This window comes from Paenibacillus intestini (assembly GCF_030803945.1).
Classification (GTDB): Bacteria; Bacillota; Bacilli; order Paenibacillales; family Paenibacillaceae; genus Paenibacillus; species Paenibacillus polysaccharolyticus.
Map to the genome: position 1 here is coordinate 56,501 of NZ_JAURUN010000008.1, position 57,671 is coordinate 114,171.

The 57,671-nt window shown below is 46.0% G+C and carries 55 protein-coding genes and 1 riboswitch (2 of these 56 running past the window's edge); of the genes, 39 read left to right on the plus strand and 16 right to left on the minus strand.

All coding sequences use genetic code 11. The features are described 5' to 3' along the window. The 5 genes from J2T16_RS19915 to J2T16_RS19935 form a co-directional block, all read left to right on the plus strand. Positions 1-731, plus strand: partial view of a metal ABC transporter permease gene (locus tag J2T16_RS19915; RefSeq protein WP_154891077.1) — the 3' portion only. Its footprint begins 229 nt before the window's first position; the window shows 731 of its 960 coding nt (coding positions 230-960); its start codon lies off the left edge, out of view; the stop codon is at positions 729-731. Beyond that, positions 732-1,604: a metal ABC transporter permease gene (locus J2T16_RS19920; RefSeq protein WP_090919579.1), complete on the plus strand. Its 873-nt coding sequence runs from the start codon at positions 732-734 to the stop codon at positions 1,602-1,604. Positions 1,605-1,803: 199 nt separating this feature from the next. Further along, positions 1,804-2,553 carry a Cof-type HAD-IIB family hydrolase gene (locus tag J2T16_RS19925; RefSeq protein WP_499019105.1) on the plus strand — a complete coding sequence of 250 codons (750 nt, stop codon included), beginning with the start codon at positions 1,804-1,806 and terminating at the stop codon, positions 2,551-2,553. A gap of 3 nt (positions 2,554-2,556) precedes the next feature. Beyond that, positions 2,557-3,048, plus strand: a complete 492-nt coding sequence (locus tag J2T16_RS19930; RefSeq protein ID WP_487344847.1) for a DUF456 domain-containing protein — start codon at positions 2,557-2,559, stop codon at positions 3,046-3,048. A gap of 64 nt (positions 3,049-3,112) precedes the next feature. Then, positions 3,113-4,741, plus strand: coding sequence for a putative polysaccharide biosynthesis protein (locus J2T16_RS19935; RefSeq protein WP_221789970.1), 1,629 nt, complete (start codon positions 3,113-3,115; stop codon positions 4,739-4,741). Positions 4,742-4,934: 193 nt separating this feature from the next. Here J2T16_RS19935 and J2T16_RS19940 read toward each other — a convergent pair whose 3' ends face one another. Continuing rightward, positions 4,935-6,224 (minus strand): DUF2515 family protein, encoded by a 1,290-nt coding sequence (locus tag J2T16_RS19940; protein ID WP_499019106.1) that lies wholly within the window; start codon positions 6,222-6,224, stop codon positions 4,935-4,937. A gap of 141 nt (positions 6,225-6,365) precedes the next feature. Between J2T16_RS19940 and J2T16_RS19945 the strand changes: the two genes are divergently transcribed. From J2T16_RS19945 to J2T16_RS19970, 6 genes are all read left to right on the plus strand, one after another. Further along, positions 6,366-6,710: a thioredoxin family protein gene (locus tag J2T16_RS19945; RefSeq protein ID WP_090919572.1), complete on the plus strand. Its 345-nt coding sequence runs from the start codon at positions 6,366-6,368 to the stop codon at positions 6,708-6,710. A gap of 472 nt (positions 6,711-7,182) precedes the next feature. After that, the gene (locus J2T16_RS19950) at positions 7,183-8,070 is read left to right on the plus strand and encodes a COX15/CtaA family protein (RefSeq protein ID WP_090919796.1); all 888 of its coding nucleotides are present in this window, start codon (positions 7,183-7,185) and stop codon (positions 8,068-8,070) included. 264 nt (positions 8,071-8,334) lie between these two features. After that, entirely contained in the window at positions 8,335-9,054 is a 720-nt protein-coding gene (locus J2T16_RS19955) for a Cthe_2314 family HEPN domain-containing protein (protein ID WP_154959695.1), read from the plus strand. 171 nt (positions 9,055-9,225) lie between these two features. Further along, a riboswitch (SAM riboswitch) is annotated at positions 9,226-9,365 on the plus strand. A 121-nt stretch (positions 9,366-9,486) separates the two neighbouring features. Then, complete coding sequence (locus tag J2T16_RS19960; protein WP_221789967.1) at positions 9,487-10,521, plus strand: methionine ABC transporter ATP-binding protein; 1,035 nt, start codon at positions 9,487-9,489, stop codon at positions 10,519-10,521. Continuing rightward, positions 10,521-11,180 (plus strand): methionine ABC transporter permease, encoded by a 660-nt coding sequence (locus tag J2T16_RS19965; protein ID WP_090919566.1) that lies wholly within the window; start codon positions 10,521-10,523, stop codon positions 11,178-11,180. The genes J2T16_RS19960 and J2T16_RS19965 overlap by 1 nt, the downstream gene beginning before the upstream one ends. A gap of 40 nt (positions 11,181-11,220) precedes the next feature. Further along, positions 11,221-12,057 carry a MetQ/NlpA family ABC transporter substrate-binding protein gene (locus tag J2T16_RS19970; RefSeq protein WP_090919563.1) on the plus strand — a complete coding sequence of 279 codons (837 nt, stop codon included), beginning with the start codon at positions 11,221-11,223 and terminating at the stop codon, positions 12,055-12,057. A 75-nt stretch (positions 12,058-12,132) separates the two neighbouring features. On the opposite strand, the gene J2T16_RS19975 is transcribed toward J2T16_RS19970, so the two are convergent. After that, positions 12,133-12,993: a DUF2167 domain-containing protein gene (locus J2T16_RS19975; RefSeq protein ID WP_336121912.1), complete on the minus strand. Its 861-nt coding sequence runs from the start codon at positions 12,991-12,993 to the stop codon at positions 12,133-12,135. Between the two features lie 248 nt (positions 12,994-13,241). Between J2T16_RS19975 and J2T16_RS19980 the strand changes: the two genes are divergently transcribed. Then, positions 13,242-14,006 (plus strand): SDR family oxidoreductase, encoded by a 765-nt coding sequence (locus J2T16_RS19980; protein ID WP_499019107.1) that lies wholly within the window; start codon positions 13,242-13,244, stop codon positions 14,004-14,006. Between the two features lie 75 nt (positions 14,007-14,081). Here the strand turns inward: J2T16_RS19980 and J2T16_RS19985 are convergent, their stop codons facing one another. Beyond that, positions 14,082-14,327 carry a NifU family protein gene (locus J2T16_RS19985; RefSeq protein ID WP_053783253.1) on the minus strand — a complete coding sequence of 82 codons (246 nt, stop codon included), beginning with the start codon at positions 14,325-14,327 and terminating at the stop codon, positions 14,082-14,084. Between the two features lie 80 nt (positions 14,328-14,407). Here J2T16_RS19985 and J2T16_RS19990 point away from each other — a divergent pair, with 80 nt between their 5' ends. Further along, positions 14,408-14,662, plus strand: coding sequence for a YuzB family protein (locus J2T16_RS19990; RefSeq protein ID WP_090919554.1), 255 nt, complete (start codon positions 14,408-14,410; stop codon positions 14,660-14,662). A gap of 6 nt (positions 14,663-14,668) precedes the next feature. Here J2T16_RS19990 and J2T16_RS19995 read toward each other — a convergent pair whose 3' ends face one another. Further along, entirely contained in the window at positions 14,669-15,730 is a 1,062-nt protein-coding gene (locus J2T16_RS19995) for an NAD(P)/FAD-dependent oxidoreductase (RefSeq protein ID WP_221789964.1), read from the minus strand. Between the two features lie 264 nt (positions 15,731-15,994). Next, positions 15,995-17,101, minus strand: coding sequence for an aminofutalosine synthase MqnE (mqnE, locus tag J2T16_RS20000; RefSeq protein ID WP_221789963.1), 1,107 nt, complete (start codon positions 17,099-17,101; stop codon positions 15,995-15,997). Between the two features lie 447 nt (positions 17,102-17,548). Here mqnE and J2T16_RS20005 point away from each other — a divergent pair, with 447 nt between their 5' ends. From J2T16_RS20005 to J2T16_RS20015, 3 genes are all read left to right on the plus strand, one after another. Further along, a complete protein-coding gene (locus J2T16_RS20005) occupies positions 17,549-17,905 on the plus strand; it encodes a HesB/IscA family protein (RefSeq protein WP_090919545.1) in 357 nt (118 codons plus the stop codon). A gap of 534 nt (positions 17,906-18,439) precedes the next feature. Continuing rightward, positions 18,440-22,354: a carbohydrate binding domain-containing protein gene (locus tag J2T16_RS20010; RefSeq protein WP_336121914.1), complete on the plus strand. Its 3,915-nt coding sequence runs from the start codon at positions 18,440-18,442 to the stop codon at positions 22,352-22,354. Positions 22,355-22,644: 290 nt separating this feature from the next. After that, positions 22,645-23,286 carry an NAD(P)-dependent oxidoreductase gene (locus J2T16_RS20015; protein ID WP_090919539.1) on the plus strand — a complete coding sequence of 214 codons (642 nt, stop codon included), beginning with the start codon at positions 22,645-22,647 and terminating at the stop codon, positions 23,284-23,286. Between the two features lie 123 nt (positions 23,287-23,409). On the opposite strand, the gene J2T16_RS20020 is transcribed toward J2T16_RS20015, so the two are convergent. After that, positions 23,410-23,814: a VOC family protein gene (locus tag J2T16_RS20020; RefSeq protein ID WP_154891067.1), complete on the minus strand. Its 405-nt coding sequence runs from the start codon at positions 23,812-23,814 to the stop codon at positions 23,410-23,412. A gap of 224 nt (positions 23,815-24,038) precedes the next feature. Here J2T16_RS20020 and rarD point away from each other — a divergent pair, with 224 nt between their 5' ends. The 4 genes from rarD (at position 24,039) to J2T16_RS20040 (ending at position 27,259) form a co-directional block, all read left to right on the plus strand. Beyond that, positions 24,039-24,917, plus strand: coding sequence for an EamA family transporter RarD (gene rarD, locus J2T16_RS20025; protein WP_154891066.1), 879 nt, complete (start codon positions 24,039-24,041; stop codon positions 24,915-24,917). 238 nt (positions 24,918-25,155) lie between these two features. Next, complete coding sequence (locus tag J2T16_RS20030; RefSeq protein WP_154891065.1) at positions 25,156-25,608, plus strand: NUDIX hydrolase; 453 nt, start codon at positions 25,156-25,158, stop codon at positions 25,606-25,608. A gap of 18 nt (positions 25,609-25,626) precedes the next feature. Then, positions 25,627-26,898, plus strand: a complete 1,272-nt coding sequence (locus J2T16_RS20035) for an MFS transporter (protein WP_499019108.1) — start codon at positions 25,627-25,629, stop codon at positions 26,896-26,898. A 10-nt stretch (positions 26,899-26,908) separates the two neighbouring features. After that, complete coding sequence (locus J2T16_RS20040) at positions 26,909-27,259, plus strand: hypothetical protein (protein WP_186809764.1); 351 nt, start codon at positions 26,909-26,911, stop codon at positions 27,257-27,259. Between the two features lie 380 nt (positions 27,260-27,639). On the opposite strand, the gene J2T16_RS20045 is transcribed toward J2T16_RS20040, so the two are convergent. Both J2T16_RS20045 and J2T16_RS20050 read right to left on the minus strand, forming a co-directional pair. Beyond that, on the minus strand, positions 27,640-28,689 hold the full coding sequence (locus tag J2T16_RS20045; protein ID WP_336121918.1) for a glycoside hydrolase family 53 protein: 1,050 nt from the start codon (positions 28,687-28,689) through the stop codon (positions 27,640-27,642). A 382-nt stretch (positions 28,690-29,071) separates the two neighbouring features. After that, positions 29,072-29,299: a hypothetical protein gene (locus J2T16_RS20050; protein WP_499019110.1), complete on the minus strand. Its 228-nt coding sequence runs from the start codon at positions 29,297-29,299 to the stop codon at positions 29,072-29,074. Positions 29,300-29,546: 247 nt separating this feature from the next. On the opposite strand from J2T16_RS20050, the gene ppk1 reads away from it, so the two are divergent. Then, positions 29,547-31,628, plus strand: a complete 2,082-nt coding sequence (gene ppk1, locus J2T16_RS20055; protein ID WP_221789958.1) for a polyphosphate kinase 1 — start codon at positions 29,547-29,549, stop codon at positions 31,626-31,628. Here ppk1 and J2T16_RS20060 read toward each other — a convergent pair. Continuing rightward, complete coding sequence (locus J2T16_RS20060) at positions 31,588-33,117, minus strand: Ppx/GppA phosphatase family protein (RefSeq protein WP_221789956.1); 1,530 nt, start codon at positions 33,115-33,117, stop codon at positions 31,588-31,590. The two genes, ppk1 and J2T16_RS20060, sit on opposite strands and share 41 nt — an antisense overlap. A 25-nt stretch (positions 33,118-33,142) precedes the next feature. Beyond that, positions 33,143-33,397, minus strand: a complete 255-nt coding sequence (locus J2T16_RS20065) for a hypothetical protein (RefSeq protein WP_154891060.1) — start codon at positions 33,395-33,397, stop codon at positions 33,143-33,145. 236 nt (positions 33,398-33,633) lie between these two features. Between J2T16_RS20065 and J2T16_RS20070 the strand changes: the two genes are divergently transcribed. Continuing rightward, positions 33,634-34,293 carry a YheC/YheD family protein gene (locus tag J2T16_RS20070; protein ID WP_221789954.1) on the plus strand — a complete coding sequence of 220 codons (660 nt, stop codon included), beginning with the start codon at positions 33,634-33,636 and terminating at the stop codon, positions 34,291-34,293. A gap of 356 nt (positions 34,294-34,649) precedes the next feature. Further along, positions 34,650-34,793, plus strand: coding sequence for a sporulation histidine kinase inhibitor Sda (locus tag J2T16_RS20075; RefSeq protein WP_024632651.1), 144 nt, complete (start codon positions 34,650-34,652; stop codon positions 34,791-34,793). 21 nt (positions 34,794-34,814) lie between these two features. On the opposite strand, the gene J2T16_RS20080 is transcribed toward J2T16_RS20075, so the two are convergent. Both J2T16_RS20080 and J2T16_RS20085 read right to left on the minus strand, forming a co-directional pair. Then, on the minus strand, positions 34,815-35,066 hold the full coding sequence (locus tag J2T16_RS20080) for a hypothetical protein (protein WP_139168882.1): 252 nt from the start codon (positions 35,064-35,066) through the stop codon (positions 34,815-34,817). Between the two features lie 76 nt (positions 35,067-35,142). Next, positions 35,143-36,144 (minus strand): NAD(P)/FAD-dependent oxidoreductase, encoded by a 1,002-nt coding sequence (locus J2T16_RS20085; RefSeq protein ID WP_090919501.1) that lies wholly within the window; start codon positions 36,142-36,144, stop codon positions 35,143-35,145. Positions 36,145-36,655: 511 nt separating this feature from the next. On the opposite strand from J2T16_RS20085, the gene J2T16_RS20090 reads away from it, so the two are divergent. Both J2T16_RS20090 and J2T16_RS20095 read left to right on the plus strand, forming a co-directional pair. After that, positions 36,656-37,849 carry an NAD(P)/FAD-dependent oxidoreductase gene (locus J2T16_RS20090; RefSeq protein ID WP_154891059.1) on the plus strand — a complete coding sequence of 398 codons (1,194 nt, stop codon included), beginning with the start codon at positions 36,656-36,658 and terminating at the stop codon, positions 37,847-37,849. Next, positions 37,846-38,100, plus strand: a complete 255-nt coding sequence (locus tag J2T16_RS20095) for a hypothetical protein (protein ID WP_090919495.1) — start codon at positions 37,846-37,848, stop codon at positions 38,098-38,100. Before J2T16_RS20090 ends, J2T16_RS20095 begins: the two co-directional genes overlap by 4 nt. Positions 38,101-38,446: 346 nt before the next feature. Here the strand turns inward: J2T16_RS20095 and hemQ are convergent, their stop codons facing one another. Beyond that, on the minus strand, positions 38,447-39,193 hold the full coding sequence (gene hemQ / locus J2T16_RS20100) for a hydrogen peroxide-dependent heme synthase (protein ID WP_090919493.1): 747 nt from the start codon (positions 39,191-39,193) through the stop codon (positions 38,447-38,449). A gap of 227 nt (positions 39,194-39,420) precedes the next feature. Here hemQ and J2T16_RS20105 point away from each other — a divergent pair, with 227 nt between their 5' ends. The 4 genes from J2T16_RS20105 to dnaI all read left to right on the plus strand — a co-directional run bounded on the left by J2T16_RS20105 (position 39,421) and on the right by dnaI (position 43,790). Beyond that, complete coding sequence (locus tag J2T16_RS20105; RefSeq protein ID WP_090919489.1) at positions 39,421-39,714, plus strand: YuiB family protein; 294 nt, start codon at positions 39,421-39,423, stop codon at positions 39,712-39,714. A gap of 385 nt (positions 39,715-40,099) precedes the next feature. After that, on the plus strand, positions 40,100-41,635 hold the full coding sequence (locus J2T16_RS20110; protein ID WP_336121920.1) for a replication initiation and membrane attachment family protein: 1,536 nt from the start codon (positions 40,100-40,102) through the stop codon (positions 41,633-41,635). A gap of 128 nt (positions 41,636-41,763) precedes the next feature. Next, positions 41,764-42,678, plus strand: a complete 915-nt coding sequence (locus J2T16_RS20115; protein WP_499019112.1) for a tetratricopeptide repeat protein — start codon at positions 41,764-41,766, stop codon at positions 42,676-42,678. 161 nt (positions 42,679-42,839) lie between these two features. Next, entirely contained in the window at positions 42,840-43,790 is a 951-nt protein-coding gene (dnaI, locus tag J2T16_RS20120; protein WP_336121922.1) for a primosomal protein DnaI, read from the plus strand. 92 nt (positions 43,791-43,882) lie between these two features. On the opposite strand, the gene J2T16_RS20125 is transcribed toward dnaI, so the two are convergent. Next, on the minus strand, positions 43,883-44,038 hold the full coding sequence (locus J2T16_RS20125) for a YqzM family protein (protein ID WP_090919461.1): 156 nt from the start codon (positions 44,036-44,038) through the stop codon (positions 43,883-43,885). Between the two features lie 264 nt (positions 44,039-44,302). Between J2T16_RS20125 and trxA the strand changes: the two genes are divergently transcribed. Next, entirely contained in the window at positions 44,303-44,620 is a 318-nt protein-coding gene (trxA, locus tag J2T16_RS20130) for a thioredoxin (RefSeq protein ID WP_090919457.1), read from the plus strand. A 413-nt stretch (positions 44,621-45,033) separates the two neighbouring features. Then, positions 45,034-47,121: an excinuclease ABC subunit UvrC gene (uvrC, locus tag J2T16_RS20135; protein WP_221789944.1), complete on the plus strand. Its 2,088-nt coding sequence runs from the start codon at positions 45,034-45,036 to the stop codon at positions 47,119-47,121. Here the strand turns inward: uvrC and J2T16_RS20140 are convergent. After that, on the minus strand, positions 47,090-48,787 hold the full coding sequence (locus J2T16_RS20140) for a CPBP family intramembrane glutamic endopeptidase (RefSeq protein WP_221789943.1): 1,698 nt from the start codon (positions 48,785-48,787) through the stop codon (positions 47,090-47,092). The two genes, uvrC and J2T16_RS20140, sit on opposite strands and share 32 nt — an antisense overlap. A gap of 487 nt (positions 48,788-49,274) precedes the next feature. Here J2T16_RS20140 and J2T16_RS20145 point away from each other — a divergent pair, with 487 nt between their 5' ends. Next, positions 49,275-50,594: a TrkH family potassium uptake protein gene (locus tag J2T16_RS20145; RefSeq protein ID WP_260511024.1), complete on the plus strand. Its 1,320-nt coding sequence runs from the start codon at positions 49,275-49,277 to the stop codon at positions 50,592-50,594. Between the two features lie 33 nt (positions 50,595-50,627). Then, positions 50,628-51,299, plus strand: coding sequence for a potassium channel family protein (locus tag J2T16_RS20150; RefSeq protein ID WP_090919443.1), 672 nt, complete (start codon positions 50,628-50,630; stop codon positions 51,297-51,299). Positions 51,300-51,326: 27 nt separating this feature from the next. Here the strand turns inward: J2T16_RS20150 and J2T16_RS20155 are convergent, their stop codons facing one another. After that, complete coding sequence (locus J2T16_RS20155; protein ID WP_154891051.1) at positions 51,327-52,250, minus strand: LysR family transcriptional regulator; 924 nt, start codon at positions 52,248-52,250, stop codon at positions 51,327-51,329. Positions 52,251-52,612: 362 nt separating this feature from the next. On the opposite strand from J2T16_RS20155, the gene J2T16_RS20160 reads away from it, so the two are divergent. From J2T16_RS20160 to J2T16_RS20185, 6 genes are all read left to right on the plus strand, one after another. Further along, on the plus strand, positions 52,613-53,281 hold the full coding sequence (locus J2T16_RS20160) for a succinate dehydrogenase cytochrome b558 subunit (RefSeq protein WP_090919438.1): 669 nt from the start codon (positions 52,613-52,615) through the stop codon (positions 53,279-53,281). A gap of 58 nt (positions 53,282-53,339) precedes the next feature. Then, complete coding sequence (sdhA, locus tag J2T16_RS20165; protein WP_090919435.1) at positions 53,340-55,082, plus strand: succinate dehydrogenase flavoprotein subunit; 1,743 nt, start codon at positions 53,340-53,342, stop codon at positions 55,080-55,082. A 339-nt stretch (positions 55,083-55,421) separates the two neighbouring features. Continuing rightward, positions 55,422-55,583: a hypothetical protein gene (locus J2T16_RS20170; RefSeq protein WP_499019116.1), complete on the plus strand. Its 162-nt coding sequence runs from the start codon at positions 55,422-55,424 to the stop codon at positions 55,581-55,583. Next, complete coding sequence (gene sdhB / locus J2T16_RS20175) at positions 55,562-56,326, plus strand: succinate dehydrogenase iron-sulfur subunit (protein WP_090919432.1); 765 nt, start codon at positions 55,562-55,564, stop codon at positions 56,324-56,326. Before J2T16_RS20170 ends, sdhB begins: the two co-directional genes overlap by 22 nt. 190 nt (positions 56,327-56,516) lie before the next feature. Beyond that, a complete protein-coding gene (locus J2T16_RS20180; RefSeq protein WP_336121925.1) occupies positions 56,517-57,473 on the plus strand; it encodes a metallophosphoesterase in 957 nt (318 codons plus the stop codon). Positions 57,474-57,504: 31 nt separating this feature from the next. Further along, positions 57,505-57,671, plus strand: partial view of a metallophosphoesterase family protein gene (locus tag J2T16_RS20185; RefSeq protein ID WP_336121926.1) — the beginning only. 565 nt of this gene lie beyond the right edge of the window; only the first 167 of its 732 coding nucleotides appear in the window; the start codon lies at positions 57,505-57,507; its stop codon lies off the right edge, out of view.

Here is a 57,671-nt window from a genome sequence, read left to right on the forward strand (position 1 = left end):
CAGGAATTGTAGCCACTTTCGGTATTTCGTGGATAACCCGGTTTTCACGGATTAAGCAGGATGCGGCAATGGGCATCGTACTGACGGTATTTTTCGGTATCGGTGTCGTGATGCTGACACGTATTCAGCACAGTGCAAGTGGAAGCCAAAGCGGGCTTGACAAGTACCTGTTCGGGCAAGCGGCATCGATGGTACTTACGGATGTGTATGTGATGGGCGGGGTAAGTCTTGTATTACTCATCGCATGCCTAGTCTGGTTCAAGGAATTCAAGCTCGTGAGCTTTGATCCGGGTTTTGCAAGAGGTATGGGATTGCCCGTCGGAGTACTGGAGCAATTCATTCTGCTACTGACGGTTATAGCTGTTGTCGCCGGAATCCAGGCGGTAGGTGTGGTGCTGGTTGCGGCACTGCTAGTGACTCCGGCAGCAGCAGCAAGGTGTTGGACCAATTCGCTTGCGCTGATGGTGTTGCTGGCTGGATTGTTCGGCGCATTAAGCGGTGCCGTAGGAACACTCTTCAGCACGCTTGTCCCTAATCTGCCTACTGGTCCAGTAACTGTGCTTGCGGCTACGGTGCTGTTTGTTGGATCTGCGCTGTTCGCACCAAGGCGAGGGTTACTTGCCCGCAAGTTGCGGAGCATCCAGGCGAAGTCGACTTATATGCGTGAAGAGCAAGCCGCGCTACAGGTGCATGCTGCACAGCCTCAAACACAGAAACAGGGGGAGATGTAGATGGCCACATTTTGGATTATTCTCACCGCAATACTAGTCTCCTCCGCTTGCGCCATTCTTGGTTGCTTCCTGATTTTGAGGCGCATGGCTCTGGTCGGAGATGCGATCAGTCACGCCGTGCTTCCGGGGATTGCAATTGCGTTTCTGTGGAGCGGCTCCAGAGACTCCCTGTGGATGTTGCTGGGTGCAACGGTGTTTGGACTGTTGACGGTGTTCTTCATTCAGACCCTCCAGGCTGGAGGCCTGTCTTCGGATGCTTCGATTGGTATAGTATTTACAGCACTCTTTGCTGTAGGGGTCATCCTGATCAGCCTGAATGCACAGCATATCGATCTGGATCTGGACTGTGTATTGTTCGGTGAGATTGCCTATGTGCAATGGGATACGTTAACGCTGTGGGGAATGGATGTAGGACCTAGAGCGGTCTGGATGCTGGGCATTACGTTACTTGTTATTCTCGTTGTTGTAGGACTGTTCTACAAGCAGTTCAAATTATGCGCGTTTGACCCGGCTTTGGCTGCGGCTTGCGGTATTCCGGTGGTCTTATTTCACTATGCGCTCATGGGACTTGTGTCCATGACGTCCGTTGCCTCTTTTGAAAGTGTAGGCTCTATTCTTGTAGTAGGTATGCTGATTGTACCTGCGGCTGCGGCTTATCTGCTCACGGATCAGCTTGGTAAAATGATTCTTTATGCGGTACTGATCGGTGCAGCTTCTTCTGTCGGTGGTTACCTGATGGCGTACGCGATGGATGCTTCTATTGCAGGTTGCATGGTGGCTGTGGCCGGCATTCTGTTTGTACTTGCGTTACTTCTGTCACCGAAACATGGCATTGTACTTCGTTATGTTCGCCGTAAATATGCCGCACGTTGAACATGATTTCATAAATTTAGATGACCGTCTGCATCGCAGGCGGTTTTTGGCGTTCTGGTTTTTAGGTTACTTTGTTGCATACGCGTGATCTGTGGTAAAATGTCGTTAGCTGTGACGTCCGGGGCGTCCGCCATTTCGCGGATACCGGGCGATCTTGTTGTTTTAGAGGAGAGAGACATACTGGAGGAGGATTTACAACATGAGTGAACTGAAATATAAACTGCTGGCCCTGGATATGGACGGCACGTTGCTGAATGATAATCATGAAATTACACAGGAGACGGCCAAATGGATACAGATTGCTATTCGTCGCGGAGTGCATGTGTGCTTGTCTACAGGAAGAGCCGTATACCACGCCATGCCATATGCGGTGCAACTTGGCCTGGAAACACCCATGGTTACGGTCAACGGTAGCGAGGTCTGGAAAGCTCCACATGAGCTTCACCTGCGCCATCTGATGGACCCGGCGTTAATTCGCAAGATGCATGAGATCGGGGAGAAATATAACAGTTGGTACTGGGCATACTCCGTGGAAGAGCTGTTTAACCGTGATCGCTGGACGGATAATATTGAAGGATTAGAATGGCTGAAATTCGGATTTACCACCGAGGATGATGAGATTCGTCATCAGATTATGATGGAATTGCAAGAACTGGGTGGTCTGCAAATGACCAATTCCTCTCCTGTAAACATTGAGGTAAACCCGGAAAACGTATCCAAAGCTACCGGTGTAGCTGAAGTATGCCAATTGCTAGGCATCGACATGTCCGAGGTAGTTGCTGTTGGCGACAGTCTGAACGATCTGGCTGTCATTGAAGCTGTCGGTCTGGGTGTTGCGATGGGCAACGCACAGGAGCAAGTGAAACAAGCGGCAGATTTAATTATTGGAAGCAACAATGAGGATGGCATTGCACATCTGATTCGTGAACATATTTTGAAGGGGGAGTAACCTTTGCTCGCAACCGTTGGCTGGATTTTAATTGTACTGCTGTTTGCAGTAGGTATGGCAGGTACGGTATATCCGATTCTGCCGGGTGCAATCGCGATTTTCTTCGCGTTTCTGGTCTACGGCTGGTTCTTCAGCTTTGATCCGTTCGGGGTATGGTTCTGGATCATCCAGATTCTAATTGTGGTGGTGCTGTTCGTGGCGGATTATGTGGTGAGTGCTTGGGGAGTCAAAAAGTTCGGCGGTTCTAAGCTGTCTACAACGCTGAGTACCATCGGAGTAATTATTGGCCCGTTTGTGATTCCGGCTTTTGGACTTGTACTGGGGCCATTCATCGGTGCTTTTATCGGAGAACTGATCGGCGGTTCCTCGCCTTCCAAAGCATCGAAAGTTGGGTTTGGCTCTGTCGTCGGGCTGTTTACCAGCACGGTGATGAAAATTATTTTGCAACTTGTGATGATTGTTCTATTTATAATCTGGGTGGTTCGATTCGCCTAGAATATCAGGTTAGCTAGCTAAGGTCCGGAGAGGTCCGGTGTGGGGGAAAGAAGGGGAATCCGTTTTGTCTAAGAAGGAAACATTTATTAAAGGTACGCTCATATTGGCGGCTGCCGCATTGATTGCAAGGGTACTGGGTCTGGTACAACGTGTGCCGCTGGAGCATATCCTCGGGGATATTGGTAACGCATCGTTCACGATCTCCAATACGGTGTATTTAATGCTGTTAACTGTCGCAACGGCGGGCATACCGAGTACGCTGAGTAAAATGGTCTCGGAACGCTACGCGCTCGGACGCGCGGGCGAAGCGCAGCAGATATACCGTGCAGCCTTGATCTTTGCGGCCGTGGCCGGTGTGGTCATGTCTGTTCTGTTATGGTTCGCAGCGCCATTTTATGCCACCCATATTTCCAAAGTGCCGGAATCCGTGAGTGCCATCCGGGCGCTTGCTCCGGCCCTGTTACTCTTCCCGGCGATCGCAATGATGCGTGGTTATTTCCAGGGACGCGGCAATATGACCGCAGGTGGTATCTCGCAGATCGTGGAGCAGTTTGCGCGTGTAGGTGTAGCGATTATTGTGGCCTATGTGATGTTGCAATGGAATTACGATGATCAGACGATTGCAGCCGGGGCATCCTTCGGTGGGGTGTTCGGTAGTATCGGTGCATTTGCGGTGATGCTGTACTTCACATTAAAGCTACGCAAAAGTGACCGTGCGGCACAGCTACATTATGAGCGTGCAGAGCAATTGCCGATGCGCGGAATTTACACTGATATTTTCAAACTTTCAATTCCGATTGTGTTGTCTTCACTTGCTGTTCCGGCAATCAACTTTATCGACTCTTCCCTCGTCGTTCCCCTGCTTAGTGGACGGATCGGTCTGGAAGAAGCTACAGGCGTACTGGCAATTCTGGGTGCCAAAGCCCAGAGTATAGCCGGTATTCCGCCTATTCTCGCCATAGCGCTCAGTCAGTCCCTTGTGCCTGTCATTTCGGCGGCTTTTGCCCGCAAAGATGAGCTACATCTGAAAAATCAGGTAACGCTGGCGCTACGTATTTCCATTCTGACGGGAATGCCGATTGTGATTACCCTGTGTGCAGCGGCTTATTCGGTAAACGGATTGCTCTTCACAACTCCAGATGGCACGCCGATTATTGCATTGCTTACGTTCGGCACTATTTTCCAGATTACAATGATGACAACGAACTCCATGTTGCTCGGGGTTGGGAAACCACGAATCACGATGATTAGTGTAGCGGCAGGAATTATCGTGAAGCTGATTGCGAGTCTTATCCTGGCGCCGATCTTCGGTATTTACGGGATCATCATTGCAACAGCGCTATGTTTCCTAGTCATCACATATCTGAATCTGCGTGTGTTACGTAAAATCGTTGATTTTTCAATTATGGGGGATCGCTGGATTGGATTTATCATTACGGTGCTTCTCGCGGCAGCTGTCGGTTTTGCGGCCAATTGGAGTGGAAACCAGATCTTTGGTGCGTTCCTGCCTGCACGGGTATCTTTCCTGTTAACCTGCATGGTCGTGGGTGTGCTGGTCGTTGTGGTATATCTCGTGCTGATGGTGGTTCTCCGTGTCTTGCGTAAGGACGAGCTGGCTAGTTATCCGCGAATTCTGCAAAAAATTCTCCGTCCGCTTATGCGTCTGCAACGCGGCGCCGGACAACGAGGATAAATTTAGGTAAAAAAGCGCGGTCTGCACTTGTAGCAGACCGCGCTTTTTTATTGTTATTGCATAAGAGGCTGGTTTCCGTGAAAGTGGACGTTATTCCTACTTTGGCCTTACACAGCAGAATCTGCTCGATCTGCTTTAGTGACTTTACGATCCAGTTAAAGCCGTATCGGGACACCGTTTTTTTTCCTGCCAATTAGTGAGTAAGAACTTGTACATCATGAGCGAGTGCTGTTTTTAACATGCCGTACCGATGCTCATGACTCATCTCAAACAGCCAAGGTCTGCGTGGCGCAGTCAGATATCCAAGGCAATCTCGTGTCTCCAGCCAGTCATGTCTTGTAATCGGTTCATATGGTGTGTCCTCCCACACGGCGAGCAACTCAGGAGAATATAGACGTTGACCTTCCGGCAGCCATTCCTCATTCAATAAAGCATCCGTGTACAGGGTATGGTCTGTTGGCCCTTCATGGTGCTTGGTAAACAGGCCTGGCCAATATTCGGCTCGTGAGCCACGATGAGGTATTGTTCGCGCGAAGTCCAGCACCTGCTGAAGCACTTGCTCTACACCAAATAACAGGGCATACAGCCCTTTGCCGAACTGGATACGTTCATTCAATTTGCCAAAATGCTCAATGACCCGTCCGGTAAGTCCACCTCCTTGTGCAAGAGGGAAAACGATGTGGTTCAGCCCGGCCAGATTGTGCAGATGAAAAGCAGGTTTGGAGAGTACTACTTTTTGAAAATAAGGATGTTGTACCACCCGGCTCTCGATATAGTTCTGCTCATTAATAATTAAGGCCACACTCAGTATGGAACTGCAACGTTCGAGCCAAAACCGCTCCCAGAACGGGGTCATAAAAGACGATACGTGAAAATGAGATAACAGATGGAAGCAGCTTCGTCCAAGCCGCCGACTGTGGATATACAGCTGCAATTGAGGATAGGCATCCTGAAAAATAAGGGCATTGCACCGCTCCAGCAAGCGATACATATGCTCACGATCCTTCTGATTTTGCAGATTATGCATCAGGTCACTGTGCAGGTCGGTCATATGATATCCGCCGTTGCGGGATACCATATGCGCCAGTAGCGCCCAATGTAGCTCGGGATACTGCTCGTAGCATTCCAGATAAGCGGCGGTTCGAGTCACATTACTGCGATTCTGCTGCTGCGTTAAGGTTTTGATCTCTTCGAGAATGATGCAATCCTCTTCACACACCAGCGCACGTTGTGCCTGAATGTTGCGTGCAGGAGATGGCTTGCCTGTTGTAGGGATTAACTTCTCCACCTCAGCTTGCAGAGCGGCAGCTGTATCTGCGTTCCAATTCAGGTCACGCAAAGGATGTCTAAGCCTTGCGGACGCATGCCAGGCGGCTTGTTTACCTCGCCATACTTCCAGGGCTGCTCCGGGAATGGAGCGAATGATCTGTACAATGGAGCCTGAATGCTGGTTTTCCGAAGAGTCATTTCTGGTGGAAGTCATGAATGGAACATCCTTTCATGAATATCTGTGTTTGATATGCCAGGACTTGTGGTTATTCTAAGTATGCGCTGAACATTTGACTTCCAATCACCAATTTGCTTCACTTAGAGGGAGACGAGGTACAGAAAGGGAGATGTGACAATGGAACAGATTACATCCAAGCCGGAATTTGATGTGGCGATTCAATCTCCACGTTTGACAGTGGCCGTATTTAAGGCAGACTGGTGCGGGGATTGCAAATACATCGATCCGTTTATGCCTGAGGTGGAAACGAAGTATTCACGTGACTTGACCCTGATTGAAGTGGATGTTGATCAGGTGGGTACAGTAAGTCAGGAGCAAAATATTTTGGGTATTCCAAGTTTTGTAGCTTACACAGATGGACGTGAACTGGTGCGCTACGTGAACAAGCTACGTAAGTCGAGAGAAGAGATTGAGCAGTTTTTGGATCGTGCGGTTGAGGTCTACAATACCATTCACAAGTAAGGCCTAAGTGCATCGCAGGGAATGAATGTCTTCAAGACAGGGTAGACTGTAAGATAGGTATGCAAATACAAGGCTGTCGGTTGAGCCGTCTTCAGGCTTAAGACTGCCTTGTTTTTATTTGGCTTGAGGTGAGTAGCTTAAGGCTACCGAGATGGGTAGGGGCCTACATACATAAATTCGAAATATAATGACCTGCTGGTCAAAATTTTAATAGACGTTAACATTTTGTCACAAAGCGCGGCGTCAATGATGCTTTTATCCGGTATAATGGATTTAGTTGTGAAATTAGTGTCAAAGTACAAAACAAGTGCTGTAATGAGCCTTCTTATGGAAACAACACTAGCAACAATAATGAATCGGCATTGATTATCAAGCGAAGAAACTTCTTCGCCATCTTAAACCAACAGCGGGTGAGAAAAAATTGAAGCACTTAACATTGTTTAAATGGTTAACCGTATTGACCTGTCTCGTTATGTTCCTGGCTACCTTTGGCGGCGGGATCGTGACGAAAACCGAATCGGGCCTTGGCTGCGGAACACAGTGGCCTTTATGTAACGGTAAGCTTGTACCAGCACATACTGTTGCCTCTCTGATTGAATATTCCCACCGTGCTGTCAGCGCACTGGCAGGACTACTGTCCATCGCATCTTTTGTTGCCTTCTTACGCTTTGGCAAACAGCGTCGTGATTTGCAATTGTTCTCGTTTCTAACCCTTTTATTTGTGATTATTCAGGGAATCATGGGCGCTTTCGCCGTTGTGTTCTCGCAATCTTCCGCGGTCATGGCTCTACACTTTGGGTTCGCACTCATTGCTTTTGCCAGTTCATTGATGATGGCTCTCGGGATTAGGCAAGAGGCGAGATATGGCGGTTTGGAACGTCTGAACCAGTATCCGCGCGTTAGTAAGGGATTTCGTAACCTGGTCTGGTTTTCAACCATCTATACGTACCTGGTCGTGTATACAGGCGCATTTGTAAGCCATACGAATTCGGCTGGCGGGTGTTCCGGATTCCCGCTATGTAATGGGCAGATTGTGCCTGAACTTTCTGGCGGGGTAGCTGTGGCCTTTGCCCATCGTCTGGCAGCTGTGTCACTCGTGATCGTAATCGCGATCCTAGGACATTTTGCTTACCGTAAACACCCGGACAACCGTGAATTGCGGACACTCGGTGTGTTATCCGTCGTTTTAATTCTGTTGCAAGTGGTTATCGGTATGTTCATGATGTGGACGATTAATCGCCCGGAAGTTTACATGTTTGTGGCGCTGGCACATATGCTGGATATCGCTATACTGTTCGGTATCTTGACCTATATGAGCTTCCTTGTGTACAAGCTGCACCGCCCGGTGAACCGTTTCTAAACAGCTTATGAATTTAGTGTTTAAAAAAAGTGAGTTTATTACATTGTCCTGAAGCTGCGCTGGGCCATGTTGGAAAGTCCACCATCCGGTGATGTAGATCATTGGAGAGGTGGACTTTTGTTTGATGTCGGAGGTAGCAGGGCAACCTAAATCAAGTTGTAACGATTAACCGAACGTCACATAGCGCTTTAATTCATCTTCAGCTGTTCAACAGCTGTGAAAACATATATATTTTGCATCATCAGTGGAAAGAGGAGGTCTTCTATGCTACGTACGTTACTGGGAGAAAAGCCACGAGTGAATCAAGGGAAACTGAAACAAGCCATGGATACCATGGCGTTTACACTGGAGTCTTTTGAAAAACAGATGTATGTGGATCATGATCCGAACCATGATTATCGGAAGCTGTATGTATGGACACAGGGACTAATCTCTTCGTTGGATGAACTGGAGCAGAGTTATTTTGCCGCCGCACATTTTCGTAAAAAAGTAGTTGCAGGTTCAACGCGCGATATGAGTTCTGCTGAGAAATCTGAGTATGCCCGGTACGTTTATTTTTATAAAGATGCCTTTATTCGGTGCTTCGCGATTCTGGACAAATTGGGTACGGTCTTGAATGAAGTTTTCCAACTAAATACATCCAAAACCAAAGTGCATTTCTCCTATTATACCGTTCTGAGGCAATTCGAATATTATCGGGATCATCATGAGTTGGCGCAGCAATTAATTAAGATTAAGGAAGCGTACCGAGAACCGATGAGCAGATTGCGAAAGCGACGTAATATGGAGATTCATTACATGAATTCGGAAATGCAGGATGATTTGTGGCAGTTACATCAGACGTTGCGTGGCAAAGTGAAGCTGGAGGATCTGGATCAGCATCTTCTCGAGATGCAGCAAGGTGTAGATATGGTCTGTGAAACACTGAATATGGCCTATCGATACATCAATCGAATCTGGCGTAAACAGATTTTGAAACATTAGGTATAGCAATGATTTTAAATAATACTATTTGACAAATCGGAATACTTTGATTATACTGAGTTCCAGATCGAATCTTACATGGAATCGTGTCTTCAATACAGCATTTGATGCAGTTCGGTCATTATACTTGACGAACTACATGAAACTATATAATCCTACAACTTTATATTTCTCTTATCGAGAGTGGCGGAGGGACAGGCCCGATGAAGCCCGGCAACCGATCAACGATGATGACATGAATGGTTATCCTTGTTGATGTTAGGTGCTAATTCCTACAGAATCATGTTGCACATGATTTTGGCAGATGAGAAGGTCATTTCACGTGAAGAGCCATCTTTGTATCTGCAAAGGGCTCTTTTTTTGCGTAGAACGGGGAGTTTTCCCTTCCTTCGGGTAAAGATATATGTAGGTGATGGGGAAGGAGCAGTATTAGTGATTGAATTGGTTGGATTAACCAAAACATATGGCAGACGTGCCAAAACAACGACGGCGTTGTCACACCTTGATCTGAAGATTCAGAAGGGTGAGATTTTTGGAGTTATTGGTCACTCAGGTGCAGGGAAAAGCACATTGATCCGATGTATCAATTTACTTGAGCGCCCGACAGAAGGTGAGGTTTGGGTCGATGGTATTAACCTGACTGAGCTTAGCAAAAGTGAACTACAGCAGCAAAGACGCAAGATTGGTATGATCTTTCAGCATTTTAATCTGCTGTCTTCTGCAACGGTATACGACAATGTGGCTTTCCCTTTAAAACTGGTCAACACACCTAAGGATGCGATTGATCGCAAGGTGAAGGAAATGCTCGCTCTGGTTGGTCTGGAGCAGCATAGCAGCAAATATCCGGCACAGCTGTCTGGCGGACAGAAGCAACGGGTAGGGATAGCGAGAGCTCTGGCAAGTGACCCGAGTGTACTTCTTTGTGATGAGGCAACTTCGGCACTTGATCCGCAAACAACAAATTCGATTCTGAAGTTATTGCTGGATATTAATGAAAAGTATAATCTGACCATTGTGCTGATTACACACGAGATGCATGTCATCCAGAACATTTGCGACCGGGTAGCCGTTATCCATCAAGGTGGCATCGTGGAGCAAGGCCCAGTGACGGAAGTGTTCCTGAAACCGCAACATGCGATCACGCGGGATTTTGTCTCACGTGACAGCGAAGGTGGACTGGCACTGGAGGAAACGGTTATGGCAAATGCAGGGACGGAGTTGCCAGCAGGTGTTTCTTCCAAGTTAGTGAAGGTTTCATTTCTTGGAGATAAAACCTATGAGGCGATTCTGTCGAGAACAGTTCGTAAAACAGGTGTGGATTTCGCTATTCTGCAAGGTACAATCTCTACAATCAAGCAGGTTCCTTACGGTCAACTGACGGTACGTTTTGAAGGTGACTCCGCTGCGATTGAACAGACCTTGTCTGAACTAACTGCAGAAGGACTTGATGTGGAGGTGCTCCGATAATGGATTTTTCCAAAGTACGCTGGGAAGAGGTCGGTACGGCCTCCATTGAAACATTGCAGATTCTTGCTGTATCCGGTTTGTTTACTGTTCTCTTGGGTTTGCCCCTTGGTGTCATTCTGTTTATGACAGGCCGTTCGGCTTCACCTAGTTCAAAGCTAACCTACATCATATTATCTGTTATTGTTAATATTTTACGTTCGGTACCTTTCATCATATTAATTGTTGCTCTTATTCCGTTTACGCGTACGCTGGTGGGCACCGCTACAGGTGTGCTTGGTGTCATTCCACCGCTGGTTATCTCGGCTGCTCCGTATTTTGCACGTCTGGTGGAGAATACTTTACGTGAAGTGGACCGCGGTGTCATTGAAGCAGCTCAGGCAATGGGGGCATCTACAGCTCAGATCGTCAGACGGGTGTTGTTACCTGAGGCTTTACCTGGCTTGCTTGCCGGAATTACAATTACCATCGTTACGTTGGTGTCCTATACGGCCATGGCGGGTATGGTCGGCGGTGGAGGTCTGGGTACACTGGCCATTAACTATGGATACTATCGATATCAGAATGAGATCATGATTATTTCTGTTGTATCCATGATTATACTGGTTCAGCTCTTACAGATGATTGGCGATCGTCTGGTCATTTATTTCACCCGGAAATAACAGATAGATTGAAAAATAAAAATGCGAAGGGGTTTTACAGATGAAAAAATGGTCTATTATTTTACTCAGCTTGATGATGATTGCCGTGCTCGCAGCTTGCGGCAACAACAAGAAATCCGACAGTGGTGCGGATAACGCAGCAGGTGCTCCGCGTACCGTTGAATTGAAAGTCGGTGCTTCGCCTACACCACATGCTGAAATTCTGGAAAGCATCAAACCTGAACTTGAAGCACAAGGCATTCGTTTACAAGTGGTGACGTTTAACGACTATGTGCAACCTAACCAACAGCTGGCAGATAAGAAACTGGACGCAAACTTTTTCCAGCATCAGCCTTATCTTGATACAGAGAACAAAGAGCGCGGATTCAACCTTGTTGCTGTGACTCCAGTCCATGTTGAGCCTTTCGGTGGTTACTCCAAAAAGATTAAATCCCTGGATGAACTGAAAGATGGCGCTAAAGTGGCTATTCCAAACGACCCATCGAATGGTGGACGTGCACTCTTGTTGCTTGCGAAAAAAGGTCTGATCACCCTCAAAGATGATACAAACATCGCATCCACTAAACAGGACATTACCGCGAATCCGAAAAACCTGGAAATCATCGAACTGGATGCAGCCATGATGCCTCGTCAGCTGGATGAAGCCGATCTGGTATTTATCAATGCCAACTATGCACTGGAAGCAAACCTCAATCCATCTAAAGATGCATTGTTGATCGAAGATCTGCAAGGCAACCCATATGCTAACATTCTCGTGTCCCGTGAAGATAACAAAGATGCGGATGCTATCAAAAAACTGGCAGAAGCTCTCCACTCCGAAACGGTGAAAAAATTCATCAAAGAACGTTACCAAGGTGCAGTTGAACCTGCATTTTAAGTTGTTAAAGCGAGCGCATGATCTTAAATAGCTGAAAGCCCCGCACGATCTCTTAAAGAGGCCTGCGGGGCTTTACTATTTCTGAGTTCTGGGCTTCCGCCGAAGTTTTATGAAGATGAATGCAGCAACACACGCAGTAACAATGAAGATCATGCCTTTTTTGATTAGAGTCTGCCGTTCCTCTTTCTTGGTAGCGGCTATGCCATCACCGCCCGGAATAAGATGCATGAGACCAAGCTCTGATTTTTTATCAAGGGAAGCATTATATTCCTGGTATGTATGACCGTTTTTGATTTTAATATTTTGGAGTACCATTTCTTCAAACTGTTTTCGACTTTCTTCAAAATAATAACTTGGAGTTACAAGTATGACGCTAATATACCCTTCACGTGTTAACAAGTTTACTTTATAATATACGACTCCTCCCTGTAGAGGATCTCGCAAACCTATGGAATAGCGTAATTGATGTTTACTTTCTTCATACACAGGCTCAACATCCCAACGTAGCACGGAGGATTGATTTTCTGAGCTCGCTTTCTCATGCTGTCCTTCAGGACTCTGCTTGTAACTTTCCAGGAGTTCATCGGCATCTAATTCATTTTTGTCATGATCGTCGACATTTCCTATGTCGTGGTATTCAAAAATGACGTTCCAATACAACTGCATGTTCATGTTATAAAGAGAGCCAATTTCAGTACCGTTCGGAGGAGGAGGATTTTCTTTCATAAACCTCTTGGTATTTTCTTTATCAAAAAAAACGAGATTTTCCGGTACGTTTACTGAAGCTATATCCTCCAAAGATACTGTTGTAGGGCCACTCTGCCATTCAAATCCATCGGCTGAACCAAAATTTTCTGCAGCAACTTTCATGGTTGAAAATGGAAGCGAGGTAAGGAGAAGCAAGGTGAAGACGAAGGGGATACATAACTTTTTCATTTCATTAATCCTTTCAGACGATGTAAGCAGCAATTTACAACTTAGTATTTCATGCCGTTATTATCATAAGGCACAATGACCTACTGAGATTATCATAGCAATTGAATTTAGATCAAGGCATTTCTGGATATGAAGGTATATTTGCACAGTAAATCAACTGGAACAGATTGTGAAGAGCTACAAGTTGTGAGAGGCGGATAAATCTTTTATACTGGATAAGTGACTGCTCTTTGAAGAGGGGGATGAACGTGAAGGGAAAGATTGCCCTCATAACGGGAAGTGCCAAAGGTCTTGGTAAAATGACAGCCCTCAGTCTGGCGGATCAGGGATGCCACATTGCCCTTAATTATGTGCATAGCGGAACAGAAGCCGAATCGTTGCAAGCTCAGATAATCGCCAAAGGGGTGCGTTGCATTGCCGTTCAGGCGGATATATCCAAAGTAGAAGAGATGCACACACTCGTTACAGAGGTAGAGACACAGCTGGGTCATGTAGATATTCTGGTGAATAATGCTGGTCCATTTGTACGAGAGCGTCGGGTGTTCGCAGATTATTCTGAAGCTGAAGTGCAGATGTTAGTGCAGGGCAACCTGCTCGGGCCAATGATTCTGGATCAGCTTGTTTTGCCGGAAATGCGCCGCAAGCAGTGGGGACGTATTATTCATTTTGGCTTCAGTCACGCGGGTGAAGCAAGATCCTGGCCTCATCGTGCCGTGTATGCTGCTGCCAAGGTAGGTCTGGTTTCGTTTACCAAGACTCTTGCTGTTGAAGAGGCACCTTATGGGATTACGGTCAATATGGTTTGCCCCGGGGATATTCGTGGTGCGAACAAAGAGAAAATGATTGATGAGATTGCGGGCATAACTGATAAAGAAACACCAAGAGGTCGGCCTGGCAGTGGTGAAGATATTGCGCGAGTGATCACGTACCTGTGTCTGGATCATTCGGATTTTATAACAGGTAACATTATGGATGTATCTGGAGGACTTGATCCGATCCGGCCTACTATCTGATGGAATTACAAAAAAAGAGCCTCTCGCTTCTTGCGAAGCGAAAGGCTCTCTGAGGTTTATTTCGTGAAGGATTGATTAGAATACTTGTACAACTTCTTGTACACCCTCAACTTCTTCAAGAAGGGCGCGTTCAATCCCGGCTTTTAAGGTAATGGTGGAGCTTGGGCAACTGCCGCAGGCACCGACCAGTTTCAGCTTAATGATGCCGTCCTCCACATCGACCAGTTCCACGTCACCGCCATCGCGTTGCAGGAACGGACGAAGTTTATCAAGCACATCAGATACCTCATCATACATGGTGCTTTGTGCGTTTTCGCTCATATTGTTCAACTCCTTTCCTTCCTATATTATATTACAAATGACCATAAATTAAAATGGTCAAACAAAGCAGGTGAACTGAAATGAGACCAATTATTGAATTTTGTGCTAACAATATGCATTTTGGCACGGATGAAGTCATGGATCAATTGGATGAAAATCCAGACTATGACGTGATTGAATACGGCTGCCTGACCAATTGTGGTCAATGTTATATGACACCTTTTGCCTTGGTCAATGGTGAAGTCGTAACCACAGATAAAGTAGAAGATCTATATAACGCCATTCTAGCCAAAATAGCCGAAGCGGATGCCTGGGACGCGCTGGATCTCGATTAACCTCAATTAACCGAGATGACGCTTGGACATCCAGAGCACACCGCTTTTCAGAATACGAGGCACTCGTCCCATCATGGACGTTTTGCCCATCAGCCCAAATCCAGCTTTCTTGCCAAGCGCGCCCAGTGTGCCGCGAAGCTTAAGAGGCTGCGGATTGGGCTTTTCGCCTTTCCAGAGGGCATGCTGAATATGAGCGATCTGTTCACCCTGAACCTCCGCAGCCTGACCACTCGGTGCATAAGGTACACTGGCACAGTCACCTACCACGTAAACGTCGGTATAATCCGGAATCTGATAATACTCATTTAATACAACACGACCTTGAGGGTCTTTCGTTACATCGAGGTCTTGAACGACTTTGACTGGTTGAATGCCTGCCGTCCATACAACAGCATCCGTTTGAATCTGTTCATCGCGGTTGTAGATGGCGTTAGGCTCGACTCGCGAGATAGCAATATGTCCTCGTGCTTCAACCTGATGTTCGCCGAACCATTCGTGAACATAAGAGGAGAGACGTTGAGGGAATGCGGATAATACACGTTCACCGCGATCCAGAATACTGATATTCAGATCCGGTCTGCTTTCGCGTAATTCGGCTGCCATCTCAACACCACTTAGGCCACCGCCCACAATGTGAACATGCCCATAAGCTTTTACCTCATTCAGACGCAGGTACGTCTCGCGTGTTTTGCTGAAACTCTGAATGGTACAGCTGTATTCTTCAGCACCAGGTGTATTGTGGAAACGATCCGTACAACCTAGTCCAATCACAAGTTTGTCATATTCAAGCGGTTCCTGACCTTCGAATTCAATCTGACGCTGCTCCAGATTAATGGCTGTAACCTCACCGAAACGATGTGTTACTTTCTCATTTACCGGAAAATGGATACGCAGGTCGTAATCGGATACTGTTCCTGCTGCGAGTGCGTAATATTCGGTCTTTAATCCTTGAAAGGGGCTGCGATCCACCAGTACAATTTGCGTATCTGACGGGATTTTACCTTCCAGAAGTTCCTTGATGATCGTGAGGCCGCCATAACCGCCTCCAAGAATGACGAAATTTTTCATGACTCGGCTTCCTTTCTGCATCAGTCCCATTGCTGGGGCTGTAACCTGCGGAGTAGCTATGTCCTCACATAGCTGCTCCGTGTGTTGTTTTAGTTTAAATAATTTGAATAATTCATAATGAAAAGATGAAAATTTGAAATATGTGATCACAGTTAAGCATCACTCTGATCAAACGTCCCCCCCTGATTGAAGAAAGTATCGTTCTTTGATGAGTGATGCTTCTGCTGCTGTAGCCTTTGCCTAGATCGATGAAACTAATCAGAGCTATTCGTAAACTTGAATTTCATTGTAGAACGTATCACGTTCTACTGGAATACGTCCCGCACCCTTAATAAGCCATATGAGCTCTTTACGTGTAAGGCCTTCAGGTGTGAGAGCACCTGCGGCATGACTAATCCGTTCGCGAACAATCGTACCATGTGCATCTGAAGCACCGAATCCAAGGGCAACTTGAGCCAGCTGTGGACCGATGTTAATGAAGTATGCTTTGATATGATCGATGTTATCCAGCATCAGTCGGCTGATCGCAATTGTTTTGAGATCCTCATAAGCCGAGTTACGACGCATAATGCTTGCGTTTTTACTTTTTGGCTGCATGGAAAGCGGAATAAAGACCATGAATCCGTTGGTCTCGTCTTGCAGTTCACGAATCTGCACCATATGATTGACACGGTCCTCATAGGATTCGATCGATCCATACAACATCGTCGTATGTGTACGCATGCCGAGCTCATGAGCTGTGCGGTGCACCTCAAGATAACGATCCACGTTGGCTTTGTCTACACGCATTTTTTTGCGGTATTCATCCGAGAGAATCTCAGCGCCGCCACCAGTCAGTGTTTTCAGGCCGGCTTTTTGCAACTCCTGCAGAACTTCCTTGATGCTCAGGCCGCTAATGCGGGTGAAGAAATCAATCTCTGCCGCAGTGTAAGCTTTCAGCGTGACATCCGGATATTTTTCGTTTAAAGCACGTAGTGAATCGACATAATATTGAAAAGGAACATGGTTGTTATGTCCACCTACAATATGGAACTCACGCACGCCTGGATGAATATGCTGTTCCACATAGTCGATCATATCCGGACCGGATAACGTATAAGAGCCTTCCTCACCCTGGTCTTTGCGGAAATTACAAAATGCGCAGCGAGCTTCGCATACGTTGGTGAAATAAAGGCTCATGTTCTCAATAAAATAGACTTTCTTGCCGTTCTTCCGCAGATTGGCCTCATTGGCCAGCTGGCCCAAAGTCAGCAGATCATCTGTTTGATACAGATATACGCCGTCTTCTACGCTCAGCCTTACGCCGTTCTGTACTTTCTCAACGATTTCAGCCATTCTTTTGTCGGTGAACGGTGTTACCAATGTAGACATGCTGTTTCCTCCTGTTCTTTACCGGAATTCGAGTTGTGGTGTGTTGAACCAATAAACAGAAATACATAGCAAAGATGCGGTCAACTGCCGCCTTCCTGTGAAAGACTAACTCTTATTACCCGGTGCAGCGTATGCTGCAATCGAAAAGTTTATTTTTTCAAAAGGAGTCAAAGTGACTCTATATGCATTGGGGACTGAGAAACAGTCTCGAAATGTGAAAAAAATTACAACTCCATATATGACCAACATCCGAATATCTCATGACAAAATATTGACATTTTCAGAGTGACCACCTATCCATTATAAACCTCGTGTCGCAGGGGTTCAATACACTGGGAAGAAAAAGGAGTTCAGGGGGAACGCGGAAGCGGGCAAACATGACTTGAGCCCCTTGACGGAGTGGAGTATAATTTGAAGGAAGAGTGATGAAAAGGAGAGTGACCTGGCATGATTAGTATCAGCGAAACGGCTGCAGACCGATTGAAAGAGATGCTTGCACAGCAAGAGACCCCTGGAATGTTCCTGCGTCTTGGCGTAGCACCGGGCGGTTGTACCGGATTTTCGTACGCCATGGGCTTTGACGATAAAGAGTCCGATGAGGATATATATATGGACATTCAGGACATGAAAGTCGTTGTGGAGAAAGAAAATGTGAAATATTTGAATGGACTTGAAATTGATTTTGAAGATTCCGGCATGTCTGGCGGATTCACCATTCACAACCCGAACGCAGTAGCTACATGCGGCTGCGGCTCATCCTTCCGTACACGTGAAGAAGCAGGGGTACCGGATAAAGATTGTTAATCTGCGAATAGTATGGGGTTGAGCGTGTCAATTCATTAAAGCGTTCAAAAAGATACAACGGTTAAGGCACATTTTTCGGCGAAGAGGATTCGCTGGAAGTGTGCTTTTTTGTGCTTTGTGTAGTTAGTTGGATAGGTACTTTAAGCCGCTCTGAAGTGGGGGTGTTGATTACGCATTTGCGATATTGACATTTTGTTCCATGTATAGGTATATTATTTTGTGCAAACGTTTGCAATAATTGAACTTATCATCAACGTATTTGCCGGTGTCATACCCGATAATCGTTGGTTTATAAGAGGTTATTCATTTCTTAAATATGCAAACGTTTGTGCAAAAAAGGCGTTATCTTGCTTGGATCGCTCGAAGATTATTTTAGCAGAGAATCAAAGAATGACAGGATTACAGGAGAGAGGAGGTGCGATAGCAGGCTCATTTTCACATTCAAACAAAAGATTCGTTAGCAAGGTTCTACTGACTTTCAAATGAATTCAAATTCATGGTCCCCACAGGGGCAACAGATAAGGGAGGAAAAACATGAAGCTTGTGCGCAGGCTAGGCGCATTTCTGTTGGCATTATCCATCGTTGTTTCCACACATACCCCAGCAACTTATGCTGAAATCTCCGCTTCCCATGTGTACCATAACCATATGCCGAATTTCTGGGCTTACTACGATATGTCCAAGTATGCTTCCACACCTGTAGGATCACCCATCCGATACACCTATGACGGGCAAGTCATAGAATTGAAAAAGAATCCCCCAGCAGGTTATCCGTATTTTCTGCCTGGTGGTGCACCGATGCCACATGACGATCTGGTCGCTTATTACACGCATCATGCGAAAACAGGAGCCTATCTCAGTTGGCCATGGCAAGTAGCAGGCGATCTCAAAAATAACCATCCAGCCGCAGGCATGCAGGTAACCATGTCAGGCTCCCTACTGAACAATGTAGACAGCTTTATGTATACTAACAATGTAAACGGTTACAATAACAAATCTTGGGGTACTCCTTGGAAGAACGCGTACAACAATCTGAAAACGACCCATGGAGAACGCACGATGGACCTCGTTCATTTTTCCGGGCACCACTCCATGGGGCCACTTGCGGGTAATGAATATTTGCTCAAGGATCTGATATACCAAAATGCAGTCATGGCTCAACCCTTCTTCCTAGGGGACAGCTTCAAATCATCCAAAGGTTTCTTCCCGACCGAGCTTGGCTTCTCGGAACGCATTATTCCCGTGCTAGATCAGCTGGGCATTGAGTGGTCTGTTATCGGCAACAATCACTTTTCACGTACCCTCAAGGATTATCCGTTTTTGAACGATCCTGGCAAGGATACGATGATTTCTCCACCAAATCGAGCCGATCTGCAAAACACCAGTAGTGTTGGTGCGTGGGTGTCTGCACCGATGTTCAATGAAAAACAGGTCGTGTACAACAAATACCCGTTCGCCTCTACACCGCACTGGGTGCGGCACGTGAATCCCGAAACCGGAGCAGAGAAGAAGATTGTTGGTATCCCTGTAGCTCAGGCAGAATCATGGGAAGAAGGCTACCAAGGCTCGGTGAAGGCAGATGCACTCAAACCATTTGAGGGACTAGTGGATCAGAAGCAGTTTTTTGTTATTGCGCATGATGGGGATAATTCTTCAGGCCGTGCAGGTTCTGAGGACACTTGGCGCAATGCAGGCGATGTGACTTATGCACAACCCGGGGTAAAAGGAGAGAGCATTAACGAGTACTTGCGTACGAATACGCCAAAAGCCGACGATGTGGTACATGTGCAGGATGGCTCGTGGATCGATACGCGTGACTCCTCATCCGATCCGACATGGTATCACTGGCGTCTACCTTTCGGCATCTGGAAAGGACAGTTTGATGCGTTCAACAAAGCTACCGGTCTTCAACTGGAGCCCAAAAAGAATCTGGACGGGGTTCAGGAAGGCATGACGGTATCCTTTGAATACGGTTATCACTATCTGGAGCGTAACTTTGCCCTGGAACAGGCAGCGCTCAATTATGCAAAGACAGCCGAACAAATATGGCTGGATGCCAACCCGAACCATTGGAAACCTTCTACAGCACTGGATCGGGAGATCACCTACGAAGGCAATCAGCTGAATCCATGGATGATGGCTTACCCAGTCAAGGGAGATCCGGCAAACAATTATAAGGGTGGGGCGAACCCGGCAGAGCTGAGCTGGTATTTCCTTTTGCCAGCGCTGGATTCCGGTTTTGGATACTATGATGAAAATGTGGATGACGGTGTGAAGCCGACACTATCATTTAATCAGTCTTTGTTTTTCTCCAAGCCATACGTTAATGGTCAGCTAGCTAAGGATCGCACAGGTCCATCGGTATGGTGGCCGCAGCGTTATCCGTATAATCCAGGGAGTGCCAATGTCAGTAAGGCAGAGGGATGGACGCTTCATTATTTTGACAATACGTTTGGCATCTACACCTACGCTTATGATGTGAGCGGGATTCGTGATATCAAAGTGAAAGTACGGACTCATCGGGATAAGCAGGCGGATGCAAAGGATAACACTTTCCGTGTGTATGATCCGGCAGCGCTCAAAGCCAAAGGTGTGTCCAACATTGATCCTTCAAAAGTGAGCCCATGGCAGGAATATCCGATGACCAAGCGTGATTTGAAGCCGGACATCAACGGGGTGGCTTGGCAACCAAGCAGTACGGACATGTTCAAACGTGTACCGGCTCAAGAAATCGGGGATATGTATTATACCTATTTCAACGATTTCAGGGATCAACTGGTTGATTATTATATCGAGGCTACGGACGGAAACGGCAATGTGACTCGCAGTGAGATTCAGACGGTATATGTAGGTACGGGAAAATACAAAAAGGATGCTTCCGGTAAAATCGTGGAAGACTCAAACGGAACAATCCAGGGCATACACCCGTTCCTAGTGGTGGATCAGACGCCGCCTTCCGCTCCAACCGAGGTGAAGTCCACACGTGTAACGGATCGCAGTGTCACTCTTCAATGGACAGCAGCTACGGACAATGTTGGTGTCGATGGTTATGATATCTATCGGAATGGCACCAAAGTGGGCAGTTCCCAGACGACGGAGTATACAGATACCGGACTTGAACCTGCCAAAACCTACACGTACAGCATTAAAGCCAGGGATAAGGCCAATAACATATCTGATGCCAGTCAAACTTTACAAGTGCAGACACTCGTTGCAGATACTGAGCCACCAACAGCACCGACGAACGTTGTGGTTAAAGAGTCTACTTCATCCACTGTAACTGTGGACTGGGTAGCAAGTCAGGATAATTACGGAGTTGCGAGATACGACATCTATCGTGATGGAAGTAAAGTTGGAGAAGCAACCCGACTGACGTATACCGATTCTTCTCTCGCTCCCGCAACCAATTATGTATACACCATCAAAGCCGTCGATGCGGCAGGAAATGTCTCGGCCGTCAGTGAGTCAGTCACGGTAAAGACCAAAGAAGGCAATGTGGTCACCATATATTACAAACAGGGTTACACCAATCCATATATTCATTATCGTCCGACAGGTGGAACCTGGACGACGGCTCCGGGTGTAAAAATGACGGCAGCTGAAATGCCAGGATACATGAAAATGACCGTGAATTTAGGCACTGCTACCGGACTTGAAGCGGTTTTCAACAATGGCAGCGGTACGTGGGACAACAACGGTGGAAAGAACTATCAGTTCCCTTTAGGGGTGAGCACCTATAATGCAGGGGTCATCACTCAAGGTGGGCCACAAGTAGATACGGCTCCGCCTAGCGTACCCACAAATCTGACAGTCACCTCAAAAGCTTCCGATCGTGTATCCCTTGCTTGGAGTCCATCAACAGATAATACAGGTGTAACCGGATACGAAATATTTCGGGATGGCGTCAACATTGGCACAAGCACAACAACTGCGTATACGGATACAGGTTTGAACGCTGCAACAGCTCATGCTTACTATGTTGTAGCTTATGATGCAGCGCAGAACAAATCGGCAGCGAGTGCGGAAGTCCGTGTGACGACCGATACTGCACCAAAGAGCAATAGTGTCACGCTCTACTATAAGCAGGGATACGCGCAGCCTAACATTCATTACCGTCCCGCAGGAGGGACATGGACGACACCTCCAGGTGTTCCAATCCCAGTATCAGACCTGCCAGGGTATAACAAAATTACAATTGATGTAGGTACATCGACCGGACTGGAGGCCGTTTTCAACAACGGAAGTGGTACTTGGGATAACAACGGGGGTCGCAATTATGTATTTCCTCTTGGGGTAAGCACTTATCATGCTGGTGTCATCACATCAGGAGCCCCAGCGGGAGCAACATTTTCAAGTAATGGTGACAGCCCAGTGACATCTTTGCCAGTAGAATTTATCCATGCTTCCCTTGGAGATTGGGACGTAGGAGCGCCTAAGTTGATGGTGTGAAGAAGAAAGGAAAGAAGCCTTGTTTATTGAGAACAAGGCTTCTTATTATGGCATTAAGAATATTGGCAGGAGGATATTCATCTGTTTATTTTTAGTGCAAGGATCAACTGTATTCATTGTTATCTAATGAACTTCATTCCAGCTCCACATCTTTCGAGGATGTATGGTTAAAAGATAAAAGAAAACGTATTGACAAGATAAGTTGTAACATTTATAGTTACATTATGAATTAGGGAAACAACCTTAACATAATAGTTAGTAAAAAAACGATACTGAAGGAGAGATTGACGATGAAAATTGCAATTATTGGTGCAACAGGTAAAGCGGGAAGTACTATTTTGAAAGAAGCGGTAGACCGCGGGCACGAAGTAACAGCGATTGTGCGAAATGCATCCAAATTAGAAGACAAAAGCCTGAATGTATTGGAAAAAGACGTATTTGATCTGACGGCTTCAGATGTTCAGGCCTTTGATGTGGTTGTGAATGCGTTTGGTGCACCAGCAGGCAAAGAAAACCTGCACGTGGAAGCTGGACAAGCCCTGATCAACATTTTGAAAGATGCTCCTAACACTCGTCTGATCGTTGTGGGTGGTGCGGGGAGCTTGTTCACGGACGAGTCCAAAACGCTGCGTGTTGTCGATTCCCCTGGATTCCCTGATGCGTACAAAGCAACAGCATCCAACCAAGGAAAGAACCTGCAAGACTTACAAGCATCTTCCGGCATTCAATGGACATTCCTTAGCCCGGCTGGTTTCTTCAATCCGGAAGGCGTACGTACTGGAAAATACCAGTCCGGCAACGATGTAATTATGGTAAACAGTGAAGGCAACAGCTACATCAGCTATGCCGATTACGCGATTGCGCTTGTGGATGAAATTGAGAACCCGCAGCATAAAAATGAACGCTTTACTGTAGTTGGCGAAGCGAAGTAATAATTAGATATGTTTGTAGGATAAACTAAAAACAAACGGACACTTGCTTGGATAAGCGAGTGTCCGTTTTTGTTGATGTAAAATTAATTATGATCTATCAGATGTTATCTATGATTGGGCTCATTATTGACGCTTTGGCATCTTGCTCTCATCCATGTACAGCAGATTCCAGCGATGACCATCCAAATCCGCAAACCCTGCACCATACATCCAACCGTCCGTCTCTCCTGGCTTGCCAAAGATGCCTCCTCCGGCACGCTCTACATTCTGAATAAAGGAGTCGACTGCTTCTCTGCTATCAGCACCAATGGAGATGATAACCTCTGCGCTATGCGAAGTGTCCACAGCTCTGGCTCCGGTAAATTTCTCGAAAGTTGCATAAGGAAAAAGCATAATTGTAGTTTGGCCTATGGAGATCATGGCTCTCTCGCTACCAACGTTCGTCGTTTTAAATCCTATTGCATTAAAAAAAGAAGTTGCCTTTTCTACATCTTTGACCGGCAAGTTAAACCAGATATCTTGTGACATCGTCATGGCCCCCATAGAGAAAGAATTTATCTTATTATACGCTATTATGAAGAGAAGCAATGCACTTCAATGAAACTGTGTGTTTAGACTGCTATGTATATTGTTACAAAATTGTATTTTTATAAGTATTTCTTTACTTATGTAAGGAACGAGGCGTATAATCCGTTGAGACATCAGAGATTAAATAGAGACACAGACAGAGAACATAAAGAGAGGTATGTTTCATGAATAGCGGATTAATTAATGCCATTATTGCGTATGTTATGTGGGGAATCCTCCCACTTTATTGGAAGCTGTTTAACAACGTGCCGGCTGGTGAGATTTTGTCACATCGGGTGGTGTGGTCATTTGTATTTATGGGGATTCTAGTAGCTATCCAGCGCCGCTGGAGTGATGTAAAACGAATCTGGACCAGCCGCTCAACTTTACTGTCGCTCACGGCTAGTGGACTGTTGATTGCGATCAACTGGCTGATTTTCATCTGGGCTGTGAACAACGGTCATGTGGTGGAGACTAGTCTTGGTTATTATCTGAACCCTTTGCTGAATGTGCTGCTTGCCGTCGTTTTCCTTCATGAGAAACCGAACCGGGGGCAATGGCTGGCCATTGCTATTGCAGCGATTGCTGTGCTGATTATTACGATCGACTACGGACGTTTCCCGTGGATCTCCATTTCACTGGCTGCATCCTTTGGTTTATATGGTCTGGCTAAGAAAAAGATCAAGCAAGATGCGTCAGTAGGCTTGCTGTCAGAGACGGCAGTTGTCCTGCCTGTTGCATTAGGTTACTGGATTTATCTTGGCATTGTGGGTAAAACAACGGCCTGGACATTGCCAGCGCCAATGTTTTTTGAATTGTTGCTTTCCGGCGTTGTAACCGCATTGCCGCTGCTGTTTTTTGCACGTGCAGCTGCCCGCATGTCGCTGTCCACGCTCGGATTTGTGCAATACATCGGTCCAACGATTATGTTGGTCCTGAGCATATTTGTGTTTAAGGAAACTGTTTCTCCTGTGTTGCTGGTTGGTTTCGCCTTCATTTGGGTAGCACTTATCGTCTATGCTATTGCTTCGATGCGTGCTACAAAACTGGCGAAGTCCGTCTAGAAACAGAAAGTGGCGGCGTATGTTCATCAATGCAATATGTTCACAGCGATGGAATGATTAGAGAGAGTCTAATCATTTCTGTTTATGTGGCCTTTCCATCCTCGGGGATGAGGAGGGCTTTTTTTATTTTAAGTTCAAAGTTATGGAGATCATTTGATGGATTCTTTTATTTACAAATAAAGGAACACGTGTTCTAATTATAGAAAAGAAGCTTTGTGCGACGGTGGAGGTTAGGGTGATGGGGCAGCAGGGAATTATCATGGTTGTGAGTGTCTCGATCTTACATAAGGGCAAAGTACTTATCATCAAAGAGAACAAAGCATCTGTTCGAGATACATGGAATTTCCCCTCGGGTCGAGTAGAGTATGGGGAAGACATCATGGATGCGGCACGCCGAGAAGCCAGAGAAGAGACGGGATATGAGGTTAGACTTACAGCCACAACAGGAATTTACAATTTCACAAGCAGTCTTCAGCGGCAGGTAATTTTGTTCCATTTTATCGGTGAAATTGCGGGTGGTTCTCTGCGTCCGAATGCTTTGGAAATTGCAGATGCGAAGTGGATTACATCTGAAGAATTGTCTAACACAGAATTGCTGGAACTGCGCGACCGCGAAGTGATGTTGCAGATTACGGATAATATAATTACTAAAAGAGAGTATCCCTTAATGCTTTTTCACAGCATGCTATAGAAATGGAGAAAGATGTTCATGAAGTCCTCGTATTTAACCCGTGCTTTTTATTATCTGTGGACAACCCAAACAGCAGCCAATGCCGCGGACGTATTGTATATTATGGCCCTTACGGTCATGGTATTGGATCGTACAAATTCGCTTGTGTCTGCGGCACTTTTGCCATTGATTCGCAGTGGGGCTCAGTTGTTGAGTAGTTTAGTTGCACCACTATTCATTCAGCTATTTAAGTTGCCCAGTCTACTCTTTTTTTCACAAACCGGGCAATTCCTGTTGTTCATCTGTCTGGCAGTGTACATACAGCTTAATAGCGTAGAATCCTCATTAGTACTTGTGTTTTCGCTTATATTTGTGATGTCTTTTCTCGATGGGTGGACAACACCAGCTCGAAATGCGCTGATTCCACGACTGGTGACTCATGAACAAGGTCTACTCAAAGCCAATGGACTCATGAGCGTCAGCGATCAAGTTGTACAATTTGCAGGTTGGGGCCTAAGCGGCGTAATTGTTGCATTTATTGGATCAAGTTCAACGTTGTTAATCGCAGCTGTTATTTATGGCTTGGCAGCTGTATTTACACTTGGTGTTAAGGAACCAACGCTTGGAGGGATACCAGAGAAGCGTGTGAATGCAGCAGCAGATATTTCTTCTGATCTGGGCACAAGTAGATGGCACACGTTAACCGAAGGTTGGAAGATGATATGGAGGACACCTCGTCTGCGAGTGCTTACGTTCATGGATATGATCGACATGCTTGGTGGCTCTATTTGGGTAGGTGCTTTCACGCTTGCGTTTGTGCAAGTGGCGCTTGGACAGGGGGAAGAATGGTGGGGCTTCATCAATGCAGCTTATTTTGCTGGAACCATTAGTGGTGGTTTGCTGGTACTTGCCCTAGGCAGAATCATTGGACGTCGATATTTTTCAGTTATGATGATAGGGATGGCAGGGTATGGAATCCTAACTGCCGTTTATGCTTTAAACTCACAGCCTTTTGTTGCGTTGTTCCTGGTCATGTTAATGGGTCCATTTGCTGAGCTTGCTATGATTAACCGACGTACGTTGATTCAAAGTAGTGTGGCTAATCCGATGTTACCCAAGGTTTTATCAGCTCAAGCCTCCATGATGCATCTCATATTTTGCATATCTTTGCTAGGCATGGCATGGCTTGCTGAAATCATAGGAATCGTGAACCTCTATTTGTTTGCAGCTGTACTAACGATTCTGGCTATTGTTGCTGGTTTGCTGAATTTTAGGGCATTTCAGGAACAAAATCATCAAATGATGAATTAGGAGGAGAATGATGATGGTTAATGATGAGTTGTCAGAGCACAAGCCTGGTCGTTTCGTTCTACCGGGGAACAGGATTCGTTTCATATCTCCGTTTCTTTTTTCAGTAATCAGTGGCATGATCTATACGTGGTTAATCGTGAACGAAACGACAAACGGATATCTTGGCACACTATTGCCAAGTACGAGTGTTGCGGATCTTCATCAATATCTTCCGGTTATCCTTCCTTCATTTCTATTTTCGTATGTTGTACAGAGAAAACACATGATCCTGATCGAGAATATATCGTTTAGCTGTATTCAAGCGATGATTGCTATCCTCAGTCTTTTTGTATCTCTTATAGCTGTTATGGTGTTCATGTAAGTTCGAGCAGGATCATTTGAACTTGCCCCTCGAAACGCTCAACCGTAGATATCTCCAAGCACCCAGTCAATAGGGTGCAATAACGCTCTTCAACGTCCAAAGGCGCCATCCGAATGGGTGGGCGCCTTTTATAAATGTTTCCCCTTTACTCCCGTGAAAAGTCGAAGCACGTTTTAGAAGCCCACCCTTAAGGCGTAGCGCGTAGTGGAGGGGGCGGGAGCGATTCTGTAGAAGCGAAGCGTTCGCGTTTGTCATCGGATTTTCTCCTATGAGGGGGAAATTCCAGAACGATCCGAGGACAACCAGCGATCGAAAGAACGCCCCGCCCCCGGAACGTCCACTCGCAGTCTCCTCCCCAAAAATGCTTCTAACTCCTGTGCTTAGTCAATGAACCCTTCCATGGTAGCCGTTGGCATCATATTGGACTGCCAAGCGCCTTTGGTGTAACCAGCATTATAACCTGGAGTAGCTTGTGGCTCCCAGTAGAATACACCTTTTCCTTTGCCACTTGGCAAATTGCGAATCTGATTTTTCATCGCTGCGACAAAGCTTTTTCCTGCCGCGGGCTGATTATTGTCCATGCCAATTTCGGAGATCATAATTTCTTTACCATAACGATTAATCATATCTTTTGCATTGTTGACCGTTTTTGTCACAGCTGTATTCCAGCCGGAAGCAGAAGGGTAGAGAGACATTGCAATCATGTCAAAGTTGGCCCCATTGTTGATCAGTCCACCGATATTCCAGACAAACAGGGAATTGTCATCTCCGTTTGCAAGGTGCACTATCGTTTTGGTACCACTGCTTATGGATTTTACAGCGTTATGTCCTGTGTTCACGAGCCAAGCATAATTTTTCATGTTAACCGAAGCTTTACCATCATCCCACAACATACCGTTGCTGGTTTCGTTGCCGATCTGTACCCAGTCTGGAGTGACACCTTTGCTCTGCATGGTCGTCATAACGTCACGGGTATAGCTCCAGACAACATCCATCAACTGCTGGAACGTATAATTTTTCCATGCGGCTGGCTTAGTTTGTTTGCCTGGGTCTGCCCAGGAATCGCTGTAATGCAGTGTCAGCATGACACTCATACCTGCATTTTTAGCACGTTGTGCGAGAGCGGCAGCGCGATCTTTATTCATGTAACCGTTACCATAATCATTCGAAGGATTAACGAAAACACGGATGCGAACAGAGTTAATCTGGTAATCCTTTTTCAAGATATCAATGATGTCCCGTTGTACCCCGTTTTTATCTTTCCACTTGTACCCTTGAGCTTCCATGCCGGGAACCCAGCTAATGTCTGCTCCTTTGGCAAAACTCGGTGCGGCACTGGCGTGCTGACCTGCAGGTAGCAGGATCGAAGTGATTAATAAAACAAAAGCTAGCAAAATGCTTGTCTTGAAACCCCTTACATTTCTAAACATAACAACATGCCTCCTTGGTTATAAGTTGAGATGCATCCTCATTATAGCCTTCCGAAATCATGGTGCTAAAGGGTCCGTTTCCAATATTTTGGTTGTTTTCTTAACTTCTCATCTTTTTCCCATGTTACATTCCTATGTATTATATAGAAAAAGACAAAACAAAAAGCCGTCCGAAGACGGCTTTTCTACCCGTGGCGCTTTTTAAAACATTGATCCGTATCCCGCGCCTCCATTACCATCCAATTTATTTGGAAGTAGTGGATCGGGTAAGGGACACGTTCAACATGACATTAGAAATGTTGACGCACCTCCTTTCCTTGTGGCAAGAGTATACAACACTCTGTTTCGGAAAGCTAGTCTTTTTTTCATATTTACGCAAAAATTATTTTTCGGTTTGAAACATCGTCGTGTCCCGAGCATAATGGCTTTTCGTTCCATCCTCATTGCGAATTCGCACGCTGTCATCACTGATCTTCTCGACAATGCCGTGACCGACTTCACAATACACACCTGCGGGATCTTCCTGCCATGCGGTAACCACACATTGGGACAGGGCAGCGGTGAAAAACTCGATGTTTTTTTGCAACGTTCTAGGTTTGTTCGATTTCATGAGATACTCCTTTAAAATAACGTGAATTTGGAATAATAACGACAGCCGATCAAATCACACTGTAGTTCACTTTACCTTGTCTATTGTGCTTTGTAAAGGGATGGAAAAAGTTGCGGTCATGAGTTATCATTTACATAAATTTAACACTGCGTTAACATTCCGATGACGCTTGGAGTCGATTACGAATAGTACAATTATAGTAGAAGTTCAAATAAGAATTGACATGCATCACATTCGGAGGCCATACATGCATAAAGATATTAAAACAGGCAACTATGTTAATCGTGATTTGAGTTGGGTTGAATTTAATCGGCGTGTGCTTCAAGAGGCACAGGACGCTACAACGCCTATGCTGGAGCGGATGAGGTTTCTTGGCATTGTTGCCAGCAATCTGGATGAGTTTGTCAGTGTCAGGCTCGCAGAGACCAAGGAGAAAATCAAGGCTGGATTCACACAAAAAGATTTCACGGGTTATACCCCTTCGGGGCTGTACCGCAGACTCATTAAACGAACCGGGGCCATGGTCGCGGAGCAATATAAAACGTACCGTGAGCTCATTCGTCTTCTCGCCAAGAAAGGCGTGCACATCCAGGAGTATGTGGATCTTAATGTGACGCAGCAACGGGCAATGGATCAATATTATCATGACATTATTTTCCCGGTGCTTACGCCGATGGCTATCGACCAGAGTCGGCCTTTTCCGCTGGTGCACAACAAGTCCGTTTATCTGTCCGTAATGCTGCAAAAAGAAGATGAGCAGGATGGCGAGCCATTTATGGCGATCGTGCAGGTACCTTCCAATCTTCCTCGCATTGTGAAGGTTCCTCTGAGGGCCAATAGCAAGAAAAAAAGTTTCATTCTGATCGAAGACCTGATTAAACAGCATGTGCACACCTTGTTCAGCGGATATGTATCGCTGGCTGTGCAGGAGTTCCGGGTAACTCGAAACGCAGATCTCTCCATTAATGAAGAAGAAGCGGAAGACTTGCTGGAGGCCATCGAAAAAGAGCTGCGTCGCAGACGTCGCGGAGCCCCTGTCAGACTGGAAGTGTGCAAGGATTTCCGTAGTGACGCGCTACAGGAGCTGCAAGAGGAGTTTGAAATTCAGGACCCGATCTTTGAAATTGATGGACCGCTGGATCTCAGCTTTTTATCTGGATTTGTGGATAGCCTCGAAGGTTTCTCACATCTCAAATATGGTCCTGTACAACCTGTATATCCGCCTGAGTTCCTGCCGAGAGAAAGTCATTTTGAGCTACTTCGCAGACAGGATGTGCTGGTTCATCACCCGTATGAATCGTTTGAACCGGTGACAGATTTTATACTGGAAGCTTCAGAAGATCCACAGGTTCTGGCGATCAAAATGACGCTTTACCGAGTCAATGGTGACTCGCGTCTTATTCCAGCGCTCGCGCTCGCTGCAGAGAGCGGGAAGCAAGTTACCGTTGTTGTGGAACTGAAAGCCCGATTTGATGAGGAACGGAATATTGCATGGGCTCGGAAGCTAGAAAAGGCAGGCTGCCATGTCGTTTATGGTTTGGTCGGTCTGAAAACACATGCAAAAATCATTCTCGTTGTACGCCGGGAGCAGCAAGGGCTGCGCCGATATGTTCACGTTGGTACGGGGAACTACAACGAAAGCACCGCCAAAGTGTATACGGATGTAGGTTTGTTCACCTCTAACCCGATCATTGGTGAGGATGCATCCGAACTGTTTAACGAGATTACCGGTTATTCCGGCCCGAAGGCACTGCAAGCATTCCGTGTTGCGCCAGATGGCATGAAGGACGAGTTGTTCACATTGATTCGCCGAGAAACAGAGCATGCATTAAAAGGCAAACGTTCCCGAATTATTGCCAAGATCAACTCTTTATCCCATCAGGAAATGATAGATCAATTATATGTAGCTTCGCAGGCAGGGGTGCAGATTGACCTGATTGTCCGCGGCGTATGTTGCTTACGTCCAGGTGTAGAAGGGCTGAGCGAGAACATTCGAGTCATTAGTATTGTAGACCGTTTTCTTGAACATTCCCGGTTGTTTTACTTTGAAAATGACGGTAACCCCGATGTTTTCATTTCCAGTGCAGACTGGATGTCACGTAACTTAAATCGACGTATTGAGCTGATGTGTCCTGTATTTGATCCTTCATTGAAAAAAATGCTGGTGGATATCCTCAATCTGTCATTGAATGACAATGTGAAGGCCAGAGAACTTATGCCAAACGGCAATTATATATTTGTAAAAAATGAAAAGCCCCCGCTGAGAAGTCAGACGGAGGCGATGGGAATTATCCCTTGGAAGCCCGCACAATGGAGTGTTTTAACGTAACTCCCCAGGCTTCTTGCAAATCTTTGACGGCATCTTCCAGGCCGTTCAGTTCCAGTAAAGGCTCGTCTGTACAGGTCAACGTGACCTGCAGCGAGTCTTTTTCTTTGACCGCGTGAATGGCGGCAATGCTCTCTGCACGATGGATCGCTTCGGCCGCACGCAGTAACGAGCCGATGCGGTGAGCATGCTGTGTATCCGAATCTTTCAGAATGTCCTCATGCTTCTGTAGCAGTTGAGGCGTTCTTTTTTTCGGATGATAGTCGGCTGCAATGGCACTTAAAATTGTTTCCCTGTGGGACAGACCGTAAATGCTTGCATTCATAATCCAGTATGCCGAGTGTTGCGTGTACCGGAAATAGTTAATTTGTTTGCCAGCCATATGAAGCATAGAGGATGTGTACAAAATTCGCTCATCAGAGGCATCAGGCGTAGCCTCTTGTAAAGCGGTGTATAAGGTAACCGTATCCTGATGAATCCGGTTCAGACGTTTCTCCGGGATCGGTGGGCCGTAATAAAGGAAATTACGGATGCTATCCTTTAATGCATCAGGTGCGGAAGGCTGACCAGCAGCGAGATAATCCCTCAGAAGCCCGTCGCGAAGTCCTGCTCCGCTTACCACATAACGATCCCCCTGGATCATGCGGAAGACAGTACGCAGAATCAATACGCCTGGTACGATGATGTCAGCTCGATCCTTAGCAAGACCTGGCACTTTTTTGCGTTGAGCGGAAGTAAGATAGGGCAAGGAAAGGGCGATATTATCCATCGCTTCCTCTCTAATTTCATAGTGATGCGTTACCGGCAAAGAATATTGCGTACGCTTTTGTTCTACTTTTGCGAGTGTACGCATTGTACCACCCAGTCCAATGAGTGGCAAACCGGGATGTTCCTGAGTCCAAGTCTGTCCCTGTAATGCTTCAATAACTTCATTGCAAAGGGATTGTTCATTGGCCTCGGTCCATTGATCCTCGCCTCCATAACGGGCATGTGAATTCACGGCACCGATTGGCAGCGAGACACTGTGCAATCTTTCGCGATTGCGGAACACGGTGATCTCCGTACTGCCCCCTCCAATGTCAACGACAAAACCGTCGGTCAGGTCAATCGACTGTATCACGCCCAGGAATCCGTAATAGGCCTCACGATCTCCCGAGACACATTCAATCGTAAGTCCAGTTTCATTTTCCAGCCATGCAATAATCTGCTCCGCGTTGGTCGCATTGCGGATCGCGGCAGTTGCTGCCGCTCGAATTAGTTCAGTCTGATAAGTCTCACAGGTGGCTTTAAATTGCCGAAGGACGGTTATGGCAGTGGATAGAGATGATCTTAGGATACTGCCATCCGATTCCACAACCCCGCTTAGCCGGGCAGCATATTTGTCTTCATGAATAATGCGATACGCTCCGTCTTCACTCACCTCATAGATCACTAGACGAATAGAGTTTGAGCCAATATCAACAATTCCAAGTGTTTTATTATTTCGTGTCATAAGCATCTCCTTCTACAAAGGTCGGTTACCCGTAATGTAACAGGGCAGCCAGGGCTTCCGGTGAGCCTGGAGGCGTGGCAGAGAAGGGCGTGGTGAACATCACAACGATGATAAAGACGATGAAACAGGCAAATAAAATACAACTTACGGCAAAGCCACGATTGCGTTTTTTGATAAACAGACGAATACCGATCACGAAGAGAAGTACCGTCACCGCGACCAATACAATGGACATTGCGAAATAGGCCACGCCATAAAGTGATTTGAAAAATGCTTCCATGTCTTTTGAACGCTCCTTAGATCCTCATTTTTAGCCAAAACAAGTCATTCTTTAGTAGCATACGACAGATTGAACCGTTTGAAAAGTAAACCGGCGTTTGTCCTGGAATCCATTTAGCATAGCAGGACATGTTCCACAGAAAAGGGGCCTTTGCCTTGGACAATCATCCAAGAAAACCATGCTTGGAGTGAGTATGTATAAAGAAGGATCATGGTTTGGAGAGAGGAGATCAACCTATGTCGAGACAGTTAGCAAGCAAATGGCGGAAAACTGCTGCACTGATGAAATATCCGGTAGCTGCTGCTCATATCCCGCAAACAAAAGTGTTTAATCCAGGTAACCTGCTGCACATGCTGCAACGTTATGGAATGGTATATGTTAAACCCGTTGTTGGAGGCGGTGGGTACGGCGTAATCCGGGTATCCAGCAGCGGCGGGGTTTTTAGATATACACATATGAAAGTTACTCGTTCTTTTGCAAGCTTTACTAAGATGTATCGCTCCCTTGTAAGGGTAAAGGCCAAGCGAAGATATATCATTCAACAAGGAATTCATCTCGCAACCATTCATGGAAGACCTGTGGATTACAGAGTTAAGGTAGTAAAGACGGGACAGGGTTGGGTATTTCGTTCTTTGGTTGGAAGACTTGCACGTCCAGGTCTGTGTGTAACGAATCTGAGTAAGGGGGGAACCATGCTGTCAGGCAAAAGAGCACTTGCCTTATCCCTGCCTCACATTGCTAATCGATACAAGCGGCAGGAGATGCGTTCTTTAACATTGACTTGCACACATATCATGGAAAGTCAGTTCCCTGGCATAGGACAGTTGGGATTTGATTATGGACTGGATCACTCGGGCAGAATATGGATTTTGGAAGTGAATACCAGACCTCAATGAAAATTACTGGAAACGTTAAAGAAAACGGGAGAAAAACCGATAGTATATACAAGAGAAATTGGATGAAAAGCGTTTGAAAATTTTCACTTTTGGGTAATACATTCGGAGCGTTCGTGGAAAATATGAAAATTGCTCTAAATTTTCTTTGAATCCCGAATTTCATAGAGATGTTATCTATCCTGTGTATAATTAATGTCCACATTATCCACTGATATATATTCTATGTTTTTTCCAATTATCAACAAACTATACACAGGATTTCCACACGTCGTTGTGGATAACAAGAACGCTTGTTCTCTTGTCCGATCTCTGATATGATAGTTTTGAGGAAAATAAAGGAAAGGTTGTGGCGGGAAATGGCTATGTTATCCGATGAGATGTTGTTGGATTCCTACCATAAAGCGATCGAATTGGATCTCGAAAGAGATTTCATCGCGCTGCTATTGGCAGAAATCCATAAGCGCAAACTGGGTACTGACGTATCTGCCATACTTCACTAGAGATCCTCATTGCAGGCAATGTTACAGGTTTCCGGACAAGTCCCATAAAGAGACAGGCAGTAGCATACTTGTCTGACAATGGTGACAATACATCAAGTGATTGCAAACGCTCTCGGTTTCGTCTGCCATGTCAGAGGAAGCTTGAAGTTCGTAGGGGCTGTATGGTCCGGTGTAGTCGTCTAATTTGCCGCATTCTGACAGTCCCTGAAAGCAGTGGGGACAAGCCTGCTCCGGTACAACCAGACCGTTACACAGCGGGCATATATAAGACAAGGGTATCCCTCCTGATCATGAGATTGCTCAGGAGTAAGATACCCTTTTTTGTACCATATTATGTGATTGCTTTGAATTAGCGTTTCATATTACTGCTGTGTCCAGGAGACAATTTGGCATCCGGATCGAAGTATACTTTTGCATTATTTACTGCAGTTGGAGCTTCACCGAAGCCAACAGCAATCAGTTTCAGCTTGCCTGGATACGTCGTAATATCGCCGGCAGCAAAAATACCAGGAATAGACGTTTCCATGCGGGAGTCGACAACGATGGAATTGCTGTCAATTTCGATACCCCATTCAGCAATTGGACCGAGGGAGGATACGAAACCAAAGTTAACAATGACATCATCCACTTCAATTTCCTGTGTTTCTTTCGTCTTAACATGAGCAAGAGTAACCTTGGTAATGGTGTCATCTCCGTGAAGTTCCGTAATTTCAGTCGGTGTCACAACGTTAACTTTGGAGTTCATCAGGTTTTCCACACTGTGCTCATGTGCACGGAATTTGTCCCGGCGGTGAATCAGAGTAACCTGTTCAGCAATCGGCTCAAGCATAAGAGCCCAGTCTACAGCAGAATCTCCCCCGCCGCTAATCAAAACTTTTTTACCGGCAAAAGCGTTTAAATCACTGATGAAGTAATGCAGGTTGGTTTTCTCAAACTTCGCTGCACCTTCGAGTTCAAGGCGACGAGGTTCAAATGCACCAACACCCGCCGTGATAATAACCGCTTTGGCATGATATTCATTCTCATCTGTCTTTACGATGAAATGCTGTTCTTCTTTTTTCTCCACCGACACCACTTTTTCTTCCAAGCGAATGTTCGGGTTAAAGTGGCTCATCTGCTCGATCAGGTTATTCACGAGTTCCTGAGCAGTAACTTTCGGAAAACCGGCTACATCATAAATGTACTTTTCCGGGTAGAGGGCCGCGAGCTGTCCACCAAGCTGTGGCATACTTTCAACCAGTGTAACGGAAGCCTGACGCATACCTCCATAAAATGCAGCGAACAGGCCCGCAGGACCGCCGCCGATAATAAGTAAATCGGTCATTTCATGACCGGACGTCTGTGCAGTCAAAAATCAACAACACCTTTCTTATTTTAATAGGTAGAGAACAGTGATTATTTTTGCAAATTACGTCACATAATCTGCATGGGTGCCAAACTGTCTTTCCTATTATAAACGGTGTAATCTGGGTTGCAAAGTTAGCTGGATCACTAATCTGAGAATAAATGATGAAGTTCTGGTGAGAATAGGATGAAATTGGAAATGAAAGGCTATGAAAAATAACAAAAAAAACCTTGATCTTTACGAGAAATACAGATATCCTTGACCTGTACTATGTGTTTTTTTGTCAAAATTAGAGTCATAACATCAGGTTAAGAAACAACCTCGTTTTGTGGAAACTTGTGGTTAATTTCACAACTATAATCGTCGATATTATACGTACAGAAGTTAATATACACTTACGAATTTTACATTTGTCGTCATATTGGATAAGACCTGAGCAATACTTGTAAGTAAGAGCATTTTGCATTCCACCTCAATTATCAGGAAGGATGCGAGCGAAACCGGAAGGAGTACAGATATGAGTAGCATTCCCAAAATCGTCATTCTCGGAGCGGGATATGGCGGAATTCTGACAGCGCAGCGGCTGCAGAAGGAACTCAACTATAATGAAGCTGACGTCACATTGGTGAATCGGCATGATTATCACTATATTACAACCCATCTACATATGCCGGCAGCCGGCACGGATAAAATAGAGCATGCGAGAGTTTCTATTTCCAAACTGATCGATGAATTCAAGATTGATCTGGTAAAATCATCCGTGAAGGAGATCCGGCTTCAGGATCGTAAAGTCATTTTGGAGGATGGCACGTTGTCCTATGATTACCTGATTATTGGACTAGGTGGAGAGCCGGAAACTTTTGGTATACCGGGTATGCTGGAACACGCGATGACCATTCGTAGCATCAACTCTGTGAGGCTGATTCGGGAACATATCGAATATCAATTCGCAATGTACAAAAACGACAATAAACGAAACCGTATTCGGTTTGTTGTAGGGGGAGCAGGTTTTAGCGGCGTAGAATTTGTTGCAGAACTTGCTGATCGTATCCCGCAGCTGTGCAAAGAATTTGACGTGGATCCGAAGCATGTACACATCTATAATGTTGAAGCTGCGCCTTCCGCATTGCCGGGGTTCGATCCGGAACTTGTGGAGCATGCGATGAACGTACTGAAGAAAAAAGGGGTTACGTTTAAAATTGGTGTTCCGATCAAGCAATGTCTTCCTGATGGCGTAATCGTTGGTGAAGGCGAGAAAATCGACGCTGCCACAGTCGTATGGACAGGAGGCATTCGAGGGAATTCCTTACTTGAACAGGCGGGGCTTGAAGTGATGCGTGGTCGTGTGAAGGTGGATGAATATTTGCGTGCTCCTGGGCATGAACATGTGTATGTGATCGGGGACAACTCCCTTGTGTTTAACAAGGAGGGCAGACCGTATCCGCCAACAGCACAGATTGCGATGCAGCAAGGTGTGAACTGTGCCAAAAATATTGTCGCAGCCATTCGCAACAAGCAGCCTCAGCCTTTTGAATTCACCAGCAAAGGTACTGTTGCCTCTTTGGGTAAAGGGGAAGCGATTGCTGTCGTTGGGGATAAGAAATACAAGGGCTGGAAGGCAGCACAATTGAAAAAATTAGTGGATATGCGCTATTTGTTTATCATTGGAGGTATTCCGCTGGTCCTGAGGAAAGGACGGTTCTTCGGATGAGACATTGCAGTGTGCAGGTTCGTGGCCTGTTAACCCGTGAGGAACTGGATCGTTACAACGACTTGATGCAGGTCGGCGGGTATCTGGAGGAACAGAATCAATATGACCTGGCCTATATCGTTCAGAAAGAAGTAGATATTCTCATCCTGCCGGCGATTGAACGGCTGAAGGAAAAGAGCCGTGACCGTGATCGTGCAACTGCTGAATTCCTCGAATCTCTGAAAGCAGTTGATGAAGAGGAGCAGGATTAAGATTTTATTAAGTTCTAAAAAGCGTTTACACTCGCGCACTCCGATGACAGAATAACCTTTCAATCGCTGTTATCCCCAGATTTTTTGGATTCCCTTTTCTCAAAGGGAAAATCCGGTGATAAAGGCGACCGCTCCGCTTTTCCAGGTTTTTTCTGTCCTCTCCGTTTTGGTGTAAACAATTAGATTAACTAAAATAAATCTAAATCAAGCTTAAAGTGATATAATTCTTAATCACCAAAAAATCACCGCGGAGCAATACGTCCGGCGGCGATTTTTTGCTGTAACGAAAAAAAATCGTCCAGCCTGCTTCAATAGAAGGCTGGACGATTCTTGCATGTATACAAAATTACAGTTTCAGCATCTCTTCCAGTGTGCTTTCGTTCAGCAAGCTTCCTACATAGAAGGAGCCAAATTCACCGTAGCGTGCACTTACTTCATCAAAGCGCATCTCGTACACGAGTTTTTTGAATTGAAGCGCATCATCAGCGAACAGCGTAACGCCCCATTCCCAATCATCAAATCCGACAGAGCCCGTGATGATCTGTTTCACTTTACCCGCATAACTGCGGCCGATCATGCCGTGACTGCGCATCATGGTGCGGCGCTCGTCCATGGACAACATGTACCAGTTGTCGTTCAACTCACGCTTTTTGTTCATTGGGTAGAAACAAATGTATTGGCGCTGTGGTAAAACCGGTTTAAGACGGGCAATAATCTCCGGATTTTGCATCGGATCTTCGCCCTCTTTGCCAAGATAGTTGCTCAGTTCAACTACACTGACATATGAATAAGCTTTAGTCGTGTATTTGGCAAACGTTGTTTTGTTGAAGGCGTTCTCTACTGCCTTCAGATCTTCCAGCGTTTCGCGCAGATGCATCATCACAAAGTCAGCTTTCTGACCTACGACTGTATAAACTACAGTGCTGCCTTGGGAAGCCTCCTCGACTTTTTTCCAATCATTCCAAAACTCTTGAAGCTCGTCCAGGGCAACAGCACGCTCTTCATCGTCGGCTGCTTTCCAAGCGGTCCAGTTCATCGAGCGAAAATCATGCAGGGCATACCAGCCCTCCAGGGTTGATGCGGCTTCGTTCATGGATATTGTTCCTCCTGCGGATTATATTTCCAAATCCCGGTAAGGGATGGTTTAGTGCTTTATCGTTATATTGTATCCCAATATGAAGCAGGAGGGCAAATGATCTTCTCGTGAAAATCGGTAGATTTGTCCAGAAAGTTCGTTGCTTCGCCACATTTTTTGCGGTAAACTTACTACTATCCAGAAGGGAAAACCGAAAGTGTGAAAGAAGAGGTGAACGTCAGCCGATGCAGTTTATACCTGTGCTTGTATTAATGGTATTATTTTTTGTGATGATGTTTGGTATCGGTTTCATTTTGAATATGCTTATGAAGACCACCTGGTTTCCTTCCTATCTGTTCGTCATCGTTATTTTGCCTGTGGTGGTATATTCCTTATGGGATCATTCATCTACGCTCGTGTCACATCTTGGATCGTTCCAGTTGGTCGATTATATGACAGGGGTTGCAGGCCTCGCGGGTGCGATAATCAGCGGATGGACGATTCAGAAACTGCGTTTAGGCGGATATCGGATGTTCTGATGACTGGAAAGTGAAGGCATCTGCCGCAATAACTTGGAAAAGTCTTTATCTTTGACGCAAACGCTTACGCGTGCAAAGGCAAGGCTTTTTTGTTGTGACGAACGGGGTACGGGAATGTTTGTACGCTTTTTTTCATAAGCATAAGATGAATAGATATCAACTATTTTCGCTTGTAATCTGGCTCTGTAGCTTTTATAGTATTCTAGCGACTCTATGGGTGTGCTTATTTGAAAATTCGCCCAATTCTGCGAAAACGTGAACGATGTCGACCTAGGACGAAACGGAGAGAGAACGGGTTGGTTTTTTACCTGTTTTTGAGCATTTGAGGATCGGACATTTATGATAGAATAGAAAAACAACCTTTGGGGAAGAAGGAGATCAGGCTATGCGCATGAAGAATTTGCATCATTATACGGAACATCATCGCTACTGCGTATACAGGGAGTTTGGATTAAGCGCCCTGGACGACCGCATGCTCACAGGAGCTTACCAGCCTATGGTAGGTGCTTTTGCGGTTGGCTTGTATCGGCTGTTATTTCAGCATCTCCCCGGAGAACAGGTCGGTTATTCCCCGCTTGAGCAGCAACGAAGGCTGTTCATGACATTGGGGCTGGAACCTAGCGAGAAAGGACGTAAATATCTCGTTGAACAGGCATCGAAGCTGGAGGCAGTAGGGCTTCTTCAGACGTCGCGGGTCTATATTCCAGAGAATGATGATTACATCTATGAGTATGAACTGCAGCCTCCGCTCTCGCCAGGAGAGTTTTTCCGCACACAGCATCTGACATTGCTGCTTCGGGACAAAATTGGCAAATTTGCTGTGTTGTCGCTACGAGCTGGCTTTTCGGCAATTGAAAATGGGGATGCACCTTACGTTGCAGCCAATAAAGAAAATATTTCAGTTCCCTTTTACGATATATTTGAGCTTAACACGCATGTCATTGATTACGAGCTGGAGCAGGCACTCTCCGAAGTATCCACATCGGCACAGCGAACAGGCACGAATGATGCTGTGGAAGAAAATGCACTGAATTATGCGGACATTATTTTACGCTTCCCGCGTGAGTCGGTAAACCGACGTTATGTGGAACAACTTCGTTTTGATCATGAACAGCTCGGGATCGTCAATTTTGTAGTGAACAAGTTTAGTCTTAGCGTGCAGGATGTGTGCAGACTGCTGGACGAGGATGGTGTATTTAGCCCGCAAGGACAACTATTGCTGGATGATCTTCAACACAAGGCGAGCATGCAATTCAGACAAACGAAGAAACGTCAGGAACAGCAGACAGTGCAAGCCGCCAAGGTGGTTGCTCTTCGCCAGCATATGGAGGAGCCACAGGCATATAATGACTCCGGTGAACCACCAGTGGAGCATGTTGTTCAGATGGAGTATTATGTCGAGGTGCCACCGCAATTTGCAACCAAGTGTGATATTCATCAATACAATATGATGCTTCGTAACGAGCCGTACACTCGGTTGTTGCAGACATTTTTCCCGGGGGCTGTACCGGATAATCTGGTTGATATTTTCGAAAAAATTGATCTGAGTTACAAGCTGCCTGGTGAAGTAATCAACGTATTGATTCATTATCTGATGGCATTGCTCGTATCTGGCGGCGAACAGCGGATTAACCGTAATTTTGTTGAGGCAATTGCCTCCAATATGTTGCTGAAGCAGGTTAATACGTATGAGAAGGCTGTGCAATATATCCGTGATCAGGCGAAGGTGAAAGGCAAGCAGGCTGCAGGAGCAGCTGGAACCCGTACCCGTACATACGGTAAAGGAACCAAAGCCAAACCCGAAATTCCGATTGTACAAGACATAAGCCATGATGGGGATAACGTTTCGGAGGAAGAGTTTGAAGAGATGATGCGATTTGCTCAGGAGATGCAGGCGAGCAAGCAAAAAGGAACGTTATAAAGGAACGTTATAGTTGTACGATACAGGCGGGTCCCTTGGGAGAGGTGACTCGCTTTTTTACTCAATAGGTGTGTGGTGGAGTCCGAAAGCTAGGGACACGAGTCATTCAGAGGGAAGGGGCAGATCCGTTGAACACGAATCAGAAAGCCATCGAATACCTTGAAAATAATGATTATGATGCAGCGTTGGCTTTATTTCAGAAAGCATTGAACGATTCAAGGGACGTTGAGTCCTTGACGAATCTGGCCTGGATTTATTATCACGAAGAGGGGGATATCGAAGCAGCTATTGAATTGGCTCAGGAAGCAGTGGCGTTGAAACCAACCTCTCATTTTCCCTACAGTCTGCTTGGTGAATTACTTGTTCAGATGGAGAGATGGGAAGAAGCCGCGGTTGTACTATCAGACTCTATTGCTGTGGAGCCTTCCAAAGAGGCATACAATAACTTAGCAATTGCCAAATATCATCTCGGAGAGTTGGATCAGGCCACGGCTTTATTTTTGAAGAGTGCCGGGCCTTCTGATTACGCCATGTATAGTCATGTTCACTGTTTAATTCAGCTGGGACATACGATTGAAGCAAAACACAAACTGGATGCCTTCTTGGAAAGTGATGATGATTTTGTCGGAGAGGTACATGTGGCAGAACTGTACTTGGAGCTTGCATGTTTTTCCGAAGCGGTGCATTGGTTTGAAAAATCCTGGGACACATATTATAAATCGCCCGACTGGGTGTGTAGATATATTTATGCTCTAGTTCAGACGAATGCAATGGAACGTGCAGTTGAAATTGCAGCAGAATGTATTCGGTTAAAACAAGGGGACATTGAGGAAGCACAGGCAGAAGATTGCGATGAGAATTGGACAGAAAGTGATAAAGAGGCATATGTGACTCGCTTGCAAATGGAGAAAAAGGAGTATGAACATATTCTCGAACAGATTGCCTGGGGTTTTGTTCCACCATTTATTTTCACCACATCTTTAAGCTCCAAATGTTATTTATTCGGGTGCTCCAGACATGAAACTCCAGAATATAAGGGTTAAATGAATACACGTATAATGTGGAGAGGTGTTTTTTCCAAATGTATCAGTTGAGTTATTGTGTGCTTTTCTATAGAATGAACAGTACGAATGATTGAATATTTGGAGATGAAATTGTCTCATGTCTTCATAAATATTAATATTTTAAAAGGGGGCTTGAAGCCATGGAATCCTTGGGAGAATTGCTTCAGCAGCTGAACCCTTCCTTTCGTGAGCAGTCGCGGCGAATTATGGCGGATTTGTTGGAAGATCCGTATGTGCGCGAGTTCCGAGCAGGTCATCCTGAACTGAAAGATACACAGCTCATGCCCGATCTGAGCAAGCTGTTTCAGTATGCTAAAGATTCGAAGAACTGCGCGAATTGTCCGGGACTCGACAACTGTCCCAACGATTTTCAGGGTCATTTCTGCAAACTGGAAGTAGAGAACTTCAACGGTAAACCCGAAATTATAGATATCAAAGCACCTTGCTCCAAACAGATTGCCCGGCAAAATGAACATATCATCAAACAGCGGATTCGCAGTTTTTATGTGGATGAGCGCGCTCTAAGCGCTGGATATAATGATGTGGAAATTATGGGCAAAGATCGCATGCGTGCGCCAGCGGTGAACCGTGTACTTCGTTATATTAGCGAGACGAAAGCCAACGGACTTTCAACGCAGGGGTTGTATCTGGAAGGTTCGTTTGGAACCGGCAAAACGTTTCTGATGTGTTATCTGCTACATGAACTCGCGGTTGCGGGTCATACAGGTGTCATTATTTATATGCCTGACTTCGTAGAGGATTTGAAATCCATGATCAGTGAAGGACAGAAGCTCAAGGAAATGACGGATGTTCTGAAAAGCTGTGATCTGCTCATCTTTGATGACATTGGTGCAGAGAACCTGAACCCATGGGTACGGGATCATGTGATGGGCTCTATTCTTAACTATAGAATGAATCGCAAGCCAACGTTCTATACGTCCAATTACAACCTGGAAGGGCTTGAGAAACACTTGAGCTTTACGAACCGGGATGGCGAGGAATCGAACAAAGGTCAACGTTTGATGGATCGAATTCGTCCATTTGTGGATGTTATTCAGGTTCGGGGCGAGAATCAACGAGGGAAGGGCTAAGATATAGATGAACCAAAAAAAGCCTGGCTTTCGCAATATGCGAGAACCGGGCTTTTCTGGTCTGCGGGAGCCTGAGTACTGATTTGAATATCCTATTCGGTCAGGAATTTAAAAATTACCATACCAAAAAAGATAACAGTCATCAGGCCGCCCATGCCGACAACGCCCATAATCAGATCAAAGAGATCGCTACGCGGCTCCTCGTTCACATGTTCACGCGGGTCGGTCATCCGAATATTAGCGTCCATTGTGTTGCCTCCTTTGAGGATTGACAGCTTGGCCTGCAAGCAGGGCTACAATCCAGAGTAATTTTAGTATACTTGGAAAAGAAAGCGTTTGTAAAGATTTTGCAGACGACTGGCTTCACCTGTAATTGTGAAGATTTCATGTTGGGAAGATGAACATTATCTGTTCATTTCACATGTCTAACGCACATGTGTTATACTGGAAGTGTCGTTCACGACGTTACAGGTTAAAATAAAACCGTAAGTATATATAAGGAGGACAATTTCATGGCTATTGTTAACGTATCCGATCAATCCTTTAACACGGAAGTCGAAGGAGAAGGAACGGTTCTGGTTGATTTCTGGGCGCCTTGGTGTGGTCCTTGCAAAATGCTCGCTCCAATCCTGGAAGAGCTGTCCACAGAAGTTGGCGATTCCGTAAAAATTGCTAAAGTAAACGTGGATGAGAATCCAGAATCTGCTTCCCGCTTTGGCGTAATGAGCATTCCAACACTGATCTTCTTCAAAGATGGTCAACCGGTTGATAAAGTGGTTGGTCTGAACTCTAAAGAAGCTCTCAAAGGAATCATCGAAAAACATCAATAAGCAGCAAGTCACAACATAATTAAGTGCAGGCTGACACATCGCCTCCGGTTTACATGCCGGGGGCGTTTTGCGTCGATAAGCGATATGTAGGACAATATAAAAGTAATATATAAATGATGTGATAAATTATTTATATTATATAATTGAATATAAAATGAAACTGTAAATTCACATGATTAACGGAGAGGACAGAAAAGAACTGGAGAAGCGAAGCTAAAAGCTTTCTGAAAGAAAGCTACATCGGAAGCATCTACTGTAGCCTTTATCACCGGATTTTCCCTTTTAAAAAGGGAATCAAAGAAATCTGGGGATAACAGCGATTGAAAGGTTGTTCTGTCATTGGAGTGGTCGGTGTGAATTTTTTTGTGTAACCATGACTTTTACTTTTTTCGGAAGGGAGGACCCACCGAATTATGGATCCATTTATGCAGGAGTTAGACGCACAGGAGAAGGCACTGGAGCAGATTCGTCACAAGCTTGCATTGCTTCCAGACCTGCCGGGCTGTTATTTGATGAAAAACAGTGAAGGCACCATTATTTACGTTGGTAAAGCGAAAGTGCTCAAAAACCGCGTGCGCTCATATTTTATTGGCAGTCATAACGGAAAGACACAGCGTCTTGTATCCGAAATCCGTGATTTTGAATACATCGTGACAGGCAGCAACATGGAAGCACTCATTCTGGAGTGTAACCTGATCAAAAAACATATGCCGCGTTACAATGTATTGCTTAAAGACGATAAAACGTTTCCTTATCTTAAAATAACGAATGAAAAGCATCCGCGGCTCGAAGTGACCCGCCGTGTGCTGAAAGATAAAGCCAAATACTTCGGTCCGTATCCGAACTCGTATGCGGCACACCAAACGAAAAAACTGTTGGATCGGATGTATCCGCTCCGCAAATGTGGTGTAATGCCGAAGGAAGTTTGCCTGTATTACCATATGGGCCAATGCCTTGCCCCTTGTGTGAAGGAAGTTGGCAAAGAGCAGTATGACGAGATTTCGCAGGAGATCGGATCATTTCTGAGCGGCGGACATGAGGAGATTAAAAAGGACTTGCAGCGTAAAATGCAGGAAGCCGCTGAAGATTTGTATTTTGAACGTGCCAAAGAGCTGCGTGATCAGGTGATTGCGATTGATGCGATCATGGAAAAACAGAAAATTACGATGGCGGATGCCAGAGACCGTGATGTCTTTGGATTTGCGATTGATAAAGGCTGGATGTGTGTCCAGATTCTATATATGCGTCAGGGGAAAATGATTGAACGCCATGTATCCACCTTCCCGTTCTACGGTGAGGCCTACAATGATTTCATGTCCTATGTAACCCAGTATTATAGTGATAACCCGGCTTTGCCACAGGAAATTTTGCTACCGGAGATGCCGAAGGAACTGCTCTCTGGTCAGGAAACAAGCGATTCCACAAAAGTGGATCATGCGAATATATCCGAGGATAAACATTCTGAGGGAACGGTTGAATCCACGCAAGAAGAATTACAAATCGGGATGAATCAGACCGCTGCTTCGATGCCAGTTGTTGCCGAGACACTTGCAGCTTATGGGGCGGAGGTAACTGAGGAAGAAGAGAGCAATGCTACCGGATTGCAGGAAACATCCAATGCCAAACTGCCATCCGAGATGGAGGACCCGTCGCAAATGGCTGCTTCTCTGCAAGAATGGTTGGACATTAAAGTGCATATCCCGCAACGCGGACTGAAACGCCAGATGATTACGATGGCACTCGACAATGCACGGGTGGCATTGGAGGAGAAGTTCCGCCTCATTGAACGTAATGAAGAGCGAACATCTAAGGCTTCCGAGGGATTGGGGCGCTGGATCGGTCTGGAGCAGTTAAGACGAATTGAAGCTTTCGATAACTCGAACATTCAGGGTACGAATCCGGTGTCTGCCATGATTGTATTTACCGACGGTAAACCGGACAAGAAGGAATATCGTAAATATAAAGTGCGCTCTGTCGAGGGGCCGGATGATTATGAAACAATGCGTGAAGTTATCCGTCGCCGTTATGAGCGAGTGCTTAAGGAAAACTTGGCCCAGCCTGACTTGATCGTAGTCGATGGAGGTAAAGGACAGATTTCCGCAGCTGTAGACGTGCTTGAGAACGAGCTTGGGCTATTCATTCCGGTGTGTGGATTGGTGAAGGATGCCAAACACAAAACATCACAGCTGATGATTGGTAATCCGCCAGAGGTGATTGCCCTGCCGCGGGACAGTCAGGAGTTTTATCTGTTACAGCGGATTCAAGAAGAGGTTCACCGGTTTGCCATCTCATTTCACCGTGAGCAGCGCGGCAAATCGATGGTTACGTCTAGACTCGATGCCATTCCAGGCATTGGGGAGAAGCGGCGTAAGCTACTATTGAAGCATTTTGGCTCTTTACGCAAAATAAAAGAGGCCAGCGTTGAAGACTTCCGGCCTCTATCTATTGGAGATAAACTAGCTACTCAGATTATTGCAGCACTTCGTGATGAGGAGTCGTGACATACGGCTTCTCTTTTTGTTTTGGATTGAAACGATAGACCACGTATCCAACAATAGCAGGCAACACAATCCAAAAGATTCCTGCACCGATGTTCAGTGCGTCTCCCATGAAAATCAAGCTGAGCCCCATCAATAGGCTGTCAAAGATGACATGTGCAAAAACAACAGCAATGAAGCCGTGACGCAACATAATTAGGCTGAACAACAGTCCAATGACAGTCAGTTCGATCGGTCGTGTAATGACTGGATAGATTGGATATAAGGTGTGTCCAAGTGCCCAAATAATTGTAGGGATCAGACAGGCGATAAACGTGTTACGCACAACTTTTTGCATCATGCGGATACCGAACAGTCGATATACGGCCTCTTCCCCGATTCCAGCCATCCAAGCCATAATCGGAAAGATCCAGGCATACGTCATGTTATATGTCGATTGATCTGCTGAGGTGGTGGACCATGTGCCGATGCTACGTTCAAGAATAAAGAATAGAACGGATTGTACACCTAGCAGAATGAATGCCCATAGATAGCCGGTGTACATACTCTGCAACACATATTTGCCGTAACCCGGCTCCTTGGCACGAGGCCATGGATTAAATCCGATTTTGCGCCACATGCCGTCACCAGCGACAAGCGATAGATAGATCGTAGCACTCATCACGATGGTTATGCCGGTCTGAATGAGCATAAGGAACACTAACATGAAGCTTGAAAGTCCTTGTGCCTGGAAGAGAGGCAACATGTTCAGTGTACCAATCATAGAAGCAGCAAAGTACACCAGTGACAATACGACGCCTCGTTTGAACGATGTATTTGCACGAGCCAGAATGCTATAAATAATGGCAAGCACACCAAGAACAAACGTCAGAAAAGCGTAACCACCGTAAGTTAACCAATTGGCTAATTGGGTCTGGTCTTTAACATAATCCGTGTGGGATTTCGGTACGGAGAACTCCGGATCGAACGAACGGACAGCCCCATTTTCAAATGTAAAATTCAATTCTAGCTTGGAGTTGCCAATCGTTTTACTTGCATCCGTGTACTTCAGACCCGGCTCGCCATCTCGTGTATCCAGTTGAAGTGTTGGGATGTCATATCCGAATTCTTTCAAAACTCCAGCCGCGAGTTTTTCTTTTTCGTTCAATGGCATATTGCCTTCTGCAAGCGACTCTGAAGTTCTTCTGATGCCCTGTTCTTGCTCTGATTCAACGGCCGTATACAGGGAGGAAGGCAATATCCGCTTGAAGGCAACTACCTTGCCTGTTTTCATATGTACGTCAACGTTAAGGTAACCCCCACTGTCCTGATCAAGCAAACGCACTCGATATACATCGTAAGGATAGGTTGTTTCCCATTTTTTATTGTACGTGGCAAGCTGTTTCGTCTTTGCCATATAACCGTAAATATCGGAATGGGTCTGATACGTTACTAGGGGTTTACTGGCATTGCCTTGGAGCGTATAGTCATCAACGGAAGCCGCGAATGAACGTGCAGATTGGATCGCTTGATCCTTGCTAATGAAGGATGTTGACGAAATTTCTGTCGTTTGTGATGAAGTCGCAGGAAAGATCTGAAAGACAAAAAATAAAATCAGGCCGATCACCGCAAGCAACCCCAAACGTTTGAAGTTAGCCTTAAGCTGTAAAGGCTGCCCTAAGGGATTCATGGAATGGTGTTCCTCCTTTTTTCAATTACATCGTACTGTAAAGATAGCACAGGGCATGTCCTCAATGCCAATGATAGGGCGAAAACAGGTGTAAATCTTTGAAAACGAATGAAAATGATCGAAAAAATCCGATCTTGCTGTCCGGGCATGAACTTTTTTCCCGTTTTGAACGAATTCGAAGTTATTTACCCAAAAATCGTTTTGTGTGCATTCGTTGCAGCGCTTATAATTTTGAAGCAAATATCCAAAAATCCGCATGTCTGGGGTCTAACAAGGGAACGAATAGAACGGAAAGAGCTAACAAAGCTAACGGAGTAGACATCCAGAGTAGGCATCCTGTAAAAGAGTATACTAACTCTAGTTGGATGCATATCAACTCCAATTATATGATGTTTTTTTATGAATCATACATGAGCTCCACAGGGTGGAGTTATTTTCTTTTTTAGCAGAGGTGGATGATACTGAAGTGAAAGCAAATGTTCAATGGATGCGATTATCGCCGCCCCGTATTCTGGTGTTAGGTTTTGCTGGCATTATTCTGCTGGGTACACTGCTGTTGATGCTTCCGGCATCCAGCCGAAGCGGCGACAGCCTGGCCTTTATCGATGCACTTTTCACAGCAACTTCGGCTGTGTGTGTGACAGGGCTCGTTGTTGTGGATACAGGAACCTATTTTTCAGTGCTGGGTCAGGTGATTATTGCGATTCTGATTCAGATCGGCGGTCTCGGTTTTATGACGATGTCTACGCTGGTTGCGATTGCGTTCAAACGGAAAATATCGCTCAAGGAGCGATTGATCTTACAAGAGGCAATGAATCAAAGCACGATGGAAGGCATTGTGAGGCTGATTCGCAAGGTTGTGATTTATTCGCTTATTCTGGAGGGGATCTGCGGTACATTGTTTGCACTGCGCTGGTCATTTGATATGCCGATCGGGCAGGCCGTGTATTACGGTTACTGGCACGCCATCTCTATGTTTAACAATGCCGGGTTTGATATGTTTGGTCATTTTAGCAGTCTAACGGGCTATGTCTACGATCCGCTTGTTAATTTTACCGCCATGTTTCTGATTGTTTCGGGTGGGATCGGTTTTGTGGTGTTGTCCGATTTGGTGGAATATCATAAAACGAAGAAGCTATCCTTACATTCCAAAGTTGTTTTGCTGATGACGGCCTTATTGATTGTGTTTGGTGCACTGGTCATTTTTGTATTCGAGTTCAGCAACCCACGAACGTTAGGTGGTCTGAACTGGGGCGGCAAGTTGCTCGGATCGTTCTTCCAATCGGTAACACCGCGTACAGCCGGGGCCAACACGGTCGATATCGCCGGACTGCGGCAGGCCACGCAATTTTTCATGATTATATTGATGTTTATCGGTGCATCACCGGGGTCAACCGGGGGCGGTATCAAAACAACAACGTTTCTGATTATGGCCGGGGCAGTCATTGCCATGATGCGCGGTCGGGAGGATATCGTCTTTTTCCGTTATCGGCTTGTGCAGGAACGTATTTTCAAAGCACTCACTATCACGCTACTGGCGCTGTTGTTCATTATTACGGTGACGATGGTGCTGAGTACGACAGAAGACAGTAATTTTTTAATGATATTATTTGAAACGACATCTGCTTTTGGTACGGTAGGGCTTTCTCTTGGCCTGACGCTTAAACTCACCACATTTGGCAAGTTAATGATCTGTTTTACCATGTTTGCAGGACGGCTTGGACCAATTACACTTGCGTATGCACTGGGGCAGAAAAAGGGTAAGGATTTATACAGGTATCCGGAAGGCAAAATGATAATTGGTTAGTAATTATTAGGATAGAGGGGTTCGTGAAGAACGATGAAAAAACAGCAGTTTGCGGTCATTGGACTTGGGCGGTTTGGCTCCAGTCTGGCACAGGAATTAATGGAACTAGGTTATGAGGTGCTTGGCATTGATAAAAATGAGGAACTTGTCGAAGACATGAGTGACCTGGTCACTCACGCTGTCGTGGCGGACGCTACGGATGAAGAGGTGCTACGCTCCCTCGGCATTCGTAATTTTGACTGTGGCATTGTTGCTATTGGCGACGATATTCAGACGAGTATCCTTACTGCCATTCTGCTCAAAGAGCTGGGAGTCAAAACGGTTGTAGCCAAAGCTATATCGGTTCTTCACGGACGAGCACTTGATAAGCTGGGCATTGACCGTGTCGTTTACCCTGAACGGGATATGGGCATCCGGGTCGCTCACCAATTGGTTACACCAAACCTGCTGGATTATATCGAATTGTCCAATGATTACAGTATTGTAGAGATGAAGGTACCTGCCTGTCTCCACAATAAAACACTCGCTAGCTTGAATGCGCGTGTACGCTTTAACTGTAGCATTGTAGCCCTGCAAAAAGAAGCCGGGGTGATTATTGCCCCGACGGCGATGGATTCCCTGCAAATGGGGGATATTATGGTCATTATCGGCAATAATGGTGATATCGACCGATTTGAAGAAGAAGTTATTAGTCAAGAGAGCTGAGCAGTAAGCTGCTTCTTCTGGATTATATCAAGGCGTTGTTGTCCTTCGTGAGGGCAATGACGCCTTTGCTGTAAAAAATGCAGCAGTCTCCCTGACCCATTGTCTGGCGGTTTCGCTGAGGTTTTCTTTTTCCCCATAGATCATGCAAGTTGTTCTTCGGGTCTGTTTCAACTGAGGTAAATGCACGGCAACGAGGTCGTTATCTGCCAGCAGCTGAGGACGAAGATAAGATTTGGGAAGCAGGGCGGCGGCTTTACAGGTCGGCAGAAGACGGATAATGGCTTCAAATGAATCAATCTCCATGCGAATGTCAGGCATTACGGTGCAACGCTGGAACAGATCGTCTGTCAGTTTGCGGTACCATGTTCCTTTGGAGAACGTAATCATCGGCAGATCCTGCAGATGCTCCATACCTGCTTCCTTGCCTGCAAGCGGGTGCGTTAGCGGCACAACCAGCTCCAAGTGATCGTCAAATAGTGGAACACAGTTGAGTCCCGTTTCGCTAATGGATGAGGCTACAATGCCCACATCGGCTTTTTTATCACGAACAAAAGAAACGATCTCATGGGTTTTGCCTGTTAGCAGCTTTAATTCTGCATGAGGATGCTTCTCCATAAAAGCGTTGACGAGTGGAGGTAAAGTGGTCTGTAGTGTCGTCAAACTCGCTCCTAACGTAATAATGCTCTGTTCCTCGTCCTTGTATTGAGATAACATGGTGAGAAATTTCTGTTGCTGTTGTTTCTGCTCGACGGCGAAGGTGTAAGCTAGTTGGCCTACGCTGGTTAATTCCAATCGTTTGCCGCGGCGATGAAAGAGGGATACGCCCAGTTCATCTTCCAGCTTGGAGATTTTACGAGAGAGTGCAGGCTGAGACAGATTCAGTAGCTTGGATGCACGGTTTAGACTGGATTGCTCTACAACCGCTGCGAATGCGTTTAATTCTTCGAACATGAACACAAACCTCTCTTCATTATGAGTGTGATTCTTGCCCTTGATTAATTGTTTGCCTTATTGTATGGCGTTTAGTCTCGTTGTTTGAATGGTTACATAGGTTAGGGAAATCGTAGTTTCAATGGTATAACCCTTACAAAACCTTTGTTTCAACACTTATACCTATAGGTTATAACATTTAATAATTATATTGCAATTCCCTTATAAGAAAAAAAGGAGTAACATGAATTGTGACACAAGTTGTTCACACCTGATCAAAACGGAACAATTTGTCGAACCTTCCCATGTAAGAAGGATTCGTGTCATGATATAAGAATGGATTTATGAAAACGTTGTATTTAGCGAAAGGGGATCGACATTTTATGAAAGGGTTTTACTCGAGAAAGCTGCACTCCTTGCTTGGCGTCATTCCGCTCAGTTTGTTTTTTCTAGAGCATCTGGTGACGAACTTCTCAGCAGTTGAAGGCGGCAAAGAAGCTTTTAATGGTGCGGTTGCCTTCTTGAACAGCCTGCCGCTCGTTATTGTTTTGGAAACGTTTCTGATCTGGCTGCCGCTGTTCTATCACGGTGTATATGGTCTGTACATTGCTTATCAGGCCAAGCCTAACGTGGGTCGTTACGGCAATGAACGCAACTGGCGTTATACGTTGCAGCGGATCAGTGGTGTCATCACGTTTGTATTTGTGATCTGGCACGTATGGGAGACGCGTGTACAAGTGGCTCTCGGCAACGTAACACACGAAGAGTTGGGCGGTGTTATCCATAACATCGTGATGAATCCGGTAACATTTATTTTATATCTGATCAGTGTGGTTGCGGCGTCATATCACTTTGCCAATGGACTCTGGTCGTTCCTCGTTAGCTGGGGAATTACGGTCGGACCTCGTGCGCAGCGGGTATCTTCGTATGTGTGCATGAGCTTGTTCGTACTCGTATCCATCATGTTTATCGCTTCGTTGTTTGCTTTCCGGAACGTTGATTTCCAAACAGCAACTTCAATGATTGACGCGGTAAAATCCGTTTTGGTCTAACATTTACTGATCTTAAATTTTATGAATAACGCTTACTTACTAAGGGAGTGAACTAGCAATGGCATCATCGAATGTAATTATTGTGGGCGGCGGTCTCGCAGGCTTGATGGCGGCGATCAAATCGGCTGAAGCCGGAGTCCATGTTCATTTATTTTCACTGGTTCCTGTTAAAAGATCCCACTCCGTATGTGCCCAGGGCGGTATCAACGGTGCGGTAAATACGAAAGGGGAAGGCGACTCCCCATGGGTACACTTTGACGATACGGTATACGGCGGAGACTTTCTTGCCAACCAACCACCCGTTAAAGCGATGTGTGAAGCAGCACCTGGCATCATCCACCTGATGGACCGGATGGGCGTTATGTTCAACCGTACACCGGAAGGCTTGCTTGATTTCCGCCGTTTCGGAGGAACGAAGCATCACCGTACGGCATTTGCCGGCGCAACAACGGGTCAACAGCTGTTGTACGCACTCGATGAGCAAGTACGCCGCTGGGAAGCAGCGGGTCTCGTAACCAAGTATGAGAACTGGGAGTTCCTGCAAGCCGTTGTGGACGATGAAGGGGTATGCCGCGGTATCGTAGCCCAGGATCTGAAAACGATGAAGGTCCAAACGTTCCCGGCCGAAGCCGTTATTCTGGCAAGCGGTGGTCCGGGTATCATTTTCGGTAAAACAACAAACTCCGTAATCAATACAGGTACGGCTGCAAGCGCGGTATATCAGCAAGGTGTGAATTATGCCAACGGTGAGTTCATTCAGATTCACCCGACTGCGATTCCAGGAGACGACAAGCTGCGTCTGATGTCCGAATCTGCGCGTGGTGAAGGTGGACGGATCTGGACATACAAAGACGGCAAACCTTGGTACTTCCTTGAGGAGAAATATCCATCCTACGGTAACCTTGTTCCGCGTGATATCGCAACACGTGAAATCTTCAGCGTTTGCGTAGACATGGGACTTGGTGTTAACGGCGAGAACATGGTATATCTCGATCTCTCTCACAAGGATCCGAAGGAACTGGATGTCAAACTGGGCGGAATCATTGAAATCTATGAGAAATTCATGGGTGACGATCCGCGTAAAATCCCGATGAAAATTTTCCCGGCCGTTCACTATTCCATGGGTGGCATGTGGGTAGATTATAATCAAATGACAAACATTCCAGGGCTGTTTGCAGCTGGCGAATGTGAATATCAATATCATGGTGCAAACCGTTTGGGTGCAAACTCACTCGTATCCGCAATCTATGGCGGTATGGTGGCAGGACCTAAGGCAGCTGAATATATCAAAGGTCTTAAGAAATCATCCGCTGATATCTCTTCTTCTGTATTCGATGGTTATACCAAGCGCCAAACCGACAAATACGAAGGCATCATGAAAATGCAAGGTACGGAAAATGCCTATGTGATTCATAAAGAGCTGGGCGAGTGGATGACAGCCAACATGACGGTGGTTCGCTACAATGACAAGCTTGAAGCAACCATTGGCAAAATCAAGGAACTGAAAGAGCGTTATGGCAAAATCAACATGTACGACAACTCCGGCTGGAACAATCCGGGTGCGGCATTTACTCGCCAGTTGTGGAACATGCTTGAGCTTTCTGAAGCGATGACACTTGGCGCATTGCTGCGTAACGAGAGCCGCGGAGCGCACTACAAACCTGAATTCACAGAGCGTAACGATGAAGAGTTCCTGAAAACGACTATCGCGAGCTGGTCGAAAGAAGGCCCACAAATCTCGTACGAGCCAGTCGACGTATCCCTGATTCCACCACGTATCCGGGACTACTCAAAAGACTAATAGCGTAGGGAGCGGAAATGCCCGAAAGAAGCGAAGCGTTCGCCTTTATCACCGAATTTCAACCCTGCGAAGGGTTGGTCAAAGAAATTCGGGGATAACAGCGATCCAAAGGGCATTCCGCGACCGGAGCGCCTACCCGAGCACCCAAACACAGCTTTGCGCACCTTCGTTCATTTCAAGGAAGCCCAGCATTAGCAGGCTTCCACAAAAAATTACATCAATCCAGCATGAATGGATTGCAGTTTCCAGCAAAGCAGCACGAGGTGCAAGGCGTAGCGAAGAGAGCGGAAATGCCCGAAAGAAGCGAAGCGTTCGCCTTTATCACCGAATTTCAATCCTGTGAAGGGTTGGTCAAAGAAATTCGGGGATAACAGCGATCCAAAGGGCATTCCGCGACCGGAGCGTCTACCCGAGCACCCAAACATCCAGCTTTGCGCACCAGCAATACAATCATCGTCACCAGAGGAGGGGACAACGATATGGCGGAACAAGCAACAGTGAGTAAAACCGTCAAGTTTATTATCACCCGTCAAGACAGCCCGGAGTCATCTTCGTATACCGAGGAGTTTGAACTTCCGTACCGTCCAAACATGAACGTCATCAGCGCCCTGATGGAAATTCAGCGGAACCCGGTAAATAAGGATGGTAAATCCATTGCGCCGGTTTGTTGGGAATCCAACTGTCTTGAAGAAGTGTGCGGCGCCTGCTCCATGGTTATTAACGGCAAACCGCGTCAAGCATGTGCAGCTTTGATCGACAAGCTTGAACAACCCGTACGCATTGAACCCATGAAAACTTTCCCGGTGGTACGTGACCTTGTCATTGACCGTACGCGGATGTTTAACGCTCTGAAGCGCGTTAAAGCATGGATTCCAATCGATGGTACCTATGACCTTGGTCCAGGGCCTCGGATGCCTGAGAAGAAACGTCAGTGGGCTTATGAGCTATCCAAGTGTATGACTTGTGGCGTATGTCTCGAAGCTTGTCCGAACGTTAACGAAAAAACTGATTTTATTGGTCCAGCTGCGCTGTCCCAGGTACGTCTGTTTAACGCTCACCCTACAGGTGAGATGAACGCAGAAGAACGTCTGGAAGCGTTGATGGACGATGGCGGTATTGAAGGTTGCGGAAACTCGCAGAACTGTGTGCGTTCATGTCCAAAAGGCATCCCGCTCACAACGTCCATCGCTGAGATGAATAAACAAACCACCAAGCATATGTTCAAACGTTGGCTGGGTGTATAATGCTGTAAACGAGAGGCAGAGGTTCATTCTGCTTCTTCGAGAAGTCGTGATCCCGCGCAGAATTTGGCGGGTCACGGCTTTTTTTGTCATCAACCGAAGGAAGCGGGCATCCTAGGCAGAATATGGTATACTACAGGGATGGATATTACCTATAAGAACTTTTAAGAAAACTGACCCGAGGAGGGGAATGATGGGAAAGACACCACGGTTGAACAGCGGCAACTCGCCGTCCCGACACTCGAACGGGCCAAACCGTTCGAATGCACCTCTTTTTCCTGGAAAAGAAAAGGATCATGACCCTTCTCGTCGAATGTTCCAACTACGAAAACATGTGATGACTGTGGTAGCTAGTGTGCTGACACTGGGATACGCGCTTTGGGAGCCTCGGCGTCTACAAGTCAATCATATTGAAATTAAGTTCCCTTCATTTCCTGAAGCGTTTAATGGACTGCGTGTCGTTCATTTCAGTGATGTACACCTTGGTTTCCATACAGGACGAAGAGAGTTGAGCAAGCTGGCAGAACAGATCAAGGATCAGCAACCGGACCTCATCTGTTTTACCGGAGATATCGTTGAGAGACAATCCGAGCCGATGCGTGAGTGTGTACCGATTCTGGCCTCTATGACAGCAAGGTATGGGAAGTTTGCGGTACTCGGGAATCACGATTATCGAGGACGGCAACAGCAGGACGTCATAGATATGTTCCGTGAAGCGGGCTTTACCCTTTTACTCAACCAGCATATCGTTATCGAACGTGGAAATGAGAAGTTTGCAGTAGTAGGTCTGGATGATGCGTTAACAGGAGAGCCCGACTTGGACGAGGCCGTTACAGGGTTAAGTGAGAGTGTATGGAAACTGCTACTTATGCATGAACCGGATTATGCCGATTATTCTGCTCCGCATGGATTTGGTTTGCAACTCTCCGGTCACAGTCATGGTGGTCAAGTTCGATTTCCCTGGTTCGGTGCAATGACAACTCCGCGGGGTTCACGCAAATATGTTCAGGGATTGCATTATACATCTAAACCCCAGATGCCCGTTTACGTGAATCGGGGATTTGGTATGACGCAGCTTCCCATTCGTTTTCTATGCAGACCTGAACTAACCGTGCTTCATTTAAGCCGGGATGATGTAAGTGAAAGATGAGGCTTAACAAACATGAATGGGGGGTAACCAGATGGAACGTATAGCAATTGTATCCGACATTCATGGCAACATGACTGCCTGGGAAGCTGTGATGAAAGATATTCAGCATCGTGGTTTGAACAGGATATTTTGTCTGGGTGATCTTGTGGGCAAAGGACCTCAACCAGCTGAAGTGGTGGATCAGGTCAGAGCGGCATG

What these genes read in the sequence shown, in the direction of transcription:
- J2T16_RS19940 (WP_499019106.1), bottom strand. Translation starts at nt 6,224, where the DNA reads ATGACTTCCACCAGAAATGACTCTTCGGAAAACCAGCATTCAGGCTCC.
- J2T16_RS20060 (WP_221789956.1), bottom strand. Translation starts at nt 33,117, where the DNA reads ATGACACGAAATAATAAAACACTTGGAATTGTTGATATTGGCTCAAAC.
- J2T16_RS20145 (WP_260511024.1), top strand. Translation starts at nt 49,275, where the DNA reads ATGCGATTATCGCCGCCCCGTATTCTGGTGTTAGGTTTTGCTGGCATT.
- J2T16_RS20035 (WP_499019108.1), top strand. Translation starts at nt 25,627, where the DNA reads ATGAAGTCCTCGTATTTAACCCGTGCTTTTTATTATCTGTGGACAACC.
- hemQ (WP_090919493.1), bottom strand. Translation starts at nt 39,193, where the DNA reads ATGAACGAAGCCGCATCAACCCTGGAGGGCTGGTATGCCCTGCATGAT.
- J2T16_RS20065 (WP_154891060.1), bottom strand. Translation starts at nt 33,397, where the DNA reads ATGGAAGCATTTTTCAAATCACTTTATGGCGTGGCCTATTTCGCAATG.
- J2T16_RS20005 (WP_090919545.1), top strand. Translation starts at nt 17,549, where the DNA reads ATGATTAGTATCAGCGAAACGGCTGCAGACCGATTGAAAGAGATGCTT.
- dnaI (WP_336121922.1), top strand. Translation starts at nt 42,840, where the DNA reads ATGGAATCCTTGGGAGAATTGCTTCAGCAGCTGAACCCTTCCTTTCGT.
- J2T16_RS19970 (WP_090919563.1), top strand. Translation starts at nt 11,221, where the DNA reads ATGAAAAAATGGTCTATTATTTTACTCAGCTTGATGATGATTGCCGTG.
- J2T16_RS20140 (WP_221789943.1), bottom strand. Translation starts at nt 48,787, where the DNA reads ATGAATCCCTTAGGGCAGCCTTTACAGCTTAAGGCTAACTTCAAACGT.
- J2T16_RS20180 (WP_336121925.1), top strand. Translation starts at nt 56,517, where the DNA reads ATGGGAAAGACACCACGGTTGAACAGCGGCAACTCGCCGTCCCGACAC.
- J2T16_RS19995 (WP_221789964.1), bottom strand. Translation starts at nt 15,730, where the DNA reads ATGAAAAATTTCGTCATTCTTGGAGGCGGTTATGGCGGCCTCACGATC.
- J2T16_RS20010 (WP_336121914.1), top strand. Translation starts at nt 18,440, where the DNA reads ATGAAGCTTGTGCGCAGGCTAGGCGCATTTCTGTTGGCATTATCCATC.
- J2T16_RS19920 (WP_090919579.1), top strand. Translation starts at nt 732, where the DNA reads ATGGCCACATTTTGGATTATTCTCACCGCAATACTAGTCTCCTCCGCT.
- rarD (WP_154891066.1), top strand. Translation starts at nt 24,039, where the DNA reads ATGAATAGCGGATTAATTAATGCCATTATTGCGTATGTTATGTGGGGA.
- J2T16_RS20045 (WP_336121918.1), bottom strand. Translation starts at nt 28,689, where the DNA reads ATGTTTAGAAATGTAAGGGGTTTCAAGACAAGCATTTTGCTAGCTTTT.
- J2T16_RS20150 (WP_090919443.1), top strand. Translation starts at nt 50,628, where the DNA reads ATGAAAAAACAGCAGTTTGCGGTCATTGGACTTGGGCGGTTTGGCTCC.
- trxA (WP_090919457.1), top strand. Translation starts at nt 44,303, where the DNA reads ATGGCTATTGTTAACGTATCCGATCAATCCTTTAACACGGAAGTCGAA.
- J2T16_RS20070 (WP_221789954.1), top strand. Translation starts at nt 33,634, where the DNA reads ATGTCGAGACAGTTAGCAAGCAAATGGCGGAAAACTGCTGCACTGATG.
- J2T16_RS19945 (WP_090919572.1), top strand. Translation starts at nt 6,366, where the DNA reads ATGGAACAGATTACATCCAAGCCGGAATTTGATGTGGCGATTCAATCT.
- J2T16_RS19925 (WP_499019105.1), top strand. Translation starts at nt 1,804, where the DNA reads ATGAGTGAACTGAAATATAAACTGCTGGCCCTGGATATGGACGGCACG.
- J2T16_RS19985 (WP_053783253.1), bottom strand. Translation starts at nt 14,327, where the DNA reads ATGAGCGAAAACGCACAAAGCACCATGTATGATGAGGTATCTGATGTG.
- J2T16_RS20125 (WP_090919461.1), bottom strand. Translation starts at nt 44,038, where the DNA reads ATGGACGCTAATATTCGGATGACCGACCCGCGTGAACATGTGAACGAG.
- J2T16_RS19950 (WP_090919796.1), top strand. Translation starts at nt 7,183, where the DNA reads ATGTTCCTGGCTACCTTTGGCGGCGGGATCGTGACGAAAACCGAATCG.
- J2T16_RS19990 (WP_090919554.1), top strand. Translation starts at nt 14,408, where the DNA reads ATGAGACCAATTATTGAATTTTGTGCTAACAATATGCATTTTGGCACG.
- sdhB (WP_090919432.1), top strand. Translation starts at nt 55,562, where the DNA reads ATGGCGGAACAAGCAACAGTGAGTAAAACCGTCAAGTTTATTATCACC.
- J2T16_RS20090 (WP_154891059.1), top strand. Translation starts at nt 36,656, where the DNA reads ATGAGTAGCATTCCCAAAATCGTCATTCTCGGAGCGGGATATGGCGGA.
- J2T16_RS20155 (WP_154891051.1), bottom strand. Translation starts at nt 52,250, where the DNA reads ATGTTCGAAGAATTAAACGCATTCGCAGCGGTTGTAGAGCAATCCAGT.
- J2T16_RS19955 (WP_154959695.1), top strand. Translation starts at nt 8,335, where the DNA reads ATGCTACGTACGTTACTGGGAGAAAAGCCACGAGTGAATCAAGGGAAA.
- mqnE (WP_221789963.1), bottom strand. Translation starts at nt 17,101, where the DNA reads ATGTCTACATTGGTAACACCGTTCACCGACAAAAGAATGGCTGAAATC.
- J2T16_RS20105 (WP_090919489.1), top strand. Translation starts at nt 39,421, where the DNA reads ATGCAGTTTATACCTGTGCTTGTATTAATGGTATTATTTTTTGTGATG.
- J2T16_RS20020 (WP_154891067.1), bottom strand. Translation starts at nt 23,814, where the DNA reads ATGTCACAAGATATCTGGTTTAACTTGCCGGTCAAAGATGTAGAAAAG.
- J2T16_RS20040 (WP_186809764.1), top strand. Translation starts at nt 26,909, where the DNA reads ATGATGGTTAATGATGAGTTGTCAGAGCACAAGCCTGGTCGTTTCGTT.
- sdhA (WP_090919435.1), top strand. Translation starts at nt 53,340, where the DNA reads ATGGCATCATCGAATGTAATTATTGTGGGCGGCGGTCTCGCAGGCTTG.
- J2T16_RS20050 (WP_499019110.1), bottom strand. Translation starts at nt 29,299, where the DNA reads ATGAAATCGAACAAACCTAGAACGTTGCAAAAAAACATCGAGTTTTTC.
- J2T16_RS20030 (WP_154891065.1), top strand. Translation starts at nt 25,156, where the DNA reads ATGGGGCAGCAGGGAATTATCATGGTTGTGAGTGTCTCGATCTTACAT.
- uvrC (WP_221789944.1), top strand. Translation starts at nt 45,034, where the DNA reads ATGGATCCATTTATGCAGGAGTTAGACGCACAGGAGAAGGCACTGGAG.
- J2T16_RS20075 (WP_024632651.1), top strand. Translation starts at nt 34,650, where the DNA reads ATGGCTATGTTATCCGATGAGATGTTGTTGGATTCCTACCATAAAGCG.
- J2T16_RS19965 (WP_090919566.1), top strand. Translation starts at nt 10,521, where the DNA reads ATGGATTTTTCCAAAGTACGCTGGGAAGAGGTCGGTACGGCCTCCATT.
- J2T16_RS20015 (WP_090919539.1), top strand. Translation starts at nt 22,645, where the DNA reads ATGAAAATTGCAATTATTGGTGCAACAGGTAAAGCGGGAAGTACTATT.
- J2T16_RS19975 (WP_336121912.1), bottom strand. Translation starts at nt 12,993, where the DNA reads ATGAAAAAGTTATGTATCCCCTTCGTCTTCACCTTGCTTCTCCTTACC.
- ppk1 (WP_221789958.1), top strand. Translation starts at nt 29,547, where the DNA reads ATGCATAAAGATATTAAAACAGGCAACTATGTTAATCGTGATTTGAGT.
- J2T16_RS20160 (WP_090919438.1), top strand. Translation starts at nt 52,613, where the DNA reads ATGAAAGGGTTTTACTCGAGAAAGCTGCACTCCTTGCTTGGCGTCATT.
- J2T16_RS20095 (WP_090919495.1), top strand. Translation starts at nt 37,846, where the DNA reads ATGAGACATTGCAGTGTGCAGGTTCGTGGCCTGTTAACCCGTGAGGAA.
- J2T16_RS20110 (WP_336121920.1), top strand. Translation starts at nt 40,100, where the DNA reads ATGCGCATGAAGAATTTGCATCATTATACGGAACATCATCGCTACTGC.